General features: G+C 72.3%; 52 protein-coding genes (2 of these 52 cut by a window edge). 23 read left to right on the top strand and 29 right to left on the bottom strand.

Translation table 11 applies throughout. From position 1 onward, the window contains the following. The 3 genes from ACFYZS_RS02380 to ACFYZS_RS02390 all read right to left on the bottom strand — a co-directional run. A protein-coding gene (locus ACFYZS_RS02380) for a glycosyl hydrolase family 18 protein (RefSeq protein ID WP_389005908.1) crosses the window boundary here: on the bottom strand, positions 1–193 show its 5' end (the start). It extends 1,673 nt beyond the left edge of the window; 193 of the gene's 1,866 nt are visible here — the first part of the coding sequence; the start codon lies at positions 191–193; its stop codon lies beyond the left edge, outside the window. 168 nt (positions 194–361) lie between these two features. Then, positions 362–1,015 (bottom strand): response regulator, encoded by a 654-nt coding sequence (locus tag ACFYZS_RS02385; protein WP_389005910.1) that lies wholly within the window; start codon positions 1,013–1,015, stop codon positions 362–364. Then, positions 1,012–2,220, bottom strand: a complete 1,209-nt coding sequence (locus ACFYZS_RS02390) for a sensor histidine kinase (protein WP_389005912.1) — start codon at positions 2,218–2,220, stop codon at positions 1,012–1,014. The genes ACFYZS_RS02385 and ACFYZS_RS02390 overlap by 4 nt, the downstream gene beginning before the upstream one ends. 187 nt (positions 2,221–2,407) lie before the next feature. Here ACFYZS_RS02390 and ACFYZS_RS02395 point away from each other — a divergent pair, with 187 nt between their 5' ends. Further along, positions 2,408–2,977 carry a hypothetical protein gene (locus ACFYZS_RS02395; RefSeq protein WP_389005914.1) on the top strand — a complete coding sequence of 190 codons (570 nt, stop codon included), beginning with the start codon at positions 2,408–2,410 and terminating at the stop codon, positions 2,975–2,977. Positions 2,978–2,979: 2 nt separating this feature from the next. On the opposite strand, the gene ACFYZS_RS02400 is transcribed toward ACFYZS_RS02395, so the two are convergent. Continuing rightward, positions 2,980–3,552: a cob(I)yrinic acid a,c-diamide adenosyltransferase gene (locus tag ACFYZS_RS02400; protein WP_389005916.1), complete on the bottom strand. Its 573-nt coding sequence runs from the start codon at positions 3,550–3,552 to the stop codon at positions 2,980–2,982. A 280-nt stretch (positions 3,553–3,832) separates the two neighbouring features. Here ACFYZS_RS02400 and ACFYZS_RS02405 point away from each other — a divergent pair, with 280 nt between their 5' ends. From ACFYZS_RS02405 to ACFYZS_RS02415, 3 genes are all read left to right on the top strand, one after another. Continuing rightward, on the top strand, positions 3,833–4,681 hold the full coding sequence (locus ACFYZS_RS02405) for a 3-hydroxyacyl-CoA dehydrogenase family protein (protein ID WP_389005918.1): 849 nt from the start codon (positions 3,833–3,835) through the stop codon (positions 4,679–4,681). 172 nt (positions 4,682–4,853) lie between these two features. After that, positions 4,854–5,177, top strand: a complete 324-nt coding sequence (locus ACFYZS_RS02410; RefSeq protein ID WP_030153791.1) for an STAS domain-containing protein — start codon at positions 4,854–4,856, stop codon at positions 5,175–5,177. A gap of 190 nt (positions 5,178–5,367) precedes the next feature. Continuing rightward, positions 5,368–7,830, top strand: a complete 2,463-nt coding sequence (locus ACFYZS_RS02415; RefSeq protein ID WP_389005920.1) for an ATP-binding protein — start codon at positions 5,368–5,370, stop codon at positions 7,828–7,830. 61 nt (positions 7,831–7,891) lie between these two features. Here ACFYZS_RS02415 and nucS read toward each other — a convergent pair whose 3' ends face one another. After that, positions 7,892–8,563, bottom strand: a complete 672-nt coding sequence (nucS, locus tag ACFYZS_RS02420) for an endonuclease NucS (protein ID WP_389005922.1) — start codon at positions 8,561–8,563, stop codon at positions 7,892–7,894. Between the two features lie 220 nt (positions 8,564–8,783). On the opposite strand from nucS, the gene ACFYZS_RS02425 reads away from it, so the two are divergent. Continuing rightward, a complete protein-coding gene (locus tag ACFYZS_RS02425) occupies positions 8,784–9,176 on the top strand; it encodes an SCO5389 family protein (RefSeq protein WP_030153794.1) in 393 nt (130 codons plus the stop codon). A gap of 62 nt (positions 9,177–9,238) precedes the next feature. On the opposite strand, the gene ACFYZS_RS02430 is transcribed toward ACFYZS_RS02425, so the two are convergent. Further along, positions 9,239–10,258, bottom strand: a complete 1,020-nt coding sequence (locus ACFYZS_RS02430) for an LLM class flavin-dependent oxidoreductase (protein WP_389005924.1) — start codon at positions 10,256–10,258, stop codon at positions 9,239–9,241. A 242-nt stretch (positions 10,259–10,500) separates the two neighbouring features. Between ACFYZS_RS02430 and ACFYZS_RS02435 the strand changes: the two genes are divergently transcribed. Further along, positions 10,501–10,827 carry an ATP/GTP-binding protein gene (locus ACFYZS_RS02435; RefSeq protein ID WP_389005926.1) on the top strand — a complete coding sequence of 109 codons (327 nt, stop codon included), beginning with the start codon at positions 10,501–10,503 and terminating at the stop codon, positions 10,825–10,827. Between the two features lie 15 nt (positions 10,828–10,842). On the opposite strand, the gene ACFYZS_RS02440 is transcribed toward ACFYZS_RS02435, so the two are convergent. The 7 genes from ACFYZS_RS02440 to mce all read right to left on the bottom strand — a co-directional run bounded on the left by ACFYZS_RS02440 (position 10,843) and on the right by mce (position 21,207). After that, the gene (locus ACFYZS_RS02440; RefSeq protein ID WP_389005928.1) at positions 10,843–11,685 is read right to left on the bottom strand and encodes an ABC transporter permease; all 843 of its coding nucleotides are present in this window, start codon (positions 11,683–11,685) and stop codon (positions 10,843–10,845) included. Further along, positions 11,682–12,797 (bottom strand): ABC transporter ATP-binding protein, encoded by a 1,116-nt coding sequence (locus tag ACFYZS_RS02445; protein WP_389005930.1) that lies wholly within the window; start codon positions 12,795–12,797, stop codon positions 11,682–11,684. Before ACFYZS_RS02445 ends, ACFYZS_RS02440 begins: the two co-directional genes overlap by 4 nt. A 188-nt stretch (positions 12,798–12,985) precedes the next feature. Beyond that, on the bottom strand, positions 12,986–13,765 hold the full coding sequence (locus tag ACFYZS_RS02450) for an ABC transporter permease subunit (protein WP_389006295.1): 780 nt from the start codon (positions 13,763–13,765) through the stop codon (positions 12,986–12,988). 2 nt (positions 13,766–13,767) lie between these two features. Then, positions 13,768–14,769, bottom strand: a complete 1,002-nt coding sequence (locus ACFYZS_RS02455) for an ABC transporter ATP-binding protein (protein ID WP_376192423.1) — start codon at positions 14,767–14,769, stop codon at positions 13,768–13,770. Between the two features lie 149 nt (positions 14,770–14,918). Beyond that, complete coding sequence (locus ACFYZS_RS02460; RefSeq protein ID WP_030153801.1) at positions 14,919–15,857, bottom strand: cellulose-binding protein; 939 nt, start codon at positions 15,855–15,857, stop codon at positions 14,919–14,921. A 193-nt stretch (positions 15,858–16,050) separates the two neighbouring features. Continuing rightward, positions 16,051–20,586, bottom strand: coding sequence for a polarized growth protein Scy (gene scy, locus ACFYZS_RS02465; protein WP_389005933.1), 4,536 nt, complete (start codon positions 20,584–20,586; stop codon positions 16,051–16,053). A 192-nt stretch (positions 20,587–20,778) separates the two neighbouring features. Next, a complete protein-coding gene (gene mce / locus ACFYZS_RS02470) occupies positions 20,779–21,207 on the bottom strand; it encodes a methylmalonyl-CoA epimerase (protein WP_048476381.1) in 429 nt (142 codons plus the stop codon). Between the two features lie 136 nt (positions 21,208–21,343). Here mce and ACFYZS_RS02475 point away from each other — a divergent pair, with 136 nt between their 5' ends. Beyond that, on the top strand, positions 21,344–22,546 hold the full coding sequence (locus tag ACFYZS_RS02475) for an acetyl-CoA C-acetyltransferase (protein ID WP_389005935.1): 1,203 nt from the start codon (positions 21,344–21,346) through the stop codon (positions 22,544–22,546). A 36-nt stretch (positions 22,547–22,582) separates the two neighbouring features. Continuing rightward, positions 22,583–23,542, top strand: a complete 960-nt coding sequence (meaB, locus tag ACFYZS_RS02480; protein WP_030857200.1) for a methylmalonyl Co-A mutase-associated GTPase MeaB — start codon at positions 22,583–22,585, stop codon at positions 23,540–23,542. A 92-nt stretch (positions 23,543–23,634) separates the two neighbouring features. On the opposite strand, the gene ACFYZS_RS02485 is transcribed toward meaB, so the two are convergent. The 6 genes from ACFYZS_RS02485 to ACFYZS_RS02510 form a co-directional block, all read right to left on the bottom strand. Beyond that, a complete protein-coding gene (locus ACFYZS_RS02485; protein ID WP_099895366.1) occupies positions 23,635–23,709 on the bottom strand; it encodes a 50S ribosomal protein bL37 in 75 nt (24 codons plus the stop codon). 94 nt (positions 23,710–23,803) lie between these two features. Further along, positions 23,804–24,379, bottom strand: a complete 576-nt coding sequence (locus tag ACFYZS_RS02490) for a PepSY domain-containing protein (RefSeq protein WP_389005937.1) — start codon at positions 24,377–24,379, stop codon at positions 23,804–23,806. 139 nt (positions 24,380–24,518) lie between these two features. Then, a complete protein-coding gene (locus tag ACFYZS_RS02495; RefSeq protein WP_389006297.1) occupies positions 24,519–24,995 on the bottom strand; it encodes a MarR family winged helix-turn-helix transcriptional regulator in 477 nt (158 codons plus the stop codon). 64 nt (positions 24,996–25,059) lie between these two features. Further along, positions 25,060–25,890: an AIM24 family protein gene (locus tag ACFYZS_RS02500; RefSeq protein WP_385584391.1), complete on the bottom strand. Its 831-nt coding sequence runs from the start codon at positions 25,888–25,890 to the stop codon at positions 25,060–25,062. Continuing rightward, complete coding sequence (locus ACFYZS_RS02505) at positions 25,887–26,537, bottom strand: AIM24 family protein (RefSeq protein ID WP_030153809.1); 651 nt, start codon at positions 26,535–26,537, stop codon at positions 25,887–25,889. The genes ACFYZS_RS02500 and ACFYZS_RS02505 overlap by 4 nt, the downstream gene beginning before the upstream one ends. After that, on the bottom strand, positions 26,537–27,175 hold the full coding sequence (locus ACFYZS_RS02510; RefSeq protein ID WP_053689446.1) for an AIM24 family protein: 639 nt from the start codon (positions 27,173–27,175) through the stop codon (positions 26,537–26,539). The genes ACFYZS_RS02505 and ACFYZS_RS02510 overlap by 1 nt, the downstream gene beginning before the upstream one ends. Positions 27,176–27,347: 172 nt before the next feature. On the opposite strand from ACFYZS_RS02510, the gene ACFYZS_RS02515 reads away from it, so the two are divergent. The 4 genes from ACFYZS_RS02515 (at position 27,348) to ACFYZS_RS02530 (ending at position 31,931) form a co-directional block, all read left to right on the top strand. Next, positions 27,348–27,698 (top strand): DUF3817 domain-containing protein, encoded by a 351-nt coding sequence (locus ACFYZS_RS02515; RefSeq protein ID WP_030153811.1) that lies wholly within the window; start codon positions 27,348–27,350, stop codon positions 27,696–27,698. Next, entirely contained in the window at positions 27,695–27,985 is a 291-nt protein-coding gene (locus ACFYZS_RS02520; protein ID WP_389005940.1) for an MTH1187 family thiamine-binding protein, read from the top strand. The genes ACFYZS_RS02515 and ACFYZS_RS02520 overlap by 4 nt, the downstream gene beginning before the upstream one ends. Positions 27,986–28,133: 148 nt before the next feature. Next, positions 28,134–29,936, top strand: coding sequence for a glycosyltransferase family 2 protein (locus ACFYZS_RS02525; protein WP_389005942.1), 1,803 nt, complete (start codon positions 28,134–28,136; stop codon positions 29,934–29,936). A gap of 3 nt (positions 29,937–29,939) precedes the next feature. Beyond that, entirely contained in the window at positions 29,940–31,931 is a 1,992-nt protein-coding gene (locus ACFYZS_RS02530; RefSeq protein ID WP_389005944.1) for a galactose oxidase-like domain-containing protein, read from the top strand. Positions 31,932–31,941: 10 nt separating this feature from the next. On the opposite strand, the gene ACFYZS_RS02535 is transcribed toward ACFYZS_RS02530, so the two are convergent. Both ACFYZS_RS02535 and ACFYZS_RS02540 read right to left on the bottom strand, forming a co-directional pair. Continuing rightward, positions 31,942–32,973: a glycoside hydrolase family 6 protein gene (locus ACFYZS_RS02535; RefSeq protein ID WP_389005946.1), complete on the bottom strand. Its 1,032-nt coding sequence runs from the start codon at positions 32,971–32,973 to the stop codon at positions 31,942–31,944. Positions 32,974–33,064: 91 nt separating this feature from the next. Then, on the bottom strand, positions 33,065–34,066 hold the full coding sequence (locus tag ACFYZS_RS02540; protein WP_389005948.1) for a DUF5937 family protein: 1,002 nt from the start codon (positions 34,064–34,066) through the stop codon (positions 33,065–33,067). 85 nt (positions 34,067–34,151) lie between these two features. Between ACFYZS_RS02540 and ACFYZS_RS02545 the strand changes: the two genes are divergently transcribed. The 4 genes from ACFYZS_RS02545 to ACFYZS_RS02560 all read left to right on the top strand — a co-directional run bounded on the left by ACFYZS_RS02545 (position 34,152) and on the right by ACFYZS_RS02560 (position 38,102). Then, complete coding sequence (locus ACFYZS_RS02545; protein WP_389005950.1) at positions 34,152–35,396, top strand: MFS transporter; 1,245 nt, start codon at positions 34,152–34,154, stop codon at positions 35,394–35,396. 21 nt (positions 35,397–35,417) lie between these two features. Next, positions 35,418–35,924: a MarR family winged helix-turn-helix transcriptional regulator gene (locus tag ACFYZS_RS02550; RefSeq protein ID WP_389005953.1), complete on the top strand. Its 507-nt coding sequence runs from the start codon at positions 35,418–35,420 to the stop codon at positions 35,922–35,924. A gap of 61 nt (positions 35,925–35,985) precedes the next feature. After that, positions 35,986–36,315: a DUF3817 domain-containing protein gene (locus ACFYZS_RS02555; RefSeq protein ID WP_389005955.1), complete on the top strand. Its 330-nt coding sequence runs from the start codon at positions 35,986–35,988 to the stop codon at positions 36,313–36,315. A gap of 86 nt (positions 36,316–36,401) precedes the next feature. Next, a complete protein-coding gene (locus ACFYZS_RS02560; protein ID WP_389005957.1) occupies positions 36,402–38,102 on the top strand; it encodes a methylmalonyl-CoA mutase in 1,701 nt (566 codons plus the stop codon). A 118-nt stretch (positions 38,103–38,220) separates the two neighbouring features. On the opposite strand, the gene ACFYZS_RS02565 is transcribed toward ACFYZS_RS02560, so the two are convergent. Beyond that, complete coding sequence (locus ACFYZS_RS02565) at positions 38,221–38,847, bottom strand: TetR/AcrR family transcriptional regulator (RefSeq protein WP_389005959.1); 627 nt, start codon at positions 38,845–38,847, stop codon at positions 38,221–38,223. Positions 38,848–39,089: 242 nt separating this feature from the next. Here ACFYZS_RS02565 and ACFYZS_RS02570 point away from each other — a divergent pair, with 242 nt between their 5' ends. From ACFYZS_RS02570 to ACFYZS_RS02585, 4 genes are all read left to right on the top strand, one after another. Continuing rightward, positions 39,090–40,097 carry a tetratricopeptide repeat protein gene (locus tag ACFYZS_RS02570; protein WP_389005961.1) on the top strand — a complete coding sequence of 336 codons (1,008 nt, stop codon included), beginning with the start codon at positions 39,090–39,092 and terminating at the stop codon, positions 40,095–40,097. Between the two features lie 596 nt (positions 40,098–40,693). After that, positions 40,694–41,344: a DUF6230 family protein gene (locus ACFYZS_RS02575; protein WP_229336412.1), complete on the top strand. Its 651-nt coding sequence runs from the start codon at positions 40,694–40,696 to the stop codon at positions 41,342–41,344. Between the two features lie 107 nt (positions 41,345–41,451). Further along, a complete protein-coding gene (locus ACFYZS_RS02580; protein WP_389005963.1) occupies positions 41,452–41,991 on the top strand; it encodes a DUF6114 domain-containing protein in 540 nt (179 codons plus the stop codon). Further along, positions 41,981–43,276: a hypothetical protein gene (locus ACFYZS_RS02585; protein WP_389005965.1), complete on the top strand. Its 1,296-nt coding sequence runs from the start codon at positions 41,981–41,983 to the stop codon at positions 43,274–43,276. Before ACFYZS_RS02580 ends, ACFYZS_RS02585 begins: the two co-directional genes overlap by 11 nt. Positions 43,277–43,385: 109 nt before the next feature. On the opposite strand, the gene pyk is transcribed toward ACFYZS_RS02585, so the two are convergent. The 3 genes from pyk to pta all read right to left on the bottom strand — a co-directional run bounded on the left by pyk (position 43,386) and on the right by pta (position 48,250). After that, the gene (gene pyk / locus ACFYZS_RS02590; RefSeq protein ID WP_389005967.1) at positions 43,386–44,816 is read right to left on the bottom strand and encodes a pyruvate kinase; all 1,431 of its coding nucleotides are present in this window, start codon (positions 44,814–44,816) and stop codon (positions 43,386–43,388) included. A gap of 62 nt (positions 44,817–44,878) precedes the next feature. Then, positions 44,879–46,096 carry an acetate kinase gene (locus tag ACFYZS_RS02595; RefSeq protein WP_389005969.1) on the bottom strand — a complete coding sequence of 406 codons (1,218 nt, stop codon included), beginning with the start codon at positions 46,094–46,096 and terminating at the stop codon, positions 44,879–44,881. 51 nt (positions 46,097–46,147) lie between these two features. Beyond that, positions 46,148–48,250, bottom strand: coding sequence for a phosphate acetyltransferase (gene pta / locus ACFYZS_RS02600; protein WP_389005971.1), 2,103 nt, complete (start codon positions 48,248–48,250; stop codon positions 46,148–46,150). 303 nt (positions 48,251–48,553) lie between these two features. Between pta and ACFYZS_RS02605 the strand changes: the two genes are divergently transcribed. After that, a complete protein-coding gene (locus tag ACFYZS_RS02605; RefSeq protein WP_389005973.1) occupies positions 48,554–49,579 on the top strand; it encodes an ATP-dependent 6-phosphofructokinase in 1,026 nt (341 codons plus the stop codon). 153 nt (positions 49,580–49,732) lie between these two features. On the opposite strand, the gene ACFYZS_RS02610 is transcribed toward ACFYZS_RS02605, so the two are convergent. Beyond that, the gene (locus tag ACFYZS_RS02610; RefSeq protein ID WP_389005975.1) at positions 49,733–50,425 is read right to left on the bottom strand and encodes a helix-turn-helix domain-containing protein; all 693 of its coding nucleotides are present in this window, start codon (positions 50,423–50,425) and stop codon (positions 49,733–49,735) included. Between the two features lie 353 nt (positions 50,426–50,778). Here ACFYZS_RS02610 and ACFYZS_RS02615 point away from each other — a divergent pair, with 353 nt between their 5' ends. Then, complete coding sequence (locus tag ACFYZS_RS02615; RefSeq protein ID WP_389005977.1) at positions 50,779–51,192, top strand: MerR family transcriptional regulator; 414 nt, start codon at positions 50,779–50,781, stop codon at positions 51,190–51,192. Further along, a complete protein-coding gene (locus tag ACFYZS_RS02620) occupies positions 51,189–51,536 on the top strand; it encodes a thioredoxin family protein (RefSeq protein ID WP_389005979.1) in 348 nt (115 codons plus the stop codon). Before ACFYZS_RS02615 ends, ACFYZS_RS02620 begins: the two co-directional genes overlap by 4 nt. Here ACFYZS_RS02620 and glgB read toward each other — a convergent pair. From glgB to treS, 3 genes are all read right to left on the bottom strand, one after another. Further along, a complete protein-coding gene (gene glgB, locus ACFYZS_RS02625) occupies positions 51,526–53,814 on the bottom strand; it encodes a 1,4-alpha-glucan branching enzyme (protein ID WP_389005981.1) in 2,289 nt (762 codons plus the stop codon). The genes ACFYZS_RS02620 and glgB overlap by 11 nt on opposite strands. Next, a complete protein-coding gene (locus ACFYZS_RS02630; protein WP_389005983.1) occupies positions 53,811–55,256 on the bottom strand; it encodes a maltokinase in 1,446 nt (481 codons plus the stop codon). Before ACFYZS_RS02630 ends, glgB begins: the two co-directional genes overlap by 4 nt. Positions 55,257–55,409: 153 nt before the next feature. Next, positions 55,410–56,329: the 3' portion of a maltose alpha-D-glucosyltransferase gene (gene treS / locus ACFYZS_RS02635; RefSeq protein ID WP_389005985.1), read on the bottom strand. 775 nt of this gene lie beyond the right edge of the window; 920 of the gene's 1,695 nt are visible here — the last part of the coding sequence; its start codon lies off the right edge, out of view; its stop codon occupies positions 55,410–55,412.

The following is a 56,329-nucleotide window of genomic DNA, read 5'->3' on the forward strand; positions in this document are numbered from 1 at the left end:
TGGCCTCGAAGCCGGTGCCCCAGTCGGAGACCTTGGTGTAGGTGGCCGTCGCGGAGGCGGCGGCCTGCGCGGGGCCGGCCAGGGCCACGAGTCCGGCGATGGGCAGGGCGAAGGCGGCCACGCTCGCGGCGAGCCTTCGCAGCAGTCGCTTGCGGGGTGGGGGTGCCGTGCCTGTTGCGCGTGCTGTGCTCAAGGGTGCTCCTCCGTAGGTCCGTCCCGGTCGTGGGGCCGACCGGGACTGGGGATGGGACCTGCGCCGCCCGTGAGCACGCTTGTCATGGCACGCTCACCACAGTTGCCGCGAGCGTAGAAAGGTCTGGACCAACCGTCAAGAGGTCCAGACCTTCGCTCCGGTGTGCCTCTAGAGGCCCAACTCCTGGGCCAGCACGGCCGCCTGAACCCGGCTGCGCAGCTCCAGCTTGCCCAGCAGCCTGCTGACGTGCGTCTTCACCGTCGCCTCCGCCATCTCCAGCCGCAGCGCGATCTCCGCGTTCGACAGCCCCTCGCCCAGACAGCCGAGCACTTCCCGCTCCCGCCGCGTCAGCGAGGCCAGCGCCGCGGCCGTCTCCGGCGCCACCGGGGCCTTCACGGGCTGCGGAGCCGCGAACTCGGCGATCAGCCGCCGGGTCACCGCCGGGGCGATCAGGCCCTCCCCGCGCGCGACCGTCCGTACGGCCTCGATCAGCTCGGCGGCGTCCGCGTTCTTCAGCAGGAAGCCCGCGGCCCCCGCGCGCAGCGCGCCGAACACGTACTCGTCCAGGTCGAAGGTGGTCAGGACGAGGACGTCCGCCAGCCCTTCCGCGACCACCTGGCGGGTCGCCGACACCCCGTCCAACCGCGGCATCTGGACGTCCATGAGGACCAGGTCCGGCCGCAGCTCCCGGGCCAGGCGCACGGCCTCCTCCCCGTCCGCCGCCTCGCCCACGACCTCGACGTCGCCCGCGCTGCGCAGGATCAGCACCAGCCCCGCCCGTACCGCGCTCTGGTCCTCGGCCACCACCACCCGGATGCTCATCCGGTCACCGCCTTCTCCTCCGCGGGCAGCTCCGCCCGCACCAGCCACACCGATCCCGTACGGCCCGCCGAGAACTCCCCGCCCAGCAGCTCCGTCCGCTCCCGCATGCCGATCAGCCCGGCCCCCGAGCCCGGGGCGCGGGGGCCCGGCCGCTCCCCGTAGGGGGACTCCACCCGTACGGTCAGCCGCCCGTCCGCGCGCGTCACGCGGACCCGGACCGTGCCCGGCACGGAGTGCTTGAGGGTGTTCGTCAGCGACTCCTGGACGATCCGGTACGCGGCCAGCTCCACGGGGGCCGGCAGCGGTTCCCCCGGAGGCCGCTCGTCGAACAGTACGAAGTCCAGCCCGCTCGCGGCGCCGTTGGCGCGGGCCTGCGCCAGCAGGGCGTCGAGCCCGTCGAGGGAGGGCGTGGCGACCGCCTCCTGTTCGGCGCCCGCGTCCCGCAGCAGCCCGATCAGCCGGCGCATCTCGGCCAGCCCCTGCACGCTGTTCTCCCGGATCACCCCGAGGGCCTCCCGGCTCGTCTCGGGGGAGTCGATGGAGAGCGCGGCCGTGGAGTGGATGGCGATGGCGGAGAGGTGGTTGGCCACCATGTCGTGCAGCTCGCGGGCCATCCGGGCGCGCTCGGCGACGACGGCCTGGCTGCGGTCCATTTCGGCCAGCAGCGCGGTCTGCTCGGCGCGCAGCCGGGCGGCCTCGGCGGCCTCGCGGTGGTTGCGCAGGGTGGCGCCGGTCAGGGCCGGGCCGAAGCAGACGATGCCGGTGATCACGCCGATCATCAGGGCCTGCGGGGTGCGCAGCCAGGCCACCGAGGCGATGGTGACGGCGATGGTGACCAGGCCGGTGGTGATCGGGAGCCGCCGGGCCATGGCGGGTTTGCCGTAGACGACGGCCGCGTACATCAGGTCGGTGAAGATCAGGACCGTGGCCAGGTTGCCCACGGTGAACTGGTCGGCGATCACCCCCACGGTGCCGACGGCCAGCGTGGTGTTGGGCGCCGTGCGGCGCAGCAGCTCCATCGGGCCGAGCGCGAGGAGCGGGACCAGGGCGGCCCACGCGGGGAGGAAGTGCCGGTTGTTCGTGCTGTAGATGCCGAGCGACCAGAGCGCCAGGCCCGCGAGCACGCTGAACACCGCGAGAAGCACGTCGTCGCGGTGCGGGCGGAAGGTCTTGGCGGGGGTCGCGGGGGCGGTGGTCGGGGTCACGGTTCCATCCAACAGGGTGGGGGCGGGCCGGGCGTCGCCGCCGGGGCGGAGGCCAGGCGGGCCGGCAGTACACCGAAGGATGCAGTCACGGTTCGTCACCGGCGACGACGAAGCGGTGCGGATCGGGCGGGAGGCTGGATCCAGTGGTTGTCGGAAGCCCGCACACGGCAAGAGAAGGGAGAATCCGGTGCTCGTCGCACTGATCATCGCCTGCGAGGTCGGCTTCTGGGTGCTGCTGGCCGGCGGGCTGGCGCTGCGCTACCTCGCGAAGATGCCGCGGCTCGGGGCGGCGGTGCTGCTGTGCGAGCCGCTGCTGGAGCTGGTCCTGCTCGTCGCCACCGCGGTGGACCTCAGGAACGGGGGCGAGCCGAGCTGGACCCACGGCCTGGCCGCGCTCTACATCGGCTACACCGTCGGCTACGGCCACTACACGGTGAAGTGGCTCGACCGGCACGCGGCGTACCGCCTCGCCGGCGGCCCGAAGCCGCCCGGCCCGAAGCACGGCAGGGCGAGGGCGGTCCACGAGTGGAAACTGTGGGCGCGCACGCTGCTCGGCGTGGCCGTCGCGCTCGGGCTGCTGCAGGGCGCGATCTGGTACGTGGGGGACGCGGCCGACACCGGCGCCCTGCAGAGCTGGCAGTACGTCGCCCTGAGGGTGCTCGGCATCCAGGCCGTGATCGCCGCCACGTACACGATCTGGCCGCGCAAGCCCCCGGCGGCTCGGCCGCGCAAGGAGCGGGCCGCGGCCGAGCGGTAGCGCTACCGCTCGCCGCCGGGCACCCACAGGACGTCGCCGATCTCCTTGTTGGCCGTACGGGCCAGGATGAAGAGGAGGTCGGAGAGGCGGTTCAGGTAGGTGGCGGTCAGCGGGTTCATCACCTCGCCGTGCACCTCCAGGGCCGCCCAGGTGGAGCGCTCGGCGCGGCGGACCACGGTGCAGGCCTGGTGCAGCAGGGCGGCGCCGGGGGTGCCGCCGGGGAGGATGAAGCTGCGCAGCTTCTCCAGCCGCTCGTTGAAGGTGTCGCAGTCGGCTTCGAGCTTGTCGACGTAGAACTGCTCGACGCGCAGCGGCGGGTACTCGGGGTTCTCGACGACCGGCGTGCAGAGGTCGGCACCGACGTCGAACAGGTCGTTCTGCACCCGTACCAGGACCTTCACGACATCCGCCGGCAGTGCGCCGAGGGCGATCGCCGTGCCGATGGCCGCGTTGGCCTCGTTGGCGTCGGCGTAGGCGGAGATCCGCAGATCGGTCTTGGCCGTGCGGCTCATGTCGCCGAGAGCGGTCGTGCCCTTGTCGCCGGTGCGGGTGTAGATGCGCGTGAGGTTCACCATGCGGCCAGCGTAGTGAGCCCCACTGGAAAATCGCACGCGGCGGCGGAACGGGCTCCGCCGCGCGCACGCGTACGCCCCCCACCGGCCTGCGCGGAGGCCCTGCGACTGCGGGCGATCGGGGGCCGGTTGGCGGGAGGCGGCGGGTGGGCCGGATCGGTGTGATGTCCGTCAGTTGAGACGTGACGCGTGTTACTTCGCGGTCACACGAACCCTCGCTGGCGCTAGTCTCCGCCGGAGAGGCTTACGAGACTGGGCCGTATGGAAGAACGTGGGGTGTGCAGTGGCTGGGAAGCTCGCCGTCATCGGTGCCGGACTGATGGGTTCCGGAATCGCTCAGGTCTCCGCTCAGGCGGGGTGGGACGTCGTACTGCGTGATGTCACCGACGCCGCGCTGACCCGCGGCACCGACGGCATCAAGGCCTCGTACGACAAGTTCGTCTCCAAGGGCAGGATGACGGCCGAGGACGCCGAGGCCGCGCTCGCCCGCATCAAGACCACCACCGACCTCGACGCGGTCGCCGACGTCGACATCGTCGTCGAGGCCGTCTTCGAGAAGCTCGAGGTCAAGCACGAGATCTTCCGTGCGCTCGACAAGCTCGTACGCGACGACGCGATCCTCGCGTCCAACACCTCCGCCATCCCGATCACCAAGATCGCGGCCGTGACGGAGCGTCCGGAGCGCGTCGTCGGCGCGCACTTCTTCTCGCCCGTCCCGATGATGCAGCTCTGCGAGCTCGTCCGCGGCTACAAGACGAGCGACGAGACCCTCGCCGCCACCCGCGCCTTCGCCGAGTCCGTGGGCAAGACCTGCATCGTCGTCAACCGCGACGTCGCCGGATTCGTGACGACCCGTCTGATCTCCGCGCTGGTCGTCGAAGCGGCGAAGCTGTACGAATCGGGCGTGGCGTCCGCCGAGGACATCGACATCGCCTGCAAGCTGGGATTCGGCCACGCCATGGGGCCGCTCGCCACCGCCGACCTCACCGGCGTCGACATCCTGCTGCACGCCACCGGCAACATCTACACCGAGTCCCAGGACGAGAAGTTCGCGCCGCCGGAGCTGATGCGCCGCATGGTCGACGCCGGCGACATCGGCCGCAAGAGCGGCCAGGGCTTCTACAAGCACTGAAGCGACACTGAGCGCCAGTTCGAATATCCGCACCCGCACGGGTGAATTAGGTATCGGTTCGCTCACGGTCGGCAACCTCGCTGCCCGAACGGCAGTCAGATGCAGTGAGAGTTGCCGACCGCGGACCAGTCGGATCCCTACGTACCCGTACCCAGGACTGCCGGGAGCACATATGCACATCAGGGGCGACCACGCCGAACTCGCTGTCGGGGGCCGCCTCGACGTGCGCAGCGCGGCGGACGCCCGTACGGCCCTCCACACCGCCCTCGACGACGGCCACGGCGACCTCGTGCTGGACCTCACCGGGCTCGACTCCTGGGACGCGACCGGACTCGGCGTGATCATGGGAGCCCACCGGCGGGCCGGCCGGACCGGCCGCCGCCTCGTCCTGCGCGGCGTGCCGCCGCAGATGCAGCGCCTCCTCGTCGCCACCCGGCTCCACCGCATCCTCGCGATCGAGGGCGGGCTGGAAGCGGAATCCCTCCCGAGGGTCTGACGCGGCCACCGTCCACCCTTCCTGCGGAAACGTAACGGTCCGGTGGTGATGGCACCCCTGCGGTTCCGTGCACGACCGGGCACCGTCTAGGGTTCGGGCGGAACCGGACCCGTAGCGACAGCGGAATGTGCGAAGGCCGGACGGTACGACACGACGGCTACGGCGCAGGGCGCGATCGGGGGACGAGGTCATGGACCGCACGCAGGGGCAGCCCGAACCGGTGGAGCAGCCCGCGACGGCACCCGTGCCCGCGACGGCGCCCGCGCCTCCCGCGACGGCCTCCGCGGCACCCGCAGGGGCCGCCGCCGGCCCCGCCGTCGCGCGCGTCGTCACCCTCACCGCCGGGGACTTCACGCTCACCGTGAACCCCGTCGACGGCAGCGAGATCGAGCCGCGCCGCCCCGGCACCGGCGGCAGCGCCCCCGCCAAGCGCACCGCCGCCGACCGCGCCGCCCGAGATTCCGCCGCGCGCCCGCCCGTCCTGCCCGGCCCCGCCGCCCCGGCCCCGCCGCTCCTCGCCCGCGAGGAGGAGCGCGAGCGCCTTGTACGGCTGCTGGGCCGCGGCCGCTCCGTCCGGCTGACCGGGCCCGCCGGCTCCGGCCGCAGCTCCCTGCTGGACGCGGTGGCCGCCGACTGCGCGCGCATGGCGCCCGACGGCGTCGTACGGCTCAGCGGGTACGGGCACCAGCAGCCCGGAGAGCTGCTGCACGCCCTGTACGCCGCCGTGTACGAGGCCTCGCAGGAGCGGCCCGAGCGGACCCAACTCCTCGCCCGCGTACGGGACATCGGCGCCATCGTGCTCCTCGACGACCTGGAGATGGGCGGGGCCGCCCTCGACGAGCTGCTGCGCGCCACCCCCGAGTGCGCCTACCTGCTGGCCGCCACCCCCGACACCCGGGCCCCCTCCGACGACTCGCACCTGGAGGAGGTCTTCCTCGGCGGGCTCGGCCGGGCCGAGTGCGTGGAGCTGCTCGAAGCCGGCACGGGCCGGGTGCTGACCGAGGAGGAGACCGCCTGGGCGGGCGACCTGCGGTTCGCGTCCGAGGGGCTGCCGCTGCGCTTCGTACAGGCGGCGGCGCTGCTGCGCCAGCGCGACGAGCGAAACCTTTCCTCGGCCGGGGACGAGGACGAGGAGCCCGGGGTCTTCGAGGAGCGGCCGCGCGAGGCCGCGGTCATACCGCTGCCGACGCTGGCCGAGGGCGCGGCCCCCGCCGAGCTGCTGGCCTCCCGGGTCAGCGAGTCCGCGCGGGCGGCGCTGCGCATCGCCTGCGCGCTGGGAGGGGAGCTCCCGCACCACGCGCACCTGCCGGCGCTCGTGGGGGACACCCACGCCGACGCGGCGGTCGCGGAACTGCTGGGCTGCGGACTGCTCACCCCGGTCGGCACCCGCTACCGGCTGGCCGCCGGGGTCGCACGGCAGCTGGAGGAGGCCGGGTACGGGGACACCGCGGCGGAGGAGGCCCGTACGGCCGCCCGCCACTACGCCTGGTGGACCGGACACGCCTCGGTGACCCCGGAGCGGGTCGCGGCGGAGGCCGACGCGGTGCTGGCGGCGCTGGCCGGCGCGGACGTGGTGGCCGCCGTGCTGCTGGCCCGGACCGCGGCCCCGGCGTTCGCGGCCTCGCGGCACTGGGAGGCGTGGGAGCGGGTGCTGCGCTCGGGGGCCGAGGCGGCGCGCAAGGCGGGAGAGGTCGCGGAGCAGGCGTACTTCCACCACGAGCTCGGCGTACTCGCTTTGTGCGAGGGGCGGCTGGACCGGGCGCGGGCCGAACTGGAGGCCTCCATAGGCCTGAAGGGCGCGCTCGCCGACAAGCGGGGCACGGTGGCGGGGCGGCGTGCGCTCGCGCTGGTCACCGACCGCGAGAAGGCGGGGGTGGAGGTGTCGCCGCCGCTGCGGCTGGAGCCGCCGGAGGCGGCGGCCGCGGCGTCCGCGGAGGCGGTGACGACGGTGCTGCCGGCGGCCGGACCCGCGGCGGCCGGACGCGCGGCGGCGAGGCCTGCGCCGGCCCGCCCCGCGACGGGCTCGCCCGCGGCGGCCGCGCCCGCGGTGGCGCCCGTGGTGCCGGTGATCGGACGCTCGGAGGCCCCGACGACCCTCACCGAAGTCTTCGAGGAGGCCTTCCCCCTCAACCCGAAGCCGGCGCCGCCGGTGGTGCCCGCGCCCGCACCGGCGCCGCGTACGCAGCCGCGCCGCAAGCCGGTGCTGCTGGCGGCGGCGGGGGCGCTGACGGTCGTGGCGCTGGGCACGGTGATGGCCCTGGCGATGGGCGGCTCGGACGATCCGCAGAGCCCGGCGGGCGGGGGCGGCCCGGCGGTGTCGTCCACGCCGACGCCCGGGGCGGCGGTCCCGGGCGTGCCGGGCACGAGCGGGAACGATCCTGCAACGGACCCGGGAACCGCGGCCCCCGAAGCCTCGGATCCGGGCTCCCCGGAATCGGCCCTCACTCCGGACCCGAACCAGCCGCCGCGGCCGCCGTCGCGCAAGCCGGTCACGCCGCCGCCCTCGCAGAAGCCGTCGTCGAACGGGCCGAAGCCCCCGTCGCCGGACCCGGACCCGACGCCGCCGACGACCGAGCCCACGCCGCCGCCGTCGACCCCGGCCCCGACGCCCACCGCGACGGCCACACCGGCCAGCCCGTCGGCGACCGCGTGACCGCGTGACCGCGTGACCTGCCGAGCGCCGGCCCTCCCGGGCCCGGCGCTCGGCCGAGCCGTCAGAACAGGCGGAGCTTGTCGTCCTCGATGCCGCGCAGGGCGTTGTAGTCCAGGACCACGCAGTCCATGCCGCGGTCCGTGGCCAGAACGCGGGCCTGGGGCTTGATCTCCTGGGCCGCGAAAACGCCGCGCACCGGCGCCAGGTGCGGGTCCCGGTTCAGGAGTTCCAGGTAGCGGGTCAGCTGCTCGACGCCGTCGATCTCGCCGCGCCGCTTGATCTCCACGGCCACCGTCGCGCCGGAGGCGTCCCGGCACAGGATGTCCACCGGGCCGATCGCCGTCATGTACTCGCGCCGGATCAGCGTGTAGCCGTCGCCCAGCGTTTCGATGCGGTCCGCCAGGAGCTCCTGGAGGTGTGCCTCCACGCCGTCCTTGATCAGACCCGGGTCGATGCCCAGCTCGTGGGAGGAGTCGTGGAGGACTTCCTCCATGGTGATGATGAGCTTCTCGCCCGCCTTGTTGACGACGGTCCAGACGCCGGCATCGTCCCCGGTCCCCTCCTTGAGGGTGCAGGGGGGCGACATCCAGTTGAGCGGTTTGTACGCCCGGTCGTCCGCGTGGATCGAGACACTGCCGTCGGCCTTCACGAGGATCAGACGGGGTGCCGAGGGCAGATGGGCGGTGAGCCGGCCCGCGTAGTCGACGGAGCAGCGGGCAATGACGAGACGCATGGTCGGCAACGCTACTCGACGGAAAGGCCTCCACGCGATTCGCCCCCGAAAGCCCCGTTCGCGGATGGCGCGTTGTATGCGCATTCTCCTGGTGCGCCACCCACGGGGCGCCTACCGTGGTGAGCGGGAGGTGGCGGAGCGTGCACTCTGCGTCGCGGCCTCCTTCCCTGCCCGTAAGACTCCGGCAACCCAAACGGCCGGGGTCGCGAGAGGAGAACCCATGTCGCTCGACGTCTCACCGGCCCTACTCGAACAGGCCGAGCGAGGCGAGGTCGACGAAGCCGCTTTCGTCGACTGCGTCCGGACCTCCCTGCCCTTCGCGTGGGAGATGATCAGCTCGCTGGTGGCCCAGCTGAAGGTGGACGGCGGAGAGTTCGCCGACAACCAGACGCCGCCGCCCGACGAGCAGGCGCGCGGACAGCTGCTGCGCGCTCTCGCGAGTGACGCGATACGTGGTGCGCTGCAGCGGCACTTCGGGGTGCGCCTGGCCTTCCAGAACTGCCACCGGGTGGCCGTGTTCCCGCTGGATCCCTCGTCGGACGACCGGCTCGCCAAGTTCACTTCGATCCGCGGCCAGCTGCTCAACCAGTCGCCCGAGCTGCGGGACTGCTGACCGACCGTACTCCGCTGCCGCTCCGTATCGGGGGAGGTGCCATTGATACCGGGGCGGCAGCCTCAGCCGAGACGGGGCAGGACCTCGGCGCCGAGGCGCCGTACGTTCTCCTCCGTCGCGGCCAGATCCCCGGAGCCCTCCGCCAGCAGGGCGAAGCGCGTGATGCCCGTCCGCTCCGAGGTGGCCGCGAGCCGGTTCGCCGCCAGCCGCGGGCTGCCCACGGGGTGCAGGTCGCACAGCAGCTCGGTGTAGGCGACGGGGTCCCGCATCGCACGCTCCCGGCCGTCCACCGTCACGTGCGCGTCCAGCCCCTGCTTCAGCCAGCCCGGCATCGCCTTCAGCAGGGCCTCGCGGGCGTCCGCCGTACGGTCCGCCAACTGGCACACGCCCGCCGACACGTGCGGCGCGTGCGGGTTGCGGCCCGCCGCCGCGGCCGTACGCCGGTACAGGGCGACCATCTCCGCCTTGTCCTCGTCCCCGCAGTGCATGCCCAGCAGCATCGGCAGCCCCCGCTCGGCGGCGAGGCGCACCGACGCGGGCGAGGTGCACGCGACGATCACTTCCGGCCCTGACCCGTCCCCGTCCAGCGCCTCCGACGGGCGCGGTACGACGGCCACTTCGCGGAACCCGTACCGCTCGCCGGCGCCCGCCACCCGCGGCTCGGCCAGCCAGCGCCGCAGCAGGTCCAGGCCCTCCGGGAACTCCCTCTCGTAGGCGTCCAGACCGCCGCCGAACACCTCCAGGTCCACCCAGGGCCCTCCCCGGCCCACCCCCAGGGTGAAGCGGCCGCCCGAGGTCAGGTGCAGCAGGGCGGCCTGCTCCCCGAGGGCCACCGGATGCGTGTTCGGCAGCACGCTCACCGCCGTGCCCACCCGCAGCCGCCTCGTCCGCCCCAGCAGGAGGGCCGCCAAGGTCACCGCCGAGGGGCAGACCCCGTACGGGACGAAGTGGTGCTCGGCGAGCCACACCGAGTCCAGCCCAGCCTCCTCGGCCACCTCCGCGGTCCGCACCGCCCGGTGCAGCGCCTCCCCCTGCCCCTGGCCCGGGAACTGGGCCGCCAGTACAAACGCTCCTACACGCATCGCCTTCTGCCTTCCTCGTGGCTGACGCGGCCTCCCCCAGGTGGACCGGTTCATCTGATGGCAACAACGTCTGACACGTGCCAAAGGCACGGCCTGACACGAAAGTTATTGGGATAGTCAGGCCGGAAGACTGCGAGCGCGCCGCGGTCTGCCGACCTCTGTCAGCCACCCTGCGGGTACCCGGCCTCGCTGCGCGTAGTCTGGGAGAAAGTCACTTCGGTCCGCCCATACGTGAGGTATACGTGTCACCGCGCCACAACCGCCCCAGGGGCGGCGAGACTCCGGAAGAACGCCCCAGCACCGGCCTCGACCGCTACGGGCTGGAGCGCACGGAGGAGTACCAGGGCGAGGAGTGGAAGGTCCGGCACGTCGCGGGCGCGAGCGCGGCGGGCAAGCGCTACCGCTGTCCGGGCTGCGACCAGGAGATCCCCTCGGGCACCCCGCACCTGGTGGCCTGGCCGGAGTACGGCGGCGTGGACGACCGCCGCCACTGGCACAAGGCCTGCTGGAACGCGAAGGACCGCCGCACCTCACGGGTGCAGCGGTCCAGGAACGCCCCCAAGTACTGACTCCCGCGTACGGGATCAGACGTCGCGGCGGCCGACCACCACGTACGAGCCCGCCACGGCGGCCCCCGTCACCAGCAGGATCAGCAGCAGCTGGACGGTGGTTCCGGGCGCGCTCCCGGTGTCGGCGTCCGGCAGGCCGAACAGCCTCATGAGGGCGACCGGGGCGTTGTAGCGGAGCACGGCGCTGCCGATCGGGGCCAGGGTCTCCCACATGCTGAGCATCGCCCCTATCACCGGCGGCAGCGTGATCAGCCCCAGCATCACGGCGATCGCCCCGGCGGAGTGCCGCAGCATCGCCCCGACCGCGAGCCCGAGGACCCCGAGCAGGGTGACGTAGACACAGCCGACCAGCGCGTGGATCCACTCGGAGGCGCCGTGCGACCCGGCGGCCGAGCCGCCCCGCAGGATCGCGGAGGACAGTCCCACGACCGCCACCGAACCGGAGACCGCGAGGAAGGCGACGGTGGCGAACACCAGGTACTTCGCGGTCAGCACCCGCGCCCGGTCGGGGGCGGCGGTCAGGGTCGTACGGATCATCCCGGTGCCGTACTCGGAGGTGATCGTCAGGACGCCGAGCACCATCACGGAGATCTGGCCCACCAGCAGTCCGAACAGCGCGGGCGCCGTCAGCGGCACCTGCTGGTAGTCGGCCGAGCGCGTCTCGGAGACGGCGAGCAGCCCGATGCCGACGACGAGCAGCACCAGCGAGCCGAGCGTCCACACGGTCGAGCGCACGGAGATCAGCTTCGTCCACTCGGAGGCCACGGCGTGCCCGAGGTGCGGCCGGGGCGTCTCCAGCGGCGAGCTGTAGCTCTTCGGCCGGTCTGCGGTGCTCGCGGTACGGGTGGAGCCGGTCATCGGGTGTCCTCGGTGGTGTTCCGGTCGGTGCCGGCGAGCTCGCCGGGGTCGGCGGGCATCAGGAAGGGCCGCCCGCCCGCGCCGGGCGGAGGGGGAGCGAAGAAGGCGCCCTGCGGCACCTGTGGCGTCTGGAGCTCGTCCTCCCAGGCGGGGACGGTCAGCGGCTCGGGCTCCCACAGCTCGGCGCGCGGGTCCTCGGTGGAGGTGTACTCCACGTCGGCCTGGGTCATCCGCATGTAGGCCTCCTCCAGCGAGGCCAGGTGCGGGGACAGCTCCCACAGCCGTACGCCGGCCTCGTGGGCGAGGTCGGAGATCCGGGAGAGCTCCAGGCCGGTCACGCGCAGTGTCCCCTCGGGTTCCTGGAGGACCCGACCGCCGGCTTTGGTCAGGGCTTCACCCAGTGCATCCCGGCCAGCGTGATCATTGTCGGCCGCGCGCACCCGCGCGAATCCGGCCGAGTTGTGCGCGATGAATTCCTGGGTGCCCATGTCGGCCAGCAGCCGCCCGCGGCCGATCACGATGAGGTGGTCGGCGGTCAGCGCCATCTCGCTCATCAGGTGTGAGGAGACGAACACGGTCCGGCCCTCGGCGGCCAGCCGGCGCATGAGGGTGCGGACCCAGAGGATCCCCTCGGGGTCGAGCCCGTTGACCGGCTCGTCGAAGAGCAGCACCTGGGGGTCGCCGAGGAGGGCGGCGGCGATGCCGAGCCGCTGGCCCATGCCGAGCGAGAAGCCCTTCGTACGCTGCCGGGAGACGTCCTGGAGGCCGACGACGGCCAGTACCTCGTCCACGCGCTTCTCGGGGATGCCGGAGAGCTGGGCGAGGGAGAGCAGGTGCCTGCGGGCGCGGCGGCCGCCGTGCACGGCCTTGGCGTCGAGCAGGGCCCCGACGTGCCGCTGGGCGTTCGGCAGCCGCCGGAAGGGCAGGCCGTTGATCGTCACGCTGCCCGCCGTGGGCCGGTCCAGGCCGAGGATCATGCGCATGGTGGTGGACTTCCCGGAGCCGTTCGGCCCCAGGAATCCCGTCACGTGACCCGGCCTGACCTGGAAGGACAGCTGGTCGACGGCGGTCTTGGCGCCGTAGCGCTTGGTCAGGCCGACAGCCTCGATCATTGCTCTGCCTCTGCTCTGCCCCTTGCCAGGACCGGACGACTTTCGTCCGCGTAAGGGTTAAGAGGATATCGAGTCGCCTACGGTTCCACCCCGGACCGGATCCCTGAGCTGTCCCTGACTCCGACCCGGGGATGACCCGTAGTACGTGAGGCGTCCGCCGCACGGCGGACGCCTCACGTGCGCGGGGATCAGGCGTCGCGCTTGTTCAGTACGAGGTAGCCGCCGAGCACGGCGGCCAGCACCCACAGCGCCATGATCCCGAAGCCGCCCCACGGCCCGTAGGGGGCCTCGCCGCTGTCCATCGCCCCCGGGACCACCTGCATGATCTTGGAGCCGGCCTGGTCCGGGAAGTACTGGGCGACCTTCCGGGTCGCGCTGACCGCCCCGAGGATCGTCGAGACCAGGAAGAAGAACGGCATCAGGATGCCGAGCGACAGCATCGAGCTGCGCAGGATCGTCGCCACGCCCATCGAGAACAGGGCGATCATGGCCATGTAGAGGCCGGCGCCGATCACGGCGCGCAGCACGTTCGGCGCGTCGATGCCGATGCTGCGGTCGCCCAGGATGGCCTGTCCGAGGAAGAAGGACAGGAAGCTGGTGACGAGGCCCACGACCAGCGCGAGGCCGGTGGCCACGATCAGCTTGCCGGCCAGGAAGCTCGCCCGGCGCGGTACGGCGGCCAGCGAGGTGCGGATCATGCCCGAGCTGTACTCGGTGCCCACCACCAGCACACCGAAGACGATCATGGCGAGCTGGCCGAGGGTCATGCCCGCGAAGCTGGCCAGGGTCGGGTCGAAGGTGACCTGCTGCTCCTGCGGCATGTCGTTGAAGGTGGCGTTGAAGACGGCGCACAGGCCGGCGCTCACGCCGACCGTGACCACCAGGGCCGCGACCAGGGTCCAGGTGGTGGAGGCGACCGTGCGGATCTTGGTCCACTCGGACCGGAGAACGGCGGGGAAGGAGGACATGGTCACTGCCCGCCCTTGCGCGTCGCCTCGTACCCGGCGCCCCACGCGGGGGCGTCGACGGCCGGGCCGGGCCCCGGGGGCAGCCCCGGTTCTCCCGGTGCGTGGGCGTGGTACTCGACGGAGTCCGCCGTCATGCGCATGAACGCTTCCTCCAGTGAAGCCCGTTGCGGGCTGAGTTCGTGGAGCACGATCTGGTGCTGCGCGGCCAGTTCGCCGAGCTGCTCCGCGGCCACCCCGTCGATCTCCAGTGCGCCGGTGGCCGGGACGCTGATGGCGTCGATCCCGGCTTCGTGCAGGACGTCCTTGAGCCGCTCCTGCTGAGGTGAGCGCAGCCGGACGTAGCTGCGCGAGTTCTTGTGAATGAAATCAGCCATGGACATGTCGGCCAGAAGCTTTCCCTGGCCGATGACGATCAAATGGTCCGCGGTCAGCGCCATTTCGCTCATCAGGTGGGAGGAGACGAAGATCGTCCGCCCCTCGGACGCCAGCCCCTTCATAAGATTTCGGATCCAGAGAATTCCCTCCGGGTCCAGACCATTGACGGGCTCGTCGAACATGAGGATCTCCGGGTCGCCCAGCAGTGCGGAGGCGATTCCCAGCCGCTGGCCCATGCCCAGCGAAAATCCTTTCGACTTCTTCTTCGCCACGGGAGTCAGCCCGACGAGATCCAGTACCTCCGCGACCCGGCTCTCCGGGATGCGGTTCGACTGGGCAAGGCAGAGAAGGTTGTTGTAAGCGCTGCGGCCGCCGTTCATGGCTTTCGCGTCCAGCAGCGCACCGATGTGCTTCAACGGCTCCGGCAGGTCCCGGTAGTGCTTCCCGTCGATCCGGACCGTACCGCTGGTCGGATTGTCGAGGTCGAGCATCATGCGCATGGTCGTGGACTTCCCGGCCCCGTTGGGGCCGAGGAAGCCGGTCACCACCCCCGGTCTGACCTGGAAGCTGAGGTGGTCCACGGCGGTCTTCGCGCCGAATCGTTTGGTAAGGCCCTCAAGCTCGATCATGCCGCTCACGCTAGAACGCCCGAGGGCCCCACGCCACCTCAAACAGGTGACACAGGGCCCTCGGGCAGGACGTTCGTCCACGGGCCGGTAGACGGCGGCCGTCCGACCGGTCGACCGCCGGTGAACTGCCGTGCGTGCTACCGCGCGTACTAGCGGCTCTGCTGCGCCGGAACGCCGCGGGTGACCGGCTCGTCGTCGACGATCGGGTTGGCCGCCGCGACGGCCGCACCGGTCAGCGTCGCCAGCATCTCGCGGACGTTGGTGAGCTGGGCGTTGATCGAGTCCCGGCGGTTGGTGAGCGCCGCCAGCTCGCGCTCGGACTCGCTGCGGATGCGGTCCGCCTTCGCGTTGGCGTCGGCGACGATGTCCTCGGCCTGGCGCTGCGCGGTCTCCACCGTCTGGCGGGCGCGGCGCTCGGCGTCCGTACGGAGCTTCTCGGCCTCCAGGCGCAGCTGCTCGGCGCGGTGCTCGATCTCCGCGAGGCGCTTCTCGGCCTTGGCCTGACGCGAGGCCAGGTCGCGCTCGGACTGCTCGCGGCGCTTGGCCAGGTTGGTCTCGAAGTCCGCGGCGGCCTGGGCGGCCTTGGCGCGGGTCTCCTCGAACAGGGCGTCGGCCTCCTCGCGCTTGGAGGCGGCGTCCTTCTGGGCCTCGGCGCGCAGGGTGGAGGCGTCGCCCTTGGCCTTCTCGACGATGCGGACGCCCTCGTCCTCCGCCTTCGACTTGCGGTCGGCGGCGAACGACTCGGCGTCGTTGCGCACCTGCTGGGCAGCCGACTCGGCGAGCTCGCGGTGCTGCTCGGCCGCGCGACGGGCCTCCTCGCGCAGGTCCTTCGCCTCCTCCTCGGCCAGGCGCAGGATCTTCTCGACCCGGGCGCCGAGGCCGGCGTACGACGGCTCGGCGTCGCTCACCTGGGCCTGGGCGTTCTGCGTCTCGAGGTGCAGCTCCTCGATCCGCTTTTCCAGAGAGTTGATACGTCCAAGGGCGCTGTCGCGGTCGGAGACCAGCTTGGTAATGCGGTCGTCCACCTGACCGCGGTCGTAACCACGCCGCACGAGCTCGAAGCCGAAGGGGGAGGAAGTGTCGCTCATGGGGTTCCTGTCGAATGAGACCGATGAGGTGCTACGTGAGGTGTTAGGGGAATCCTAGGCGCCCGAGCGGCGTGTCATCGAGTCAATCCGCGTTTGATCTGGACAATGACACCCCTTTTGAGTGGCAAGGCGACAGAATGCTTGTCACTCGTTCGCCTGAACCTTCATCAGGAACACACATCCAGATCGATTGCTAGCCCTCCGACGCCTTCCCACCCGAACGGGTGGAGCCGGCTGAGGCCCCGGCCTTCACGCCCCCCGCGCCCTGTCCGCCCACCGCCGGCTTTCCGCCGCCCGAAGGCGCCTCGAATGATTCCAACGCCTCAAGAACGTCCTGGACACGGGAGATCTCCGCCTGAATGTCCTCGCGCCTGCGCACCAGGACTTCCAGCTCACGGCGGCCCTCGTCGACCAGTCGCTCGGCCTCCGCCTTCGCCTCCGCGAGGGCCTTCTCCGCCTCCCGGGCCAGCTCGGCCTTCTTCTGCTCGGCCTCCTTGAGCAGCGCCTCCGCCTTGCGGACCGCCGCGATGCGCACCTTGCTCGCCTCGCTGCTCGCGTCCGACACCAGCGCCTTGGCCTTCGCCTCGGCCTCGACGCTCTGCTCCGTCGCCGCCCGCACCAGCTTGTCCACGCGCTCGCCAGCCGACTTCATCTGCTCGGCGGACTCCCGGCGGGCCCGCTCGTGCAGCTCCTCGACCTCGCCCTCGACGCGGGAGCGCAGCTCCTCCGCCCGCTCCCTTATGGCGGCCGCGTCCGAGCGCGCGCCGACCAGCAGCTCGTCCGCGTCCGTACGGGCCTTCTCCACCAGGGAGTTGCCCTCGACCGTCGCCTCCGAGGAGATCCGCGCGGCCTCCTTGCGCGCCGCGTCGACCATCGCGTCGGCCTGCTCCTCGGCCGCCGTGGTGGCCGCCAGGGCCTGCGCCTGCGCGTCGCTGGTGAGCTTGTCCGCCTCGGACGCCGCCTCGGTGATGAGCCGGTCGACCTGCTCCGCCGCCTCGCTGCGCCGCTTGTTGGCCTCCTCGCGGGCCTCGTCCAGCAGCCGCTCGGACTCCGCGCGGGCCTCCGTACGGGTGCGCTCGGCCTGCGTCGCCGCCTCGGCCTTGACCCGCTCGGCCTCCGAGCGGGTACGGGTCGCGTGCTCCTGCGCCGAGGCCAGGGCCTCCGAGGCCTCCGCGCGCAGCCGTTCGGCCTCGGACCGGGCCTCGCCGACCGTGCGCTCGTTGTCCTTGCGGGTCTGCTCGGTGAGCTTGTCCGCCTCGGAGGCCGCCTCCGTGATGAGCCGGTCCGCCTGCTCGGCCGCCTCGCCGCGCAGCCGGCCGGCCTCCGCGCGCGCCTCGTCGAGCGTCCGCTCGGACTCCCGCTCGGCGCTCGCCAGGGTCTCGTTCGCCGCGACCGTGACCCGGTCGGCCTCCGCGGTGGCCTCGCCGATGATCCGGCCGCCCTCCGCGCGGGCGTCGTCCAGGGTCCGCGCCGCCTCGGCGCGCAGCCGCTCGGCCTCGGCCTCGGCCTCGGCGACCGTCGCCTCGTTGGCCGCCCGCGTCTCGTCGACCAGCCGGTCGCCCTCGTTGCGGGCGTCGACCAGGACCCGCGCCGCGTCCCGCTCGGCCGCGGCCAGCATGTCGGACGCCTGCCGGGTGAGCCGCTCGGCCTTCGCCGTCGCCTCGCCGACCGCGGCCTCGTTCGCGGCGCGCGTCTCCTCCGTGAGCCGGTCCGCCTCGGCCGCGGCCTCGGTGATGAGCCGGTCCGCCTGCTCGGCGGCCTCGCTGCGCAGCCGGCCCGCCTCGGAGCGCGCCTCGTCCAGGATGCCCGCCGCCTCGGCGCGGGTGGCGTCCGCCGCCAGAGTCGCCTCGGTGGTGAGCCGTTCGGCCTCGGCCGCGGCCTCGCCGACCGTCACCGCGTTCGCGGCCTCGGTCTCGCCGGTCAGCCGCTCGGCCTCCGCCGTCGCCTCGGCGACGATCCGGCCGCCCTCGGCGCGCGAGGCCTCCAGGGCCTCGGCCGCCTCGCCGCGGATCCGGTTCGCGTCGTCCCGGGCGTCGGCCCGGGTGCGGGCCGCGTCGCGCTCGGCCGCGGCCAGCGCGTCCGTCGCCTCCGTACGCACCCGCTGGGCGTACTCCGCGGTGTCGCCGCGCAGCTGCTCCGCCTCGGCGATCGCGTCGCCGACCGTGCGCTCGGCCAGCGCCTTCGCCGCGTCCGTCTCCGCCCGCGCCTCGGTGCGGATCCGGTTGGCGTCCTCGGTGGCCCGCTCGCGCTCGTCGTAGGCGTCGGCGCGGACCCGCGCGGCCTCTTCCTCGGCCTCCGTCTTCGTACGCTCCGCCGCGTGCTCGGCGGCGCTGCGCAGCCCGGCGATCTCCTCGTCGGCCTCCTCGCGCAGCCCGGCGACGGAGTCCCGCACCTGCTGGGCGGTGGCCTCCGCCGCCGACACCAGCTCCGCGGCGCGCCGCTCGGCCTCCTCGGTCAGCCGGGCCGCCTCGGCCTGCGCCTCCTCGGAGCGCTTGCGGGCCGAGGCCAGCAGCTCCTCGCTCTGTTCGCGGGCCTGGGCCCGCTCGCTGTCCGCGTCCGTACGGGCCGACGCGAGGGTCTCCTCGGCCTCCCGGCGGCGCCGGGCGGCCTCCTCCTGCGCGGCGGCCAGCGCCTCGGCGGCCTCCGCGGCGACCCGCTCGGCGGCGGCCTTCGCCTCCGCGCGCAGCCGGTCCGCGGTCTCCTTCGCCTCCGTGCGCACCCGCTCCGCCTCGGACTCCGCCTCGCTGCGCAGGCGTACGGCGACCTGCTCGGCCTCCGCGCGCGTCCGCCCGGCGTCGTCCGCCGCGTCCGTGCGCAGCTGGTCGGCCTCCGCCTCCGACTGCGCCTGGAGGGTGCGGATCCGCTCCGCCGACTCGGCGCGCAGCCGGTCGGCCTCCTCGGCGGTCTCCCGGCGGATGTTCTCCGCCGCCCCGCGGGCGTCGCGCAGCGTCTGCTCGGCCGTGCCCAGCCGGCTCTCGGCCTCCGCGTGCAGGCGTACGAGCTCCTCGTCCGCCTCCGCCCGCTTCGCCGCGAGGGCCTGCTCGGTCTCCTCGCGCCGCGCCCGGGCGGCCGCGTCGGCCTCGGCCCGTACGGACTCCGCCTCCTCCTCGGCCTCGGTGCGCAGCCGCTCCGCCTCGGCGCGGGTGCGCTCCAGCGTCTCCTCGGCCTGCTTGCGCAGCGTGGTGGCCCGCTCGACGGCCTCGGCGCGGACCCGCTCGCTCTCGGCGCTCGCCCCGCCGCGCAGCTCGTCCGCGTCCGACTTGGCCTTGCCGAGCAGCTCCTCGGCGGTCCGGGCCGCCTCCTCGATCTGCTGGACGGCCTCGCGGCGCGCCTCGCCGCGGATCCGCTCGCCCTCGGCGACGGCCTCCGCGCGCAGCTGCTCGGCCTCGCCGCGCAGCCGCCGGGCCTCCTCCTGGAGCTCGACGGTCCGGGCCCGGTACTCCTCGGTGTCGTCCTTCGCGGCGCCCTTGAGCTCGTCGGCCGTGGCCGCCGCCTGGGCCCGCAGCCGCTCCGCCTCGGACTCGGCCTCGCGGCGGATCCGCTCGGCCTCCTCGGACGCGGCGCGGGTGGTGGCCCGCGCGTCCTCCGAGGCCTTGTTCAGTACGTCCTCGGCGGTGCGGGCCGCCTTCGCCAGCTGCGCGGCCGTGTCCTCGGCCGCCGCCGCGCGGGCCTGCTCCGCTGCCTCCGCGCGCAGCCGCTCGACGCCGGCGCGGGCGTCGGCCAGGGTCTGCTCGGCCTCGGCCTTGAGGACCTCGGCCTCCTTGGTGGCCTCGCCGACCAGCCGCGCCACCTGCTCCTTGGCGGTGCGGGTGCGCTGCTCGTTGACGGACTCCGCCGAGGCGAGCTGCCGGGCGGCGCTCTCCTTGGCTTCCGCGAGCAGCTTCTCGGCCTCGGCGCGCGCGGAGCGCAGGGCGCCGTCGGCCTCCTGGACCCGCTGCTCGGCGACGCGGCCGAGGTCGAGGGTCTGCTGCCGGGTCTGCTCGGCCTCGGCGCTGGTGCTGCTGCGCAGCCGCTCGGCGTGCTCGGTGGCCTCCTGGGCCTGTGCGGAGGCGGCGGTCAGCAGCCGCTCGGCCTCCTTGCGCGCACGCAGCAGGGTCGCCTCGGTCTCCGCGCGGGCGGCTTCGGCGTCGGCGGTCAGCCGGCGGCGGGTCTCCTCGGCGACGCGGGCGGCCTCGGCGCGGGCCGCGTTCAGGGACTGCTCGGCCTCGGCGCGGGACTCGTCCATGAGCCGGCGGGCCTGGGACTCCGTACGGGCGCGCAGCTGCTCGGCCCAGGCCACGTTCTCGTTGACGTGCGCCTCGACGGTCTGGCGGCGCTCGTTGAGCTCCTGGTCCAGCCGCTGGCGGCGGTTGACCGCCTCGGCGTGCAGCTCGGCCTGCAGGCGCGCCTGGTGCTCGGCGTGCTCCTGGAGGATGCGCTGGGTCTGTGCCCGGGCGTCGCGCAGTTCGCGCTCGGCGTCCGAGCGCATCTGGTCGGCCTGGATCTGGGCATTGCGGAGCAGCTGCTCCGCCTGGTAGCCCATGTCCGCACTGTCGTAGGCGGGGCGGGACGCCAGATTGCGGCGCACCTCGTGGAGCTTGGCGCGCAGCACCTCGACTTGGTAGCCGAGGTCCTCGGCGTGCTGGACGGCCTTCCCGCGCTCCTTCTTCAGCCGCTCCATCTCGGCTTCGAAGCGCGAGAGATGGTCGGCTTCAGCCTGATGGCTCTCCTGGCTTTCGTAGCCCCGCACAGCGCGGTCCCATCCGTCCCCTGGTCGCAAGCTCACTCCCAATTGAGCATCGCTCGCCCGCTGAACGACGCCCCCGGGGAATGGTGTCAGATACCGGGGCAGGGGTCACAGGCCCCGACCCCGTCTCCGCACCGAACCCCGGCCGAGCCATGGCCACTCTACCGGCCGGGGAATCGGGCCATCAGTGGTCCGTCAGTGGTCGGGGTTCGAGGTGACCAGTTCGGTGAGGACTCCGTGGCAGTCCTTGGGGTGCAGGAAGGTGATCGAGGAGCCCATCGAACCCGTGCGGGGCTGGTCGTACAGGACCCGGACGCCCTTGCCGCGGATGGCCTCCGAGTCGCCCAGGACGTCCTCGGTGCCGAAGGCGATGTGGTGCACGCCCTCGCCGTTCTTGGCCAGCCACTTGCCCACCGCGGAGTCCTCGCGGGTGGGTTCGAGGAGCTGGAGGTAGGAGGCGCCGCCGTCGGAGGTCTCGTTGATCTTGAGCATGGCCTCGCGCACACCCTGCTCCTCGTTGACCTCGGTGTGGAACACCTCGAAGCCGTACGTGGCACGGTAGAACTCGACAGTCTTGTCCAGGTCGAAGCAGGCGATCCCGATGTGGTCGATTCTTGTCAGCATGGGACCAGTGCACCGCTGCGGAGGGCGGTCACGCAACGTGCCAGCGATCACACCGACTGCCCGGTGACGGCGCGGGTACCGCTCAGTACATTCAGGTAAACCCTCGTTCACCCTCATCTTCAAGGGGCTGTGCTCCATGTCCGGAACGAACAACACCACGTCAGTGATCGTCGCCGGGGCCCGCACCCCCATGGGGCGGCTGCTCGGCTCGCTGAAGTCCTTCTCGGGCGCCGACCTCGGCGGGTTCGCCATCAAGTCCGCCCTGGAGCGGGCCGGCATCGCCGGCGACCAGGTGCAATACGTGATCATGGGCCAGGTGCTGCAGGCCGGTGCGGGCCAGATCCCGGCCCGCCAGGCGGCGGTCAAGGGCGGCATCCCCATGAACGTCCCGGCGCTCACGATCAACAAGGTGTGCCTCTCCGGCCTCGACGCGATCGCCCTGGCCGACCAGCTCATCCGCGCGGGCGAGTTCGACATCGTGGTCGCGGGCGGCCAGGAGTCCATGACCAACGCCCCGCACCTGCTGCCGAAGTCTCGAGAGGGCTTCAAGTACGGCGCGATCGAGATGCTGGACGCGATGGCCTACGACGGCCTCACGGACGCCTTCGAGCACATCGCGATGGGCGAGTCCACGGAGAAGCACAACAGCCGTCTGGGCATCGAGCGCGCCCCGCAGGACGAGTTCGCCGCCGCCTCGCACCAGCGGGCCGCCGCCGCGCAGAAGAACGGCGTCTTCGAGGCCGAGATCACCCCGGTCGAGATCCCGCAGCGCAAGGGCGAGCCGGTTCTCTTCTCCCAGGACGAGGGCATCCGCCCGGAGACCACGGTCGAGTCCCTCGGCAAGCTGCGCCCGGCCTTCGCGAAGGACGGCACGATCACGGCCGGCACCTCCTCGCAGATCTCCGACGGCGCCGCCGCGGTGGTCGTGATGAGCAAGGCGAAGGCCGAGGAGCTGGGTCTGGAGTGGATCGCCGAGATCGGCGCCCACGGCAATGTGGCCGGTCCCGACAACTCGCTGCAGTCGCAGCCGTCGAACGCGATCCTGCACGCGCTGAAGAAGGAGGGCCTCCAGGTCTCCGACCTGGACCTCATCGAGATCAACGAGGCCTTCGCGGCGGTCGCCGTGCAGTCAATGAAGGACCTGGGCGTGACCCCGGAAAGGGTGAACGTCAACGGTGGCGCCATTGCCCTGGGGCACCCGATCGGCATGTCCGGCGCCCGCGTGGTGCTGCACCTGGCCCTGGAGCTGGCGCGCCGGGGCGGCGGGACCGGTGCGGCCGCGCTGTGCGGCGGCGGCGGCCAGGGCGACGCCCTGATCGTCCGGGTCCCGAAGAAGTAGCCCTTTCCCCTACCCGAACCGAGGAGCGCAGCACGTATGACGGTGGACGTCCCCCAGCTGGTGGCCCAGGCGCGTGAGGGCAGGCCGAGAGCGGTGGCCCGGCTGATCTCGCTGGTCGAGGGGGCGTCCCCGCAGCTGCGCGAGGTGATGGCGGCCCTGGCCCCGCTGACGGGCGGGGCGTACGTGGTGGGCCTGACCGGCTCCCCGGGCGTCGGCAAGTCCACGTCGACCTCGGCGCTGGTCTCCGCGTACCGCAAGGCCGGCAAGCGGGTCGGCGTCCTCGCCGTCGACCCGTCCTCGCCGTTCTCCGGCGGCGCGCTGCTCGGCGACCGGGTCCGGATGTCGGACCACGCCTCCGACCCGGGGGTCTACATCCGCTCCATGGCCACCCGAGGCCACCTGGGCGGCCTGGCCTGGGCCGCCCCGCAGGCGATCCGGGTCCTGGACGCGGCCGGCTGCGAGGTGATCCTGGTCGAGACGGTCGGGGTCGGGCAGTCGGAGGTGGAGATCGCCTCGCAGGCCGACACGTCGGTGGTGCTGCTGGCCCCCGGGATGGGCGACGGGATCCAGGCCGCGAAGGCGGGCATCCTGGAGATCGGCGACGTGTACGTGGTGAACAAGGCGGACCGGGACGGCGCCGACGCCACCGCCCGGGAGCTGAACCACATGCTCGGTCTCGGGGAGTCCCGGGGCGCGGGCGACTGGCGGCCGCCGATCGTCAAGACGGTCGCGGCGCGCGGCCAGGGCATCGACGAGCTGGTCGAGGCCCTGGAGAAGCACCGGGCGTGGATGGACGAGCGCGGGGTGCTGGCCGAGCGGCGTACGGCGCGGGCCGCGCGCGAGGTGGAGACCATCGCCGTGACGACCCTGCGGGCCCGGATGGCGGACGTGCGCGGGGACGCGCACCTCGACGCCCTGGCGGCCCGGGTCGCGGCCGGCGAGCTGGACCCGTACGCGGCCGCGGACACGCTCCTGGCGACGCTGACGGAGTCCTGAGCGGTTCGCGGGCCCGCGTTGCGGCCCGCGCACGCGAGAGCCGCGCCCCGGTCTTGCGGGGCGCGGCTCTCGTACGTCGCGAGGCGGACCGGTCAGGCGTTGGGACGCTTGCCGTGGTTCGCCTTCTTCTTCTTGCGTGCTCGCTTCTTGTTGCCGCGCTTGGCCATGACGCCACTCCCTCGAAGATCGGGGTAATCCGGGCGTTCGCCAGTCTAGGGGCGCCCGATCCGGTCCGCACGGGAACCCGCGGACCGGCGCGTGTCAGTTGCCGTCGCCGTCACCGTCCGAGTCCGATCCGGACACCGTCGCCTTGCCCGAGGCGGCGTCGACGTGGACGTTGACGGTCTTGCCGCCGGACTGGATCTCCACGTTCCAGTAGCGGGAGCCGTTGTCGTCATCGTCGTCCCATTCCACGGACCGGACCTGGCCGGAACGGGCGGCGACGGCCGCCTTCATCGCCTGCTCGGCGGTGACCTTCGAGGCGACCACCGCCTTGTTCTGGCCGCCGTCGTCGCCGTCGTCGTCCGCGTTCTCGGTGAACACCTTGCCGCTGCGGGTGTCGACCGTCAGTTCCGCGTGCTTGCCGTTCTTGCCGATGACGTCGACGTGCCAGACGGCGCCGTCCTTGTCGATGGACTCCACGACGCCCGGATACCTCTTCAGCGCCGCCGCGGCGGCGCCGGCGGCGTCCACGTCGGCGCGCGCCGGGGCGGCGGCGGGCGCGGTTCTCGCCGCTTCGGCCGTGTGCGCGGCGGCCGCCGCCGGGCCCGCGGCGATCAGGACCGCGGCCGCGGCCGCGGCCGTGGTCGTGACGGCCACCTTGTGCATGGGGTGCATGGCTGACCTCCTCTGGCCGGCCATGCGCTTACGGTTGCTCGGCGGGCGGCCGGCGAGCGAGCGTTACCACTCATTCTCGGGGCCGCCGCCGCGGACGGCACCCCGGACGGGGCGCCGCCCCGGCGGTGCCGGGCCGCCGTCAGGCCTTGCCGCGCTCGTCCCGCAGGTGTGTCGCGACCGGTTCCAGCGAGGCGCGCAGCGCCGCCAGGGCCTCCGGCGGCAGCAGGTCGATGAAGTGCCGGCGGACGGACGCCACGTGGTGCGGGGCGACCTTCCGCATGAGCTCCATGCCCTCGTCGGTCAGGACGGCGTACAGGCCCCGCCGGTCGGACTCGCAGTTCACCCGGACGACCAGGCCCGCGGTCTCCATGCGGGTGATCTGGTGGGACAGCCGGCTCTTGGACTGGAGCGTCGACGTCGCGAGATCGCTCATCCGCATCCGGTGGCCCTCGGACTCCGAGAGGTTCACCAGGATCTCGTAGTCGTTGTTGGTGAGTCCGAAGGGCTGGAGATCCTTTTCCAGCTGGTGCATCAGCAGCCTGCTGACGTCCAGGTGGGTGCGCCAGGTGCACTGCTCGGCCTCGGTCAGCCAGCGTGTGGCCGTCTCGGTCTCCATGGTCTCCATGAATGAACTCTACCTAAGAAGTTGAATTACGTACAAAAAAGGATGTCGGAATATGTCAGAGTCCCAGGCGCCGCTGGATGTCACCCAGCTGTCCCGGCATCCGCGGCACGCCCAGCTGGCCCAGCGGACCCTGCTGCCCGTGGCCGCCGCCGTACCCGGCTCCGGGCACGCCCGCCGACTCCGCGCCGGCGCCGACGGCCCCGATCGCCTGCTCCGCCATCAGCATCTCCGAGGACTGCAGCAGCACCGTCCCGGCCCCGACGAACTCGAACTGGTGTTCCTCGCCGGAGCTGCCGCCGATGCCCGTCAGCGAGCGCAGCCCGCCGATGACGCCCGACATGTAGCCGTGGTCGTAGTGGTGGCAGGGGGACGGGCAGTCCGCCCAGCCCACCAGCGCCTGCGGGTCCACGCGCAGCGGCGGCTCCATGAACACCACCGGCCCGTTGGACGCCGCCACGAACTTCCCCGTTCCGATCAGGGTCAGGAACCCCGGCACGATCGACTGCTTCAGGGCGAGCGAGGGCTGGTAGGCCAGCAGGTTGCCCGATCTGATCGTCAGGTTCCCATTGTCCAGGTCGTACGAGTTCACGTCGAACGCCCGGTCGGCCAGCAGCATCTTGCCCGAGCCCTCGGCCACCACCCAGTCGGCGGCGTGCATCGGCGAGTGGAAGCTGGTGCGCAGCAGCCGGTCGAAGCGGCCGTTGCCGACGCCGTTGAACTCCATCCGCCCGTAGTAGGCGATCATCTTGCCCTTCTGCAGGAACCACTGGCTCCCCTTGAGCTCCACGCAGAAGGTGTAGGCGTTCACGTTGTCGTCGGAGGGCAGGGTGTGCGGGTCGAAGACCGTCGGGCCTCCCGGGCCGCCGATCACGGGACCAAAGTTCACAGCTTCTCCTCCGAGGCCTGCACGTACACCGCTCCCTGACCCGACAGCTCCAGCTGGAACGCCTCGCCCGAGCCGCGCCCCACCATGTCCCGCCAGCCGAGCGCGGTGGAGAGCTTGTTCCTGACGTCCCCGTGGTGGGCCACGTACGCCTGCGGGTCGACGTGGATCGGCCGGTTCGGGGTGATGGGGAGCTCGATGACCCCGCCGTGGGCCATCACGGCGACCGAGCCGTGTCCCTTGAGGGTGGTGGTGAACAGGCCCTGACCGGTCACCTGGCCGCGGACCATGCCCATGACGCCGCCCTGCGAGCCCATGAACATGGTGCCCTGCTGGAGCGTGCCGTCGAAGGCGAGCAGCCGGTCTGCCTCGACGTACAGGGTCTCGCCGGTCAGGTTGATCACCTGGATGTGGTGGCCGCCGTGGCCGAACATCACGGTGCCGCTGCCCTCGACCGTCATCAGCGGGGTCTGCTCGTTGGCCACGCGGCGCCCGATCATGCCCATCACCCCGCCCTGACCGCCGGTCAGGCTCGGGGTGAAGGAGACGTCGCCGCGGTACGCGAGCATCGCGCCGCGCTGGCTGAACATCCTCTGCCCCGGGATCACCTGGGCCTCGACCATCTTCGAGTTGATCTCGCGGAACGGCATCAGATGTCGCCCCCGATGGTGTTGCGCTCGCTGGGCTGCACGTAGACCAGGCCCTCGCCCTCGAAGCGGATCTGGAACGCCTCGCCCGAGCCCTCGCCGATCAGGGTGCGGAAGTTGATCCCCGACTGGAAGGACTGCTGGAGGTTCCCGGTGTGCGCGATGTACGCCCCCGGGTCGACGGAGAGCGGGTACTGGGCGCTGACGCGCAGCACCACCGCGGGACCGTCGGACATGATCGCCGCCTGCCCGGAGCCCTCGACGGTGGTGGTGAACAGGCCGTTGCCCGTCGCCCCGCCGCGCAGGCCGGTGAAGGTGGTGCCGGTGCGCAGGCCGGCGTCGGTGCACAGGAGGTTGCTGGACTCCACGTACAGCTTCTCGCCGCGCAGGTTGACCAGATTGATCTCGCTCGCGCGGTCGGCGAAGAAGCAGGTGCCGTGCCCCTGCACCTCCATCACCGTCATCTGTTCGCCCGTCAGACGACGGGTCACCATGCCGCGCAAACCTTCGCCGCCGCCGGTCATCTTCTTGAAGGCCATCTGCCCGTCGTACGCGACCATGGAGCCGTTCTTCGCTTTCACGGCATCCCCGGTCAGGTCGACGGCCAGCACCTTGCTGCCTTGGAGTCGGAACTGAGCCACGGGATGACGTTATCGGCAGCGGGCGGAGGCGAACAGGGCCCGGTGGCCGATATCCGGCGACTGCGGCATCTCGCACACTCGGGGCGCGGCCCCGCGGCGGCCCCGCCTCAAGATCCGGCAGGGCGGCTGAGAGACTGGAACGGACCCCCGGCCACCACCCCGAAGGCTCATCGTGGACATCAAGACCGCTTCCGCCCTGCACCGGCTGCGCCTCATCTCCGTACCCGAGGCGCTGTCGTTCCCGGCCCTGCTGATCTTCGGATCGGTGCTGAGCCGGATCTCCGACATCGACTACCTGATGATGCCGCTCGGCATCCTGCACGGGATCCTGTTCGTCATCTACGCGGTCTTCCTGCTGGACGTGTGGAACAAGGCGAAGTGGCCGGTCAAGAAGGTCGCCCTGTTCTTCCTGCTGGCGCTGCTGCCCTTCGGCGGCCTCTACGGCGACAAGCTCCTCAAGCGCGAGGAGGCCGACAGCGTCATGGCGGCCCGCGCCCGGCGCGAGGCGGCGAACGCAGCGTGATCGTCGCGTTCTCGGTGACCCCGCTGGGGGTCGGTGAAGAGGTCGGCGAGTACGTGGCCGACGCGGTGCGCGTCGTACGGGAGTCGGGCCTGCCGAACCGCACGGACGCCATGTTCACCTCGGTCGAGGGGCAGTGGGACGAGGTGATGGACGTGGTCAAGCGCGCGGTGGCGGCCGTGGAGGAGCGCGCGCCGCGGGTGTCGCTGGTCCTCAAGGCCGACATCCGCCCCGGTGTGGTCGACGGGCTGACGTCCAAGGTGGAAACGGTGGAGCGCCACCTGGCCTAGCGGCGTCCCGCGTTCCCGCCACCCGGACGGCCCTGTCCGGGGGCGGGTTCGCGCAACCCCCCGTTCGGCCGAGCCCCGTTCGACACGCCCAGGGTTTGTCACCTTTTGTGGTGATATCAAACCCTGGGCTTCGAGCACTGGAGGGGCCGTGCGGCCGGAAGGCTTCGACTACGAGACCCACAGCCGCCTCGCCGGACCGTTCGCGGAGCCGGACCGCACCGCCACCGCCGGGGTCTACCGGGTGGGCTACCGCTCCCTGCTGGCGCGCGAGGAGCTCCGCACCCGAATACGCGCCGTCCTCCTCATGGCCCTGGCCCCCGTCGCCGCGGCCGGGCTGCTGCTCTACCTCGTCTGGCCCACGCACCGGACCGTCCGGGAGGGCGGCGATCGCCGGCTCGTCGCCCTCGACGCCGTGATGCTCTGCTCCATCGCGCTGATCATGCTCTTCATGCTGGTCAACGTCCTGTCGGTGGCCCACGCCACGATGGTCGCCCGCGACCCCGTACCGGTGCCGCCCGAACCCGGCACCAAGGTCGCCTTCCTGACCACGTACGTCCCCGGCAAAGAGCCGCTCGCCATGGTGCGGGGCACCCTCCTCGGGGCGGTCGCCCTGCGGCACGACGGCCCGCTCGACGTGTGGCTGCTCGACGAGGGGGACGACCCCGAGGTCCGGGCCCTGTGCGCGGAGCTCGGCGTACGGCACTTCACCCGCAAGGGCATCGCCGGCTGGAACACCCGCAAGGGCCCCCACCGGGCGCGGACCAAGCACGGCAACTACAACGCCTGGCTGGTCGCGCACGGCGACGACTACGAGTTCTTCGCCTCCGTCGACACCGACCACGTCCCGCTGGCGAACTTCCTGGAGCGGATGCTCGGCTACTTCCGCGACCCCGACATCGCCTTCGTCGTCGGCCCGCAGGTCTACGGCAACTACACGGGCGCCGTCACCAAGGCCGCCGAATCCCAGCAGTACCTCTTCCACGCGCTGATCCAGCGCGCCGGCAACCGCTACGGCGCCCCCATGTTCGTCGGCACCAACAACGCCGTGCGCATCAGCGCCCTCAAGCAGGCGGGCGGGCTCTACGACTCCCTCACCGAGGACATGGCCACCGGCTTCGAACTGCACCGCCGGCGCAACCCGGCCACCGGGCGGTTCTGGAGGTCCGTCTACACTCCCGACGTGCTCGCCGTCGGCGAGGGCCCGGCCTCGTGGACCGACTTCTTCACCCAGCAGCTGCGCTGGTCGCGCGGGACGTACGAGACCCTCCTGCGGCAGTACTGGAAAGGCTTCTTCCGGATGCCCCCGGGCCGGGCGCTCAACTACGCCCTGATGCTCGTCTACTACCCGATGACGGCCGTCAACTGGCTCCTCGGCGTCCTCAGCTGCGTCCTGTTCCTGTGGTTCGGCGCCTCCGGCACCCAGGTCTCCTCCGAGGTGTGGCTCATGCTCTACACCGACGCCGCCGCCCTCCAGGTGGGCCTGTACCTGTGGAACCGCCGGCACAACGTCTCCCCCCACGAGCCCGAGGGCTCCGGCGGGCTGGCCGGCATGGCGATGTCCGCCGTCTGCGCCCCCGTCTACCTCGCCTCGCTCGCCTCGGCCCTGCTGCGCACCCGGGGCGCCTTCGTCGTCACGCCCAAGGGCGGTGACGCCAGCCCCGACCGGCCGGCGACCTTCCGGATCCACCTCGGCTGGGCCGCCGTCCTCGCCCTCTCCCTCGCCGCCTCGGTCCGCCTCGGCCACACGCACGCGGCGATGCGCACCTGGGCGGTGCTGGCCCTGCTGATCGCCCTCGCGCCGGTGGCGGTGTGGGCCTGGACCCTGCTGCGCGAGCGCCGCGCCCGGGCCGCCGCGTCCGTCCGGGCCGCCGGATCCCTGGACCTCGGGCTCGGCCACGGGCCGGGCGAGGAGCCGGAGCCGGCGTTCGCCACGCCGACGGGAGGGAACTGACCCATGGCGTACCGGCCTTCCAAGCAGTTCAAGAACACCGTGCTGGGCACCGGGGCCGTGGTGGTGCTGGCCGCGCTCAACGCGCCGGCCGCGCTCTCCTTCGCGCAGGAGCGCTACCACTCGTACGAGATCGGGCAGTCCAGCTACAAGATCCAGTACGGCTCGTGGGGCCGGGTCGGGCTCCCCGAGGAGTACCGGATCAACGCGATGCACGCGGCCCTGCTGCACACGGGCAAGGTGCTGCTGATCGCCGGCTCCGGCAACAACCAGAAGAAGTTCGACAAGGGCACCTTCGACACCGTCCTGTGGGACCCGCGGGACGACAGCTTCAAGAAGATCCCGACGCCGGAGGACTTCTTCTGCTCGGGCCACAGCCAACTGCCGGACGGCCGGCTGCTGGTGGCGGGCGGCACCGCCCGGTACGAGGTCCTCGACGGCAAGGTCACCCGCGCGGGCGGCGGGATGCGGGTCAAGAACGAGAGCCCCGACAAGGTGGCCCGGCTGAGGAAGGGCACCCGGTTCCGGTCCCCGTCCGGGGTCGAGTACGTGTCGAAGTTCGACGTCACCGTACCGAAGGCCAAGCGCGAGTTCGAGATCACGTACGGGAAGAAGGGGCACCTGAAGCCCTGGCAGAGCAAGGTGGTGGCCTCGGAGGCGAGGGTCTTCGTCGAGGCGGTCGAGGCGGGGGCCGAGGGGCTGACGACCGAGGCCGCGCAGTACCGGATCCTCGGGCTCAAGGGGAAGGACGCCGACAACGTCTACGGGCTCGCCGAGCGCCTCAGCGTCGAGAAGCAGGACTTCCAGGGCATCAAGTCGGCGTACGAGTTCGACCCGCGGGCCGAGAAGTACGTCCCCGTCGACCCGATGAAGGACGCCCGCTGGTACCCCACGCTCGTGGCGCTGCAGGACGGGCGGGTCCTCGCGGTCTCCGGGCTCAACGACGTGGGGGACGTGGTCCCCGGGGACAACGAGTACTACGACCCGAAGACGAAGAAGTGGACCCGCGGCCCCTTCCGCTACTTCCCGACCTACCCCGCGCTCTTCCTCATGCAGGGCGGCACACTCCTCTACACCGGCTCCAACGCGGGCTACGGCCCGGCGGACAAGGGGCGCGAGCCCGGCGTGTGGGACCCGAGGACCAACACCTTCAGGAAGGTGCCGGGGCTGGCCGACCCCGACCAGCTGGAGACCTCCTCCTCGGTGCTGCTGCCGCCCGCCCAGGACCAGCGGGTGATGGTGCTGGGCGGCGGCGGGGTCGGCGAGTCGAAGCTGTCCTCGAGCCGGACCGCGATCGTGGACCTCAAGGAGGACAACCCGGTCTTCCGCTCCTCGGCGCGGCTGCCGCAGGGCACCCGCTACCTGAGCAGCGTGCTGCTGCCGGACGACTCCGTGTTCACCACCGGAGGCTCCCGCGACTACCGCGGCCGGGGTGCCAGCGACGTGTACAAGGCGCAGTTCTACTACCCGCGCACCGACACCTTCGTGGCGGCCGCCGATCCGACGGTGGGCCGCAACTACCACTCCGAGGCGCTGCTGCTGCCCGACGGGCGGATCGCGACCTTCGGCTCCGACCCGCTCTTCGCGGACAAGGACAACACCCGGCTCGGCAAGTTCGAGCACCGGCTGGAGGTGTACTCGCCGCCCTACCTCTACCGGGACCCGGCGCTGCGGCCGGCCCTGGGCGCGGGCCCCGCCGAGGTCGGCGGGGACGGGCGGGCCACCTTCCGGGCATCGCACCCGGAGCGGATCCGGCGGGCCCGGCTGATGCGGCCGAGCGCGGTCACGCACACCACGGACGTGGAGCAGCGCTCGATCGAGCTCGGTCTGACGCGGGCGGCCGGGTCGGTGACGGTCGACGTGCCGAAGGATCCGACGCTGGTGCCGCCGGGCTGGTACATGCTCTTCGTGACGGACGCGGACGGCACGCCTTCGCAGGCGAAGTGGATCCGGGTGCCGGAGCCGAAGCGCCCCGCGGCGCGGGAGCCGGACGAGTAGGGGACGGCCGTCACTGCGCGGCGCGGGCGGCCAGGCCCAGCGCGTAGTCCGGCCACCACCGGCCGGCCGCCGGGCCGCCGCGGCAGGGCCCGTCGGACTCGCCGGGCCGCTTGATCCACAGGTACGCGTCGACGAGCGGGTCGCCCGTCCGGTCGGTCGGCGCGGTCCCGAGGGCGCGGCCGGGCGGATTGCACCAGGACTCGTGGCCGCCGCCCGGGAGCGGGCCCCGGCCGTTGCGGCTGGTGTCGATGACGAAGTGCTTGCCGTGGGCGGCCTCGGAGATGCGGGCCCCGTACGCGCGGCCGGCCGCGTCGGGCTGGAAGTTGGAGACGTTCAGGGAGAAGCCGTCGGCCTGGCCGAGCCCGGCCTTGTAGAGGGGTTCGACGAGCTTCATCGGGTCCGGGATCCAGGCCGGGTTGCCGGCGTCCAGGTAGACCTTCGTGTGCGGGTTCCTCTTCAGCCGGGTGACGGCCTCGGACAGGAGCCGCAGGCGCTCCTCGTGGTGGGCGGCCCGGGTGCAGCCGTCCACGATGTGCGCGACGGCGTCCGGCTCCAGGACCACCACCGCCCTGGCGTCGCCGATGGCGTCGGCGAAGGCGCCGACCCAGTCGCGGTACGCGGTGGCGCCCGCGGCCCCGCCCGCCGAGTGCCGGCCGCAGTCGCGGTACGGGATGTTGTACGCGGTGAGGACGAGGACCTTGCCCGCCGCCTTGGCGCCCTTGGCGGCCCGGCGGATCGCAGGACCGGGGTCGCCGCCCGGTCCCCACAGGGCCATGGGACGCTCCGAGATCCGGCGCAGCAGCTGCGCCTCGCTGTTGCGGCCCCGCGCCTCCCAGGCGGCGACCTGCCGGGCCGCGTCGCTCTCCGGGTCCACCCAGTACGGGGATCCGGCGGGTGCGGCCCGCGTCGCGGCCTCGGGCGGGGCCTGCGCGGGGGGCTGCGACGGGGCGGACTCCTCGTTCCCGCAGCCGGGGGCCGCGGCGATCAGCAGCGCGAGGCCGAGCGCGGCGGCGAGGGATCTGGGGCGGGGTCGGCCTGGCATCCGGGTTCCTCGAAGGGTCGACGCACGGAATCACGACCGGCACATCGTGACATGACGGTCCGTCACCCCCGTCCCGCGACACCGCTCGTGCCTACGTCCGGGGCGCACCGCCCGTCGCGAGGGCGATGGCGAGCGGGGTGCGCTCGTACAGGATCCGGTGGCCGTGCCGGGCCGAGATCAGCAGACCCGCGCCGTGCAGTGCCTTCAGGTGCGCCGAGACCGTGGCCGGGGCGAGGCCGAGCCGGTGGGCCAGCTCGGTCGTGGAGGCCGGCTCGTCGAGTGCGCACAGCACGTCGGCCCGGCCCCGGCCCAGCAGCCGCGCCAGGGCCCGCGGGGTCGGTCCCGCCGACGCCGTCCACAGCCCGCCGATCCCGCGCGCCGGGTAGACGAGCGTCGGCTGCCAGGGCGGGTCGTACCCGCCGACCACCTCCGGCCACACGAAGGCGCTCGGCATCAGGAGCAGGCCCTGCCCCTCCAGGGAGCGGTCGTGGTGGCGCGGGCGGTCGATGGTGAGCGTCCCGTCGGACCACTTCAGGTCCGGGTGGAGCCCGTCGAACAGCGCCTCCAGCCCGCCCGCCGCCAGCCGCCGCGAGTGGAAGAGGATGTCCGCCTCCAGCAGGGCCCGCAGCCGCGGCCAGTGCGGGGCGATCAGCGCGGCCCAGGCCTGCTCGTAGAGATCGGCCAGCTCCCGTACGGCACGTGCGGGATCCGCGAGCATCCGCCGCCCGAGGTCGCTCTCGGCGGCGCCCGGGGTGCAGACGAGGGCGCGGCGCAGGTCCTCCCGTACGGCCTCCGGATCGGCGGCCGACGCGGACCGCACCCGCGCCAGCTCCTCCTCGAAGGTGACGGAGGGTCCCAGCGGCGGCGGGCTCAGGAAGTCCGGGTTGTGGCCGGCGCGCGGCATCAGCAGCCACAGCGGCCGCAGGTCCAGCCCGTCGGCCGCCGCGCGGACGCGCCGCAGCCAGGGGAGGTGGTACTGCTGCCGTCCGGGCCGCAGCAGGGTCCGCACCGCTTCCTGCGTCTCCCAGCGCGGCGAGATCGAGAACCGGCAGCGGAGCAGGTCCCCGGCCCCGAACCGGAAATGGAACGCCACGGCTCCTCCCTCCGGGTCGTGCGCGGTGATTCGGCCCGTGACGAATCACTGCCGCGTTCCCACCGTAGTCCCGCAGGGTCGCCGCATGTCCCTCACCGTCAACGAGGCCGCCGGCGGGTACCGGTCCGTCTTCCGGGTCCGGGAGTTCCGGCCCGTGTTCGCCGCGCACCTGCTGTCCGTCCTCGGCATCGTCGTCGCCGAGATCGCCCTGACCGTCCTCGTGTTCCGCGCCACCGGCTCGCCCCTGATGAGCGCGCTCACCTTCGCCCTCGGCTTCCTCCCGTACGCCCTCGGCGGCACCCTCCTCGCCGGGATCGCCGACCGCAGGCCCGCCCGCCGGGTCCTCGTCGGCTGCGACCTCGTCTGCGCCGCCTGCGCCGCGGCCATGGTCTGGCCCGGCACCCCCGTCGCGGGGCTGCTCCTCCTGCGCTGCGCCATGGCCTTCGTCGCCCCCCTCTTCCAGGGCACCCGCAACGCCTCCCTCGCCGACATCCTCGGCGGCGGCGACGCCTACGTCCTCGGCCGCTCCCTGATGCGCATGGTGGCCCAGAGCGCCCAGCTCATCGGCTTCGGTCTCGGCGGGCTGCTGCTCACCGTCCTCGCCCCGCGCGCCGCCATCGCGCTGACCGCCGCCGGATTCCTGTGCTCGGCCCTGCTGCTGCGCTGCGGCACGCGGGCGCGGCCGGCCCGGGCCGCGGCCGGGCGCACCTCCCCGCTCGCCGGGCTGCGCGCCGTACTCGCGGACCGCCGGCTGCGCGCCCTGACCCTGCTGTTCTGGCTGCCGCCCGTCTTCGTCATCGCCCCCGAGGCGCTGCTCGCCCCGTACGCCGACGGCATCGGCGCCGGCACCGCGGCCCTGGGAGTGATGATGTGCGCGCTGCCCGTCGGAACCATCGCGGGTGAACTGTGGGCCGGCTCGGTGCTCGGCCCGCGCGCCCGCTCCCGGCTCGTGGCCCCGCTCGCGGCCGCCGGCCTGCTGCCGCTGCTCGTGTACGCCGTCCGGCCCGGGGTGGCGGCCGTACTCGCGGTCCTGCTGCTCGCCGGGCTGGCGCACGCCTACACCCTCGGCCTCGACCAGTGGTACGTGGACGCCGTCCCGCAGGCGCTGCGCGGCCGGGCGATGACCCTGCTGAGCACCGGGCTGATGACCCTCCAGGGCGTGGGCATGGCCCTGGCCGGGCTGGCCGCCGAGTTCCTGCCCGTGCACGTGGTCGTCGCGGGCGCGGGCGCACTCGGCACGGTGGTGGTCCTGCTCCTCCTCGCCGAACTGCGGGCCGCGGGCCCGGGGGAGGGCCGACCGAAGAATGAGACGGGGCCCGCCGCCAAATGACCGCCCGGTAGGGTCGGGTGCGTGTCCAAGCCGCTCAGCCTCCCCTTCGACCCCATCGCCCGCGCCGACGAGCTCTGGCAGCGCCGCTGGGGACCCGTTCCCTCGATGGCCGCCATCACCTCGATCATGCGCGCGCACCAGATCCTGCTCGGCGAGGTCGACGCGGTGGTCAAGCCGTACGGGCTGACCTTCGCGCGGTACGAGGCACTGGTGCTGCTCACCTTCTCCAAGGCCGGCGAGCTGCCGATGTCGAAGATCGGCGAGCGGCTGATGGTCCACCCGACGTCGGTGACGAACACGGTGGACCGGCTGGTGCGGTCCGGGCTGGTGGCCAAGCGGCCGAACCCGAACGACGGCCGCGGCACGCTCGCCTCCATCACGGACAAGGGCCGCGAGGTCGTCGAGGCGGCGACGAAGGACCTGATGGAGATCGACTTCGGGCTCCGCGCCTACGACGCCGAGGAATGCCAGGAGATCTTCGCGCTCCTGCGCCCGCTGCGGGTGGCCGCCGCGGACTTCGAGGAGTAGCCGCCCGCGGTCGCGGGGCCCCCGTCAAGATCGAGCAAAACGGACGGTTAGGCTCATCGGCATGAAGAAGAGCGTGCTGACCCGCTACCGGGTCATGGCCTACCTGACCGCGGTCATGCTGTTGATCCTCTGCACCTGCATGGTTTTCAAGTACGGCTTCGACACCGGCGCCGACCTGACCCTCGCGGTCTCGCAGGTGCACGGCGTGCTGTTCATGATCTACCTGGTGTTCGCCTTCGACCTCGGGTCCAAGGCCCGCTGGCCGTTCCCGAAGCTGCTGTGGGTGCTGGTCTCCGGCACGATCCCGCTGGCCGCCTTCTTCGTCGAGCGCAAGGTCCGCGCCGAGGTCGAGCCGCTGGTCACCGACGCGATGGCCACCGCCGAAGCCTAGAGCGCGGCTCGCGCGCCGGTACCCCGGGGATACTCCCCGGGGTTTCCCATCGACATTTACTAGGACGTCCTAGTAAATTCATGGGTATGGACGCTGACGCCATCGAGGAGGGCCGCCGCCGCTGGCAGGCCCGCTATGACAAGGCCCGCAAGCGCGAGGCCGATTTCACCACGCTCTCCGGGGATGACGTCGATCCCGTCTACGGGCCCCGCCCCGGCGACGCGTACGAGGGATTCGAGCGCATCGGCTGGCCGGGGGAGTATCCGTACACCCGCGGCCTGCACGCCACCGGATACCGCGGCCGGACCTGGACCATCCGCCAGTTCGCCGGGTTCGGCAACGCCGAGCAGACCAACGAGCGCTACAAGATGATCCTGGCCGCCGGCGGCGGCGGGCTCTCCGTGGCCTTCGACATGCCGACCCTCATGGGGCGCGACTCCGACGACCCCCGCTCGCTCGGCGAGGTCGGCCACTGCGGTGTCGCCATCGACTCCGCCGCCGACATGGAGGTCCTGTTCCAGGACATCCCGCTGGGCGACGTGACCACCTCGATGACGATCTCGGGCCCGGCCGTGCCCGCCTTCTGCATGTACCTGGTCGCCGCCGAACGCCAGGGCGTGGACCCGGCCCTGCTCAACGGCACGCTCCAGACGGACATCTTCAAGGAGTACATCGCCCAGAAGGAGTGGCTCTTCGAACCCGAGCCGCACCTGCGCCTCATCGGCGACCTCATGGAGTACTGCGCCAAGGGCATCCCGGCCTACAAGCCGCTGTCCGTCTCCGGCTACCACATCCGCGAGGCCGGGGCGACGGCCGCGCAGGAGCTCGCGTACACCCTCGCCGACGGCTTCGGGTACGTGGAGCTGGGCCTGTCCCGCGGTCTGGACGTGGACCACTTCGCCTCCGGCCTCTCCTTCTTCTTCGACGCGCACCTCGACTTCTTCGAGGAGATCGCCAAGTTCCGCGCCGCCCGCCGGATCTGGGCGCGCTGGATGAAGGAGGTGTACGGGGCGCAGAGCGAGAAGTCGATGTGGCTGCGCTTCCACACCCAGACGGCCGGCGTCTCGCTGACCGCGCAGCAGCCGTACAACAACGTCGTGCGCACCGCCGTCGAGGCCCTCGCGGCCGTCCTCGGCGGCACCAACTCGCTGCACACCAACGCCCTCGACGAGACCCTCGCGCTGCCGAGCGAGCAGGCGGCCGAGATCGCCCTGCGCACGCAGCAGGTGCTGATGGAGGAGACCGGGGTGGCCAACGTGGCCGACCCGCTGGGCGGTTCCTGGTACGTGGAGCAGCTCACCGACCGCATCGAGGCCGACGCCGAGAAGATCTTCGACCAGATCAAGGAGCGCGGCCTGCGCGCCCACCCGGACGGGCAGCACCCGATCGGGCCGATCACCTCGGGCATCCTGCGCGGCATCGAGGACGGCTGGTTCACCGGGGAGATCGCCGAGTCGGCCTTCCAGTACCAGCGCTCCCTGGAGAAGGGCGACAAGCGGGTCGTCGGCGTCAACGTGCACCACGGTTCGGTGACCGGGGACCTGGAGATCCTGCGCGTCAGCCACGAGGTGGAGCGCGTACAGGTGGAGCACCTGGCGGAGCGCAAGGCGCGGCGCGACGACGCGAAGGTGAAGTCCTCGCTGGACGCGATGCTCGCTGCTGCCCGCGACGGGTCGAACATGATCCCGGCGATGCTGGACGCGGTGCGCGCCGAGGCCACGCTCGGGGAGATCTGCAACGTGCTGCGGGACGAGTGGGGCACGTACACGGAGCCGCCGGGCTTCTGATCCCCGTCCGAGCGGTGGAAGGCCGGTCGCGGGCGCCCCTCTACGGGGCCGCCGGCGGCCGGCCTTCGCCGTTTCGCCGCGGGGCGCGGGGCGCGGGGCGCGGGGCGCGGGGCGTGCGTCAGGCGTGGGCCGGGCCGCGGAGGCCGTGCATCAGAAGGGCCGTGAAGGTGGCCACCCAGAGCTCGTCCACCGGCTCCGAGCTGACCAGCGCCCGGTGCACCACCGTGCCCGCGATCACGTCGAAGATCAGGTCCGTGGTGCGGCAGGCGAGTTCCTCGTCCTCCTCGTACGGGAGTTCGCCGCGGGCCTGGGCCCGTTCGCGACCCAGTACGACGAGACGTTTCTGCCGGTCCACGATCGCCGACCGGATCCGGTCGCGCAGGGCCTCGTCGCGGGTGGACTCGGCGACGACCGCCATCAGGGCCGTACGGGCCTCCGGCCGCCGCAGCAGCGCCGCGAACTGGAGGACCACGTCCTCTATGTCGGCTTCGAGGGAGCCGCGGTCGGGGAGTTCGAGGGAGTCGAAGAGCTCCGCGACGGCGTCCACGACCAGCTCGTTCTTGCCCGCCCAGCGGCGGTAGAGGGTGGTCTTGGCGACCCCGGCCCGGGTCGAGACGTCGCCCATCGTCAGCTTCGACCAGCCCAGCTCGACCAGCGCGTCCCGCGTCGCGGCGAGGATCGCGGCGTCCGCGGCGGCGCTGCGGGGGCGGCCGGTGCGTCCGGTCGGGGAGCTGGCGTTGCGCATGGCCGAGACCATACCCGTCGGTAGCCAAGGCGGCGGGCCCCGAAATGCTGTGGTTCAGATCACGGGGCGCGAAGGGGCGCGGGGAGTTACGCTACGGCTCGTAGCGAAAGAGCGACGACCACGCGAAGAGCTACCGGCGCCAGGTGGGGACCCGGCGCCAACAACGCACCACCGAGGGTACTCAAGAAGGCATTTCGGCCGATCTTTTTCGTCCGCGCGCGCACACGGGGGAGGATGTACGCATGCAGCCCAGAAACATGTCCATGAGCGGCGTCGTCGACCTCGCCGCGGTGAAGGCGGCCGGCGAGGCCAAGGCGAAGGCCGAGCAGGCCCGTGCCGAAGCGGCCCGGCAGGCCGCCCAGGGCGGCGCACCCGCGTCCGCCGGCGCCGTGCCGCCGTCCGCGCTCGTGATCGACGTCGACGAGGCCGGCTTCGAACGCGACGTCCTCCAGCTCTCCGCCGAGGTCCCGGTCATCCTGGACTTCTGGGCCGAGTGGTGCGAGCCGTGCAAGCAGCTCAGCCCGCTGCTGGAACGCCTGACCGTCGAGGCGAACGGCCGCCTCCTGCTGGCCAAGGTCGACGTCGACTCCAACCAGATGCTGATGCAGCAGTTCGGCATCCAGGGCATCCCGGCCGTGTTCGCCGTGGTCGCCGGCCAGGTGCTGCCGCTGTTCCAGGGCGTAGCGCCCGAGCAGGAGATCCGCGCGACCCTCGCGCAGCTGGTCCAGGTCGCCGAGGAGCGGTTCGGGATCATCGGCATCGAGGTGGACCCGAACGCCGAGGGCGTCCCCGCGGGCGTCCCGGCCGCCGGTGAGGCGCAGGCCCCGGCGGGGCCGTACGACGCGCTGCTCGAAGCGGCCGTCGTCGCGCTGGACGCCGGCGACCTGGGCGGTGCGGTGCAGGCGTACAAGAACGTGCTGGCGGACGACCCGGCCAACACCGAGGCCAAGCTGGGCCTGGCCCAGGCCGAGCTGCTCGCCCGGGTCAAGGACATGAACCCGCAGGCCGTGCGCGCGGCGGCGGCCGAGAACCCGAAGGACCCGGCGGCCCAGATCGCCGCCGCGGACCTGGACCTGGTCGGCGGTCACGTGGAGGACGCCTTCGGGCGCCTGGTGGACACCGTGCGGGTGACGGCCGGTGCGGACCGGGACGCGGTACGGGTCCGGCTGCTGGAGCTCTTCGAGGTCATCGGGTCGGACGACCCCCGGGTGGGGGCGGCCCGTACGGCGCTCGCGCGGGTGCTGTTCTAGAGGCTCCGCCCGCGGTGTCCGGGCGGTCGGCGGAGCGCCGACGATTTGTTGACACGTAGATAAACAGCGGCCGCACTTTGCCAAAACTTGGTAATTGCGGCCGCTGTTACTCGCAGTAAGTGGAACCCCGTGAACTGTCCGGTGTGTTCGTAAATCCACCACTGTGTCGTGGCCCTTGGTGACACCCAGCGTCGTCACCCCGTGGCGCCGGGTCGATCCCCGGTTATCTTGCCGTTACCCGCCAGTAACGAACCCCCTTGTGCCCCGGCCTGTAATGGACCACGATCGGCGACGCTCGGTCCTTCCCGCAGTCCCGCTCATCGGAGCCGCGGCGTAGGGTCCCCACCGGGCCGGCCGGTGCCAGGGGTGCCGGCTGCTGGACAGGGGGGTCTTCGCCGCACCGGCGGAGCCTGTCCTCCTGGTTGCGCGAACGCGTGACCCAGTGGTTGTCGCTCGGGGGTGAACGCCGGTGTACCGGACGCGGCTCGGCCGCGGCTCGGCCGCCTGCGCTCCTTCCCGAGGACGTAGCACTTCTCCCATCCCAGGACGGGTACGGCCCGGACCGGAGATGTACGTCCGAGAAGGAGGAACGAATAATGAGTTCTCAGGTTCGTGGCGGGACCAGATGGAAGCGCTTCGCTCTCGTCATGGTGCCGAGCATCGCGGCCACCGCCGCGGTCGGTGTGGGTCTGGCGCAGGGTGCCCTCGCGGCGTCCTTCAGCGTCTCCGGCCAGGACTTCAAGGTCTCGGCCGACAAGCTCGACGGTGACGACCTGCTCCAGTACGGCAGCGTCGCCAAGGGCAAGGGCCTCGACGGCAAGGACGCGGCGCACCCGGTCACCATCTCCGGGTTCCGCCACGCCGAGATCACCAACATGTGCCAGTCGCTGGTGACCCCGATTCCCGGCCTCGGCAACATCACGATGCAGCTGCGCACGGGCAACAAGGGCAAGCCGGCGGTCGCGGACAACATCTACCTGGATGTTGCCGAGCTCGACACCGACGCCACGTTCACCGACCTGGACATCGGTGTCGCGGTCGGCTCCGCGGCCGACGACAAGCACCCCACCGCGCCGCAGGCCGGCACGGTGGCGAACGGCGCCCTGTTCTCGCAGCGCGCCAAGAAGGCCGTGCTGACGAACGTGCGTCAGAAGGCCTGGGCGACGACGGCGGGCACCTTCACGCTGCCCGACCTCAAGCTGCGCCTGCTCAGCGGCGACCAGCCGTGCTACCAGGACGAGAAGTAGTCCGTCCCGGGGCGTGACCGGTAGAGGCGGGTGGCGGCCGTGGCCGCCGCCCGTCCCACCGGGCTCCCCCAGTTCTCCGTACCACCGTTTCCAGGGAGCTGTTGTCCATGAACCCCCAGGCCCCGGTTCGCGCCGCAGACGACGCATGGCTCACCGCGGTGTACTACCGCTTCCACGCCTGGAGTGGTGGCCGGCCCTTCTGGGCGGGCCTCTTCACTCTCATCGGGGGCATTCCCATCGCGTACTTCCCGTACGCGGACCTCCGGCTGGGCAACGTCACCATCGCCATGGCGACGACCGCGGGCGCGGGCTCGCTGATCATCGGCATCCTGCTCATCACCCTCGGCATGGCCCTCTGGTTCCAGCAGGGCATCCGGGTCTTCGCCGGAGTGGCGTCGATCCTGCTCGCCCTGGTCTCCCTGCCGGTGTCCAACCTGGGCGGCTTCTTCCTCGGCTTCCTGTTCGCCCTGGTCGGCGGAGCCCTCGCGCTCTCGTGGGCGCCGGGCAAGGCGGATGGCGCGGCGGCGGCCAAGGCGGAGGAGTTCGCGGAGGGCCCCCGGGGAGTGCCCGGCCCGCGCGACACGGAAACGGCTTACGCGACAGAGACGACTGCCCACGCCGATGGCGGGAGGAACAGTGCGGGGTGACGAGACGCAGCGGGACGTGACCCCGAGCGCAGAGTCCCGTGAACGAAGGGGTCCGCGGCACGCGGCACCCCGGAAGTCGCTGCTGAACAAGATCCAGATACCCGTCGGAAAGACGATGGCGCTGGCGGCCATGCCGACCGCGGTCTTCGTCGGGATGGGCATGGCGCCGAAGCTGGCGCTCGCCGACGAGGAGATCCCCTTCGCGCCCGGACCGTGTGTGACGCGGTCCGACGAACCCGCGGAGTCGGCCTCTCCGAGCCCGTCCACGTCGCCCTCGCCGGGTTCGTCGCCCTCCACGTCCCCCTCACCGGGCGCGTCGAAGGCCGCGAAGCCCGGCGCCACCCCCTCGGCCCCGAAGCCCTCCGCCAGCAAGTCGGCGGAGACCACCACCCAGTCGAAGCAGACGGCCCCCTCGGCCCCGGCCGCCACGCCGTCCCCGTCCAAGACCCCGAACCCGTTGGACCCGCTGGGCATCGGCGACAAGGTCAAGGGCATCGTCGACGGGATCACCACCCCGATCCTGGGCGCGCACCCGTCGGCCACCCCGACCCCGACGCCCACGCCGACCAAGTCCGCTCCGACGGCGCCCGCCCCGACGGCGCCCGCTCCGGCGAAGCCCGCCCCGGACCCGGCCGCGGACGCGATCCGCGACGCCGCGAAGAAGGCCGGCGTCGACGTCAAGGAGCTGTCCGAGGACGTCAAGGACACCGCGAAGACGCCGAAGGACGAGACGGGCAAGAAGGCCGGCGAGGACGAGGACAAGCCCGACGGGGCGAAGGACGCGGACGGGAAGCAGCCCTTCCCCTGCCCGACGTACGACGCCAAGGCGCTGGCCGACGCCGAGCTGGAGCCGGGCATCCCGCTCCTGCCGGACGAGCCCTGGTACCTCGACAGCTCGCTGCTGACTCTCTACGGCCTGGATTACCACGGGATAGTCGAGGTGAAAACGGCGGGCGGCAAGACGAAGAAGGTCCTGAAGTTCACCGCGGACTCGCTGGACATCAAGGACCTCTACCAGACCGTCGGCAAGAGCGGGAACGTCGCCCACCTGAAGTCCCGCCCGGGCTCCACCTCCAAGATCCGCGGCGGCACGGTGACGATGTACACCGAGAGCCTCAAGGGGAACCTCTTCGGCCTGATCCCGATCGAGTTCACCCCGAACAGCCCGCCGCCCCTGAACGTCCCGTTCGCGTTCTTCTCGAACGTCAAGGTCGTCCAGGCCGGCCAGTTCGGCGGCACCCTCACGGTCCCGGGCCTGCACAACTACGTCGGCCCGCCCGAGTAGTCCCGTACGACCCCGCGCCGCGCACCACGCACCGAGGGCGGCACCCCGGTCCCTGTCAGGGAATCGGGGTGCCGCCCTCGGTCTCTGTGCGGCAGAGGTGCGGCGCGGGTCAGGCCTGGGACTGGCCGCCCAGGTGGTGGACGCGGACCATGTTGGTCGTGCCGGGGACGCCGGGGGGCGAGCCGGCGGTGATGACCATCGTGTCGCCGGCGTTGTGGCGGCCCAGCTTCAGCAGCTCGCCGTCCACCAGGTCGACCATCGCGTCGGTGGTGTCCACGTGCGGGACGATGTAGGACTCGACGCCCCAGCTCAGCGTGAGCTGGTTGCGGGTGTTGACGTCGGTGGTGAAGGCCAGGATGGGCTGGGTCACGCGGTAGCGCGACAGCCGGCGGGCCGTGTCACCGGACTGCGTGAAGGCGATGAGCGCCTTGCCGTCGAGGAAGTCCGCGATCTCGCAGGCCGCGCGGGCGACGGAGCCGCCCTGGGTGCGGGGCTTCTTGCCCGGGACCAGCGGCTGGAGGCCCTTGGAGAGGAGCTCCTCCTCGGCCGCCGTGACGATCTTCGACATCGTCTTGACCGTCTCGATCGGGTAGGCGCCGACCGAGGACTCGGCCGACAGCATGACCGCGTCCGCGCCGTCGAGGATCGCGTTGGCGACGTCGGACGCCTCGGCGCGGGTCGGGCGGGAGTTGGTGATCATCGACTCCATCATCTGGGTCGCGACGATCACCGGCTTGGCGTTGCGGCGGCACATCTCGATGAGCCGCTTCTGGACCATCGGGACCTTCTCGAGCGGGTACTCGACGGCCAGGTCGCCACGGGCCACCATGACCGCGTCGAAGGCGTCGACCACGGCCGCCATGTTCTCGACGGCCTGCGGCTTCTCGACCTTGGCGATGACGGGGACCCGGCGGCCCTCCTCGTCCATGACCTTGTGGACGTCCTTGACGTCGTTGGCGTCGCGGACGAAGGACAGGGCGACCATGTCGCAGCCCATCCGCAGGGCGAAGCGGAGGTCGTCGACGTCCTTCTCCGACAGCGCGGGGACGTTCACGGCGGCACCCGGCAGGTTGATGCCCTTGTGGTCCGAGATGACACCACCCTCGATGACGATGGTCTTGACCCGCGGCCCCTCGACCTCGGTCACCCGCAGCTCGACGTTGCCGTCGTTGATCAGGACCTGGTCACCCTTGGCGACGTCGCCGGGCAGGCCCTTGTAGGTGGTGCCGCAGATGGACTTGTCGCCCGGGACGTCCTCGGTGGTGATGGTGAACTCGTCACCGCGCACCAGCTCGACGGGGCCCTCGGCGAAGGTCTCGAGACGGATCTTGGGGCCCTGGAGGTCGGCGAGGACGCCGACGGCGCGCCCGGTGTCCTCGGAGACCTTCCGGACGCGGTCGTACCGCTCCTGGTGTTCTGCCTGGGATCCGTGGCTGAAGTTGAATCGGGCCACGTTCATACCTGCCTCGATGAGTGCTTTCAGCTGCTCATACGAGTCGACGGCGGGGCCCAGCGTGCAGACGATTTTGGAACGGCGCATGGAGCGGATCCTATCCGTTTGTTTCGTAGCGGAATATTCCGTCTGGTGGAAAGTCCAAGTGACTAGCGGGTAACCAGCGCGTACGCCTGGGTGGCGATCTCCAGTTCCTCATCCGTCGGGACCACGGCCACCGCCACCCGCGCGTGGTCCGGCGACACCAGCCGCGGCTCCGAGGAGCGCACGGCGTTGGCCTCCGGGTCCAGGGCGAGCCCCAGCTCCGCGAGGCCGTCGACGGCAGCTTCCCGGACCTGGTGCGCGTTCTCGCCGACCCCCGCCGTGAACGCCACCGCGTCCACCCGGCCGAGCACCGCCGAGTAGGCGCCGATGTACTTCTTCAGGCGGTGGACGTACGCCGCGAAGGCGAGCCGCGCCGACTCGTCGCCCTCGCCCGCCCGCCGCAGCACCTCGCGCATGTCGTTGTCGCCGCACAGGCCCAGCAGACCGCTCTTCTTGTTCAGGAGCGAATCGATCTCATCCACCGAGAAGCCCCCCACCCGCGCCAGGTGGAAGACGACCGCCGGATCCAGGTCGCCCGAACGGGTGCCCATGACCAGGCCCTCCAGCGGGGTCAGGCCCATCGACGTCTCCACGCACACCCCGCCGCGGACCGCCGAGGCCGAGGCCCCGTTGCCCAGGTGCAGCACGATCACGTTCACGTCCTCCACCGGCCGGCCGAGCAGGGCGGCCGTCGCCCGCGAGACGTACGCGTGGGAGGTGCCGTGGAACCCGTACCGCCGGATGGCGTACTTGTCCGCCGTCACGGCGTCGATCGCGTACCGGGCCACGTGCTCCGGCATCGTCGAATGGAAGGCCGTGTCGAAGACCGCCACCTGCGGGATGTCCGCGCGCAGCGAGCGCGCCACCTCGATGCCGGTCACGTTCGCCGGGTTGTGCAGCGGGGCGAGCGGGATCAGGCTCCGGATCTCCGCGAGCACCTCGTCGTCGATCACCGTCGGCTGCGTGAACCGGGTCCCGCCGTGCACCACCCGGTGCCCGACGGCCGCCAGTTCGGGGGAGTCCAGGCCCAGCCCGTCGGCGGCGAGCTCCGCCGCGACGGCCCGCAGCGCCGCCTCGTGGTCCGCGATCGCGCCGAGCCGCTCGCGCCTGCCGCCGGCCGCGCCCGGACCGGTGAGCGGCTCGTGCGCGAGGCGCGAGGTCTCTTCGCCGATCCGTTCCACCAGGCCGACGGCGAGGCGGGCGGAGTCCGCCATGTCGAGCAGCTGGTACTTCACCGACGAGGAGCCGGAGTTGAGGACGAGTACGCGCGATGCGGTGGTCACGATGGGCGTCTTTCCTTCGGGGTGCGGGAGCCGGGGCCGTACGGGGGGTGGTCAGGCGGTGGGGGCCTGGGCGCGCAGGGCGCCCTGTGCGCCCTGCGCCTGGATCGCGGTGATCGCCACGGTCGTGACGATGTCCTGCACCAGCGCGCCGCGCGAGAGGTCGTTGACCGGCTTGCGCAGACCCTGGAGCACCGGGCCGACCGCGACGGCGCCCGCCGAGCGCTGCACGGCCTTGTACGTGTTGTTGCCCGTGTTGAGGTCGGGGAAGATCAGCACGCTCGCGCGTCCGGCCACCGCCGACCCGGGCAGCTTGGTCGCGGCGACCGAGGGCTCGACGGCGGCGTCGTACTGGATCGGGCCCTCGACGGCCAGGTCCGGGCGCGTCGCGCGGACGATCTCGGTGGCCTTGCGGACCTTGTCCACGTCCGCGCCGCTGCCCGAGGTGCCGGTCGAGTACGAGAGCATCGCGATCCGCGGCTCGACCCCGAAGGCGGCCGCGGTCGCCGCCGACTGGACGGCGATGTCGGCGAGCTGTTCGGCGCCCGGGTCCGGGTTGACCGCGCAGTCCCCGTAGACGAGGACCCGGTCGGCGAGGCACATGAAGAAGACCGAGGACACGATCGACGCGTCGGGCTTCGTCTTGATGATCTCGAAGGCGGGCCGGATGGTCGCGGCGGTGGAGTGCACCGAGCCCGAGACCATGCCGTCGGCGAGGCCCTCCTGGACCATCAGGGTGCCGAAGTAGTTCACGTCCGCGACCACGTCGAGGGCCAGCTCGACGGTCATGCCCTTGTGGGCGCGGGCCTGGGCGTAGAACTCGGCGAAACGCTCCCGCAGCGGGGAGGTCGCGGGGTCGATGAGCTGCGCGGCGGAGATGTCCACGCCGAGGTCGGCGGCCTTCTTCAGGATCGCCTGCTCCTCGCCCAGCAGGGTCAGGTCGCAGACCCCGCGGCGCAGCACCACGTCCGCGGCGCGCAGCACGCGCTCCTCGGTGCCCTCGGGCAGCACCACGCGGCGGCGCTCGGCGCGGGCCCGCTCCAGCAGCTCGTGCTCGAACATCATCGGCGTGACGCGCTCGGAGCGGGCCACCGACAGCAGCCCGCGCAGCTCGGCGGTGTCCACGTGCCGCTCGAACAGGCCGAGCGCGGTCTCCAGCTTGCGCGGGGTCGCGGAGTTCAACCTGCTCTGCAGCGAGAACAGTTCGGCCGCCGTCGGGAAGCTGTTGCCGGCCACCGAGACCACGGGCGTGCCCGGGGCCAGCTTCGAGGCCAGGGTCAGGATGTCGGGGCCCGGACGCTCGTTCAGGGTGAGCAGTACGCCGGCGATCGGCGGGGTGCCCGAGGCGTGCGCGGCCAGCGCCCCGATGACCAGGTCGGCGCGGTCCCCGGGGGTGACCACCAGGCAGCCGGGCGTCAGGGCGTTCAGGAAGTTCGGCAGCATGGCGCCGCCGAAGACGAAGTCCACGGCGTCGCGGGCCAGCCCGGCGTCGTCGCCGAGGAGCACCTCGGCGCCGAGCGCCCGGGTGATCTGGGCGACGGTCGGGGCGGAGAGCGACTTGTCGTCCGGCAGCACGTAGCAGGGCACGGGCAGGCGGGCGGCCAGCCGCTCGGCTATGCCGTCCCGGTCCTCCGCGGCCACCCGGTTGACCATCATCGCGACGACGTGGCAGCCCAGGCTCTCGTACGCGCGGAAGGCGTTGCGGGCCTCTGCGCCCACGGCGTCGGCGGGGTGCCGGGTGCCGCCGACGACGGGCACCACGACGGCCCCCAGTTCGTTGGCGAGGCGGGCGTTGAGCGCCAGCTCGTCGGGGAGGTTCGTATCGGCGTAGTCGGTGCCGAGGACGAGCATGACCTCGTAGTCGCGGGCCACCCGGTGGTAGCGGTCCACCAGCCGGGACACGAGCTCGTCGGTGCCCTTCTCGGCCAGGATGGCGGAGGCCTCGTGGTACTCCATGCCGTAGGCGGCCCGGGCGTCCTGGTCGATCCGGTAGCGGGCCTTCAGGAGGTCGAAGAGCCGGTCCGGCCCGTCGTGGAGCAACGGCCGGTAGACGCCGACCCGCGCCGTCTGGCGGGTCAGCAGCTCCATGATCCCCAGCTCGACGACCTGGCGGCCGTCCCCCCGCTCGATACCGGTCACGTACACGCTGCGCGTCACGCGTGGTCTCCGTCCCCATCGTGTGGATGTCGTGGATGTGGTGGAACTAGTGGATTTTTCCCCGTTAGGGTGGGCCTGACCTCTTGACAATACCTCGGCGTGCAGATAGGGCGCCCGCCGGGAAAGGCCTGTCCAGAGGGGTCGAAAGGCCTGGTGGGCGGAGCAGCGCAGAACGCGCCGCACCCCGGGCCCGTGGAACAATCGGACACGCTTCACCATGACGAACACGACGCCCTTCAGATGTACGGCTGTCCGCCCGCACGCGTACGGCCCGGTACGACCAGGAGCAGGAGACACAGCACGATGCGTATCGGAGTTCTCACCGCAGGCGGCGACTGCCCGGGCCTGAACGCTGTCATCCGTTCGGTCGTGCACCGCGCCCTGGTCGGCCACGGCGACGAGGTCATCGGCTTCGAGGACGGCTTCAAGGGCCTCCTCGACGGCCACCACCGCCCCCTCGACATCAACGAGGTCAGCGGCATCCTGGCCCGTGGCGGCACGATCCTCGGCTCGGCCCGCATGGAGCGCGCGCGGCTGCACGAAGCCGCCGAGAACGCCCAGGAATTGGCCCGGCGCTACGGCATCGACGCCCTCATCCCGATCGGCGGCGAGGGCACCCTGACCGCCGCCCGGATGCTGTCGGACGCCGGGATGCCGGTCGTCGGCGTGCCGAAGACGATCGACAACGACATCTCCTCCACCGACCGCACCTTCGGCTTCGACACCGCCGTCATGGTCGCCACCGAGGCCATCGACCGCCTCAAGACCACCGCCGAATCGCACCAGCGCGTGATGGTCGTCGAGGTCATGGGCCGCCATGCCGGCTGGATCGCCCTGGAGTCGGGCATGGCCGGCGGCGCGCACGGGATCTGCCTGCCCGAGCGCCCCTTCGAGGTGGACGCCCTGGTGAAGATGGTGGAGGAACGATTCTCCCGCGGTAAGAAGTTCGCCGTCATCTGCGTCGCCGAGGGCGCGCACCCGGCCGAGGGTTCCATGCCGTACGAGAAGGGCGCCATCGACCAGTACGGACACGAGCGCTTCGCCGGCATCGGCAACCGCCTGGCCGTCGAGCTGGAGCGGCGCCTCGGCAAGGAGGCCCGCCCGGTCATCCTCGGCCACGTCCAGCGCGGCGGCACCCCCACCGCCTACGACCGCGTCCTGGCCACCCGCTTCGGCTGGCACGCGGTGGAGGCCGTCCACCGCGGCGACTTCGGCAACATGACCGCCCTGCGCGGGACCGACATCGTGATGGCCCCCCTGGCCCACGCGGTCACCGAACTGAAGACGGTCCCGGACGAGCGCATGTACGAGGCCGAATCGGTCTTCTGACCCGCCGGCCGCAAGCCCTCCGCCCCGCCCCGGCGGGACCTGTGACCCCACCTGGCCGGACGAACGTCCCCGCCCGCGTCCCGCCGTGGACGCGGGCGGGGCCGTTCGCGCACGCGGCGCTCAAGGCGCCCGGCGCCACTTTGCGGACACCCCCTAGCGCGGGCCGGAGGCGTAGGACCAGAAGTGGGCCACGATGTCGGCCAGGAACTGGCGGCCCGCGTCGCCCGTGCCGGCCTCGCCCGAGGCGCCGCCCCAGCTCAAGGTGGCCACCATCTTCGACTGGTAGTCCCCGTGCAGCCGCTCCAGGACCGGCTCCAGGTGCTGCTTCGGCACCGGCAGCAGCTTGGCCAGCGGCTTCACGTACGCCTGCCAGCGCGTGGTCACCGCATTGCGCAGGAGCTCGGCGAGCTCGTCCTGCTTGCCCGTCGCCGCCACGAACTGGGCCAGCGACAGCCCGAGCACCTGCGCCAGGGCCACGGACTGCCGTTCGTTGCCCTTCCAGCGCCCGGTGTCCTCCATCTTCTGGTAGGCGGCCGTCTCCAGCCCGATCCGCCGGGCCAGCTCGTCGGCGGCCATGCCGCGGGCCATCCGGTGCTCCCGCAGGGTCACCGGCTCGGCGAGCAGCTCGCCGGGGGCGCACCACAGGACGCCGGCCAGCGCCGTGAGCTCGGCGGAACTCGGCGATATCTCACCGCGCTCCCAGGCCATCACGGTCTCGGGCTCGACGATCAGTCCGTACTGGGCACGCAGGCCATAGGCGACATGACCGGGAGCCATGCCCAGGGCTGCGCGGAGGCGACGCGCGGCGGGGGCATTGAAGGGAGGGCTGGAGTGCACAGGGCACACCGTAGGAGTGCCCAAGGGGTGGCGACTACAGACCGTTCAAACAAGCCCAGAACTCGTAGGAACGTCCTATGGAGTTCAAGGCTTTGGGCGAGTTTCCCGGCGACTGTCCGGTAATCGGAACGGTACTAGATCCATTTGCCAGCGTACGGTTCCGGCCGACCGCGCGAAAGCCCTGCGCACGATGTTCACCGATCTTCCGCACCCCCTCCTGAACCGGCCTCCCGCCCCGTGCGTGATCCATGTCGGGGGCCCTCGCCTACGGGGGTGGCGAGGGCCCCGCCCTCACCCCGCCCCCTCCCCACCCCGGATCCGCTCCTTGCCTTGACGTCGGCGTCAAGGACTACGGTCGGGCCATGCGAATCGGCGAACTGGCGGAGCGGGCCGGGACCAGCACGCGGACCCTGCGGTACTACGAGTCGCGCGGCCTGCTGCCCGCGCGCCGCACCGGCAACGGCTACCGCACCTACGACGAGGACGACCTGCGGCTGCTGCGCCAGATCCGCATGCTCCAGGACTTCGGCTTCGAGCTGGAGGAGACCCGTCCGTTCGTCGACTGCCTGCGCGCCGGCCATCCGGCCGGGGACTCCTGTCCCGCGTCCCTGGCCGTCTACCGGCGCAAGCTCGCCGAGCTCGACGGGCTGATCGGCCAGCTGGCCGACGTACGGGAGCAGGTCGCGCGGCAGCTCGCCGCCGCCGAGGAAGCCGCCGGGGAGGCGGCGTCGCCGCGCTGTGAAATGACCGGACCGCAGGAGAGGGGAACCACATGATCCACGCCCAGGGTGTTGCCGAAGTGACCGACGCGGACTTCGAGGCGGAGGTGCTCGCCGAGCGGGGGCGGCCCGTCCTCGTGGAGTTCACCGCCGACTGGTGCGGCCCGTGCCGGCAGCTCGCGCCGGTGCTCTCCGCCGTCGCCGCCGAGGAGGCCGAGCACCTCAAGGTCGTGCAGATCGACGCGGACCGCAACCCCGCCACCGTCGTCCGGTACGGGGTGCTGTCCATGCCGACCCTGCTCGTCTTCCAGGGCGGCGAGCCCGTGAAGCAGATGGTCGGGGCCCGCGCCAAGCGCAGGCTCCTTCAGGAGCTGGCCGAGGTCACCGCCGTCACGGCCTGAGCCAGACCGTCGACAGCGGCGGGAGCGTCATGCGCAGGCTCACCGGCCGGCCCTGCGCGGGCACGGGCTCGGGCCGCAGCGGCTGCAGATGGCGCACGCCGCTGCCGCCGTACTGCTCCAGGTCCGTGTTCAGGACCTCCCGCCACCACGGCACCTCCTCCGGGACGCCGATCCGGTAGCCGTGCCGCACCACCGGCGAGAAGTTCGACACGCACAGCAGCTGCGAGCCGTCCTGGGCGTACCGCAGGAACGCGAAGACGTTGTCCTCCGCCGCGTCCGCGTCCACCCACGCGAAGCCCTCCGGCACGGAGTCCCGCTCCCACAGCGCGGGCGCCGCCGTGTAGGTGCGGTTCAGGTCGCGCACCAGATCGCGCACCCCCCGGTGGTCGGCGGCCGCCGGATAGGAGGAGTCCAGCAGCCACCAGTCCGGCCCGTAGGTCTCCGACCACTCCGAGCCCTGGGCGAACTCCTGCCCCATGAACAGCAGTTGCTTGCCCGGGTGGGCCCACATGAAGCCCAGGTACGCACGGTGTATGGCCCGCTGCTGCCACCAGTCCCCGGGCATCTTCGACACCAGCGAGCCCTTGCCGTGCACCACCTCGTCGTGCGAGATCGGCAGCACGTAGTTCTCGCTGTACGCGTAGACCATCCCGAACGTCATGTCGTGGTGGTGGTACTTGCGGTGCACCGAGTCCTTCGACGCGTAGCGCAGGGTGTCGTGCATCCAGCCCATGTTCCACTTCAGCCCGAAGCCGAGCCCGCCCCCGTCCGTCGGCCGGGTCACGCCCTCCCAGGCCGTGGACTCCTCCGCGATCGTCACCACGCCCGGACAGCGCCGGTACACCGTCGCGTTCATCTCCTGGAGCAGCGCCACCGCGTCCAGGTTCTCCCGGCCGCCGTGCTCGTTCGGCGCCCACTCGCCCTCGGCGCGCGAGTAGTCCAGGTAGAGCATCGAGGCGACCGCGTCCACCCGCAGCCCGTCCACGTGGAACTCCTGGCACCAGTACACGGCGTTCGCGACGAGGAAGTTGCGGACCTCCTTGCGGCCGTAGTCGAACTCCAGCGTCCCCCAGTCCGGGTGCGCGGCCCGGCGCGGGTCGTGGTGCTCGTACAGCGGCCGCCCGTCGAACTCCGCGAGCGCCCACTCGTCGCGCGGGAAGTGCGCCGGCACCCAGTCGACGATCACCCCGATCCCGGCCCGGTGCAGCGCGTCCACCAGCATCCGGAAGTCGTCCGGGCCGCCCATCCGCGAGGTCGGCGCGTAGTACCCGGTGACCTGGTAGCCCCACGAGCCGCCGAAGGGGTGCTCCGCCACCGGCATCAGCTCCACGTGCGTGAAGCCCAGCTCCTTGACGTACGGGGGCAGCTGCTCGGCCAGCTGCCGGTAGGAGAGCCCCGGCCGCCAGGAGGCCAGGTGCAGCTCGTACACCGAGAAGGGGGCCTGGTGCGGCGGGCGGGCCCCGCGCCGCGCCATCCACTGCGCGTCCTGCCACTCGTAGTGGGACGCGGTCACCACCGAGGCGGTGGCCGGCGGGACCTCCGCGGCGCGGGCCATCGGGTCGGCGCGCAGCGTATGGCTGCCGTCCGGCCGCGTGATGTCGTACTTGTACAGGGCCCCCTCGCCGACCCCGGGCAGGAACAGCTCCCACACCCCGGAGGAGCCCAGCGAGCGCATCGGGTACGCGACCGAGTCCCAGTACGAGAAGTCCCCGGTGACCCGCACCCCCTGGGCGTTCGGCGCCCACACCGTGAACCGGGTGCCGGCCACGCCCTGGTGCTCCATCGGCTCGGCGCCGAGGGCCGTCCACAGCTGCTCGTGCCGGCCCTCGCCGATCAGGTGCAGGTCCAGCTCGCCGAGGGCCGGCAGGAACCGGTACGGGTCGTGCACCTCGATCTCGTCCTCGTCGTACGCGACCAGCAGCCGGTAGTCCGGCACTTCCGCCAGCGGCAGCAGCCCCGAGAACAGCCCGTCGCCGTCGTCGTGGAGCTGGGTCCGCAGCCCCTTCGCGACGATCGTGACCGCCTTGGCGTACGGGCGCAGCACGCGGAAGGCCACCCCGCCCCGCTGGGCCCGGGCGCCCAGCACCCCGTGCGGGTCGTGGTGGCGGCCCTCCAGCAGCCGGGCCCGGTCCGCGGCCCCGAGCGCGGGCGCCGGCCGCACCCCGTGCGCGGGAGCCCGCCGGGCACGCGGTGCCTGGGCTTTGCGCGGCGCCGCCGCGGCCGGAGCCGGGGGCGGGGGCGGCGGGGTGGTCGAAGGTGACTGACGGGCGGGGCTCACGTGTGCGGCCTCCTAGGCGGCTGCGGGCGGGGGTGGGGGGAGAGGGAGGAGAAGCCTTCGCCGGGGGCGGCGCCCGGCTGCGTCCGGCCGAACCCCCGGTCCGTGCCGGCGGCCAGCCGCCGGATGGCCGCCATCGGGACGTGCAGCCAGTCGGGGCGGTGCCGGGACTCGTAGCGCGCCTCGTACACCGCCTTGTCGGTCTCGTACGCGCGCAGCAGGACCGGGTCCTCGCGCGGGTCCCGGCCGGTGGTGCGGGCGTAGCCCTCGCAGAACGCGGCCCGGCAGGCGTCCGCCCACGCGGGCGCGAACGGGCGGTGGGAGCGGGCGGCGTAGTCGAACGAGCGCAGTATCCCGGCGATGTCGCGGACGGCGGGTTCGGGGCGGCGGCGGTCGGCCAGTGGCCGGGCCGGCTCGCCCTCGAAGTCGATCAGCGCCCAGCTGCCGTCGGCGGTGCGCAGGGTCTGGCCCAGGTGCAGGTCCCCGTGGATCCGCTGGGCGGGCACCCCGGCCCCGCGGGACGCGGCCAGCGCGTCGAACGCCCCGCGCAGCCCCGCCTCGTACGGCCGCAGCGCGCTCACCTCCCGGGCGGTGGCCGCCAGCCGGGCCGTCATCCCGGAGGCGAGCCGGGCGGTCTGCTCCGGGCCCAGCGCGAGGGTGGGCAGCGCGTCGGCGAGCGCGCTGTGCACCTCGGCGGTGGCCCGGCCCAGCGCGTGCGCCTCGGCGGTGAAGTCGGCCCCGGCGCGCAGCCGGCCCAGGGCGAGTTGCCAGCCGTCGTCGGAGCCGCGCAGGTAGGGCTGGAGGACGCCCAGGGTCAACGGTTCTCCACCGGGCAGCGCGGCCTCGTACCAGGCGACCGGCGCGGGGACGCGCGCGCACCCGGCGGCAGCCAGCGCCCTCGGCAGCTCCAGGTCGGGATTGACCCCGGGGCCGACCCGGCGGAACACCTTCAGGATGTACGAATCCCCGTAGATCAGCGAGGAGTTGGTCTGTTCTCCGGACAGCGGCCGGGGGGTGAGCGCCGCCGGGATGAGCGCCATCGGGTCGCGGTCGAAGCGCAGCGGGCCGAGGGTGCCGGGAGCGCGCAACCGTTCCAGCAGCAGCGCCGCCAGCCGCGGGTCGCCCAGCCCCTCGTACACGCACTGGCCGGCGTACGGGCCCTCCTCGGCCCGCCCGATCAGCGCGGGCGCCAGCGCCGGCGGCAGGGCGGGGCGCACGCCGAGCAGCAGCTGGTAGCAGTCGCCGTCGACGTCGAGGAGCAGGTGGACGAGCCGGGGGGAGGAGCCCGGCGGCAGCAGATCGGCCGCCGAGATCATCCGGAGCCGGCCGATGCGCCGGCCCTTGCCGGCGAACCAGCGCTGGAGCGGCAGCCAGTCCCGGAGCATCGGCTCCAGCGGACTGAGTCCGGTCGTGCTCGTCGTCCCGGCGGATGCAGCCTCCGACATGGCGTCGCGTCCTTTCCCCGGGCCGTCACAGAATGCGGAGAGTGTCCCGGATCGCGTCAGTTGCTTCTCCGGTGGTGTACGAGTGTCGGGTCAGGATGATCCGTACAGGGGCGGGCGATTGACCCATTCGCGCGCCCACCCCGTACTCGGCGGCTACTCGTTGCGCAGGCGGAACCAGTAGAAGCCGTGCCCCGCGAGCGTGAGCAGGTACGGCCATTCGCCGATCGGCGGGAAGCGCACGTCCCCCGTGAGCTCCACGGGGACCCGCCCGTTGAACGACCGCAGGTCCAGTTCGGTGGGCTGCGCGAAGCGCGAGAAGTTGTGCACGCACAGCACCAGGTCGTCCCCGTACTCGCGCAGGAAGGCCAGTACCGCCGGGTTGGACGAGGGCAGTTCGGTGTACGAGCCGAGGCCGAAGGCCGGGTTCGCCTTGCGGACCTCGATGAGCCTGCGGGTCCAGTGCAGTAGTGAGGAGGGCGATGCCATCGCCGCTTCGACATTGGTGACCTGGTACCCGTGGACCGGGTCCATGATGACCGGCAGGTTCAGCCTGCCCGGATCGCAGGAGGAGAAACCGGCGTTGCGGTCCGGGGTCCACTGCATCGGGGTGCGCACCCCGTCGCGGTCGCCGAGCCAGATGTTGTCGCCCATGCCGATCTCGTCGCCGTAGTAGAGCACCGGCGAGCCGGGCAGCGACAGCAGCAGGGCGGTGAACAGCTCCATCTGGTTGCGGTCGTTGTCGAGGAGCGGGGCGAGCCGGCGCCGGATGCCGATGTTGGCCCGCATCCGCGGGTCCTTGGCGTACTCGGCGTACATGTAGTCGCGCTCTTCGTCGGTGACCATTTCGAGGGTGAGCTCGTCGTGGTTGCGCAGGAAGATGCCCCACTGGCAGCGGTCCGGGATCGCCGGGGTCTTGGCCAGGATTTCGGAGACGGGGTAGCGCGACTCTCTTCGTACGGCCATGAAGATGCGCGGCATGACGGGGAAGTGGAAGGCCATGTGGCATTCGTCCCCGCCCTTCGCGAAGTCGCCGAAGTAGTCGACGACGTCCTCGGGCCACTGGTTGGCCTCGG

Origin of the sequence: Streptomyces sp. NPDC001903 (assembly GCF_042891345.1) — a bacterium.
Classification (GTDB): domain Bacteria; phylum Actinomycetota; class Actinomycetes; order Streptomycetales; family Streptomycetaceae; genus Streptomyces.

Coding starts and splice junctions, on each gene's coding strand:
- ACFYZS_RS02385 (WP_389005910.1), bottom strand. CDS start 1,015: ATGAGCATCCGGGTGGTGGTGGCCGAGGACCAGAGCGCGGTACGGGCG.
- ACFYZS_RS02400 (WP_389005916.1), bottom strand. CDS start 3,552: ATGGTGAACCTCACGCGCATCTACACCCGCACCGGCGACAAGGGCACG.
- ACFYZS_RS02410 (WP_030153791.1), top strand. CDS start 4,854: ATGCACATCAGGGGCGACCACGCCGAACTCGCTGTCGGGGGCCGCCTC.
- ACFYZS_RS02415 (WP_389005920.1), top strand. CDS start 5,368: ATGGACCGCACGCAGGGGCAGCCCGAACCGGTGGAGCAGCCCGCGACG.
- nucS (WP_389005922.1), bottom strand. CDS start 8,563: ATGCGTCTCGTCATTGCCCGCTGCTCCGTCGACTACGCGGGCCGGCTC.
- ACFYZS_RS02425 (WP_030153794.1), top strand. CDS start 8,784: ATGTCGCTCGACGTCTCACCGGCCCTACTCGAACAGGCCGAGCGAGGC.
- ACFYZS_RS02430 (WP_389005924.1), bottom strand. CDS start 10,258: ATGCGTGTAGGAGCGTTTGTACTGGCGGCCCAGTTCCCGGGCCAGGGG.
- ACFYZS_RS02440 (WP_389005928.1), bottom strand. CDS start 11,685: ATGACCGGCTCCACCCGTACCGCGAGCACCGCAGACCGGCCGAAGAGC.
- ACFYZS_RS02445 (WP_389005930.1), bottom strand. CDS start 12,797: ATGATCGAGGCTGTCGGCCTGACCAAGCGCTACGGCGCCAAGACCGCC.
- ACFYZS_RS02450 (WP_389006295.1), bottom strand. CDS start 13,765: ATGTCCTCCTTCCCCGCCGTTCTCCGGTCCGAGTGGACCAAGATCCGC.
- ACFYZS_RS02455 (WP_376192423.1), bottom strand. CDS start 14,769: ATGATCGAGCTTGAGGGCCTTACCAAACGATTCGGCGCGAAGACCGCC.
- ACFYZS_RS02460 (WP_030153801.1), bottom strand. CDS start 15,857: ATGAGCGACACTTCCTCCCCCTTCGGCTTCGAGCTCGTGCGGCGTGGT.
- mce (WP_048476381.1), bottom strand. CDS start 21,207: ATGCTGACAAGAATCGACCACATCGGGATCGCCTGCTTCGACCTGGAC.
- ACFYZS_RS02475 (WP_389005935.1), top strand. CDS start 21,344: ATGTCCGGAACGAACAACACCACGTCAGTGATCGTCGCCGGGGCCCGC.
- meaB (WP_030857200.1), top strand. CDS start 22,583: ATGACGGTGGACGTCCCCCAGCTGGTGGCCCAGGCGCGTGAGGGCAGG.
- ACFYZS_RS02490 (WP_389005937.1), bottom strand. CDS start 24,379: ATGCACCCCATGCACAAGGTGGCCGTCACGACCACGGCCGCGGCCGCG.
- ACFYZS_RS02495 (WP_389006297.1), bottom strand. CDS start 24,995: ATGGAGACCGAGACGGCCACACGCTGGCTGACCGAGGCCGAGCAGTGC.
- ACFYZS_RS02505 (WP_030153809.1), bottom strand. CDS start 26,537: ATGCCGTTCCGCGAGATCAACTCGAAGATGGTCGAGGCCCAGGTGATC.
- ACFYZS_RS02530 (WP_389005944.1), top strand. CDS start 29,940: ATGGCGTACCGGCCTTCCAAGCAGTTCAAGAACACCGTGCTGGGCACC.
- ACFYZS_RS02535 (WP_389005946.1), bottom strand. CDS start 32,973: ATGCCAGGCCGACCCCGCCCCAGATCCCTCGCCGCCGCGCTCGGCCTC.
- ACFYZS_RS02545 (WP_389005950.1), top strand. CDS start 34,152: ATGTCCCTCACCGTCAACGAGGCCGCCGGCGGGTACCGGTCCGTCTTC.
- ACFYZS_RS02555 (WP_389005955.1), top strand. CDS start 35,986: ATGAAGAAGAGCGTGCTGACCCGCTACCGGGTCATGGCCTACCTGACC.
- ACFYZS_RS02560 (WP_389005957.1), top strand. CDS start 36,402: ATGGACGCTGACGCCATCGAGGAGGGCCGCCGCCGCTGGCAGGCCCGC.
- ACFYZS_RS02565 (WP_389005959.1), bottom strand. CDS start 38,847: ATGCGCAACGCCAGCTCCCCGACCGGACGCACCGGCCGCCCCCGCAGC.
- ACFYZS_RS02570 (WP_389005961.1), top strand. CDS start 39,090: ATGCAGCCCAGAAACATGTCCATGAGCGGCGTCGTCGACCTCGCCGCG.
- ACFYZS_RS02575 (WP_229336412.1), top strand. CDS start 40,694: ATGAGTTCTCAGGTTCGTGGCGGGACCAGATGGAAGCGCTTCGCTCTC.
- ACFYZS_RS02580 (WP_389005963.1), top strand. CDS start 41,452: ATGAACCCCCAGGCCCCGGTTCGCGCCGCAGACGACGCATGGCTCACC.
- pyk (WP_389005967.1), bottom strand. CDS start 44,816: ATGCGCCGTTCCAAAATCGTCTGCACGCTGGGCCCCGCCGTCGACTCG.
- ACFYZS_RS02605 (WP_389005973.1), top strand. CDS start 48,554: ATGCGTATCGGAGTTCTCACCGCAGGCGGCGACTGCCCGGGCCTGAAC.
- ACFYZS_RS02615 (WP_389005977.1), top strand. CDS start 50,779: ATGCGAATCGGCGAACTGGCGGAGCGGGCCGGGACCAGCACGCGGACC.
- ACFYZS_RS02620 (WP_389005979.1), top strand. CDS start 51,189: ATGATCCACGCCCAGGGTGTTGCCGAAGTGACCGACGCGGACTTCGAG.
- ACFYZS_RS02630 (WP_389005983.1), bottom strand. CDS start 55,256: ATGTCGGAGGCTGCATCCGCCGGGACGACGAGCACGACCGGACTCAGT.